The sequence below is a fragment of the Rhodopseudomonas parapalustris genome (assembly GCF_053772255.1).
In genome coordinates this window covers 1-57,095 of the sequence record NZ_JAMKBZ010000010.1, presented here as the reverse complement: position 1 = coordinate 57,095, position 57,095 = coordinate 1, and the positions used below count along the sequence as shown (strand labels likewise).

Sequence of the window (57,095 nt, the reverse complement as noted above, 5' to 3'; positions counted from 1 at the left end):
CAGCCCCTGCACCGGAAGGCCGGCGGTCGCCATCGTGACGATGTCGTCGCTGCTCATCAGCTCGGAGGCTTCGGGGAAACTGAGCGCGATCGCCTCGGCGAAGGTCTTGCCGACCGGCGCCTCGGCGCAGATCCGCATCGCCGCGCCGTTGAGATGGGTAACGCGGCCGGCTCGATCGCAAACGATCACCGCCTCGTTGGCCGAAGCCAGAATGGCACGCGCGAGCCGCTCGGACTCGCGAGCCGCTGCGGCCTGCTCGCGCTCGCTGATATCGGTGAAGGTGACGGCGGCGCCCTGAACGATGCCGAACTCCAGCGGCGTCCCGGTGAGCAGCATGCTGCGCTCGACGTTGCCGACCCGCAGATGGATCTCGGCCGACTGCCGCTGCTGCTGCGCTTGCGCCAGCAGGCCTCGGAACGCCGCCTGGTTGACCGGATCGAGCAAGTCGATCAGCGCCGGCGCAGTCAGCGAGCCGTGCGCGCAATCGAGCAGCGTGCACAGCGCCTGATTGGCATACAGCAACTGGCCGTCCTGATCGAACGCTGCGGCGCCCACGTCCATCGCTTCCATGAAAGTGCGATAGGACTGGCCGCCGCCTTCGAGCGTGAACACCTGCTCGGCGTCGGCGCCACGCACCACGACGGCGTCGATTTCTCCGTCGCGGATCGCCCGCAATGTCTCCTCGGCCTCCTCCAGCCGGGCTTCCAGTTCTGCCCTGCTCAGCGCCGAGATCGCCGACGTCACGAGGACGACTCCTCCACCGCCAGATGCACCAGCACTTTCGGCGTGTCGGAGAGGTCGCCGATGATCTTGCGGATCGGCACCGGCAGCTCCTTGACCAGGGTCGGGATCGCGACGATGCCGTGCTCGCGAGCGAGCTGGGGCGACTTCTTCAGATCGATCACCTCGACCTTGTACTTTCCGGCGAGATGTTCGGAGCAGATCTTCTCGAGATTGCGGATCGCCGCGAGCGATTTGGGCGTTTCTCCGGCGACATAGAGCACCAGCTTGATCGGATCAGCCATGGGTCGCGCCTCTACTCCGTGCCACCGGCCGGACCGGCAACGCCCCGGCTCCGCGCCATCTCGTTCGCATCGCGTTCACTCTGCGCGCGATAGCTGGCTTCAACTGTCATCAGCCGCTGCAACTCGGCTTCGTCGGCCGCAAGATCGGCCTGCAACGTATCGATCTGCGCGAGCGCGCGCCTCCGGCGCTGCTCGATCTGGTCCTGCAGCCGCGCCAACTCGGTGTGGCGCTCGTTCTCGGCGCGGCGCGCTTTGGCCTCTTCGGCCCGGCGCGCCGATCCGGTCACCGCGCCGCCGTCGCCGAGATACGGCGGCAACAGATGGATACCGTCGTTCGACATCACGAATTCGCGGACCTGGTTGGAATGCGCGATACCGCGCGCCTTCAGCAGGTAGAGCTCGCGATTGAACTCGCCATGCGCTTCGCGATTGAGTAGCAGAATCCAGGCATCCATCAGCGACGACAGGCCGGCTTCGGTCTCGGTTCGCGCCCCATGGGTCAGGTGCGTGAACACCCCGGTGATGCCGTTGGATTTCAGATAATCGACCATGCGCAGTAGCATCGACTGCACTTCGCCGATCTGTCCGCTTTCGGTGAACGCAGAGATCGGATCGAGCACCACGAGGTCAGGCTTGAAGCGTGCGACCTCGCGCAGCATCACCGCCAGGTGCATTTCCAGGCTGTAGAAGGTCGGCCGCGCCGCGATGTAGCGGAGCCGGTCGCTGCGCAACCAACCCTCGAGGTCGGTGCCGACCGATCTCATGTTGCGGACGGTCTGCGCCTCGGATTCCTCGAACGACAGGTACAGGGCCTTGTCGCCTCGCCGGCAGGCGGCGTCGACCATCATGCAGGCCAGCGAGCTTTTGCCCGAACCGGCAACACCGCTGATCAGTACGCTGGTGCCGCGAAAGAACCCGCCGCCGGACATCATCGCGTCGAGGTCGGCGACGCCTGTCGAAATCCGGTCCTCAGAGACCTTGTGAGCAAGCCCGAGCGACGACACCGGCAGCACGCTGAAGCCGTCTTCGTCGATCAGAAACGGATACTCGTTGGTACCATGCGCGGTACCACGATACTTGACAATCCGGAGCCGGCGGGTCGAGATCTGACTATCAACCCGGTGATCGAGCAGGATCACGCAATCCGAGACGTATTCCTCAAGCCCCTGCCGGGTCAGCGTGCCGTCGCCGCGCTCGCCGGTGATAACCGCCGTCAGCCCCTTCTGCTTCAGCCAGTCGAACAGCCGCCGGATCTCGGCGCGCAGCACGGCGGGGTTCTGAAACGCCGAGAAAAGGCTCTCGATGGTGTCGAGCACGATGCGCTTGGCGCCGATCTGATCGACGGCGAACTCCAGCCGCAGGAACAGCGCTTCCAGATCGTAATCGCCGACTTCGGCAACCTCGGTCGGGTCGATCGCAATGTGCTCGATCAGAATCCGCTCCTGATCGATCAGCCCCTGCAGATCGAAGCCGAGCGAAGCGACGTTGTCGACGATATCGACCGGACGCTCTTCGAATGTCACGAACACGCCGGGCTCGCCGTAGAGCCGCGCGCCGTTGATCAGGAAGGTCGATGCGAACAACGTCTTGCCGCAGCCCGCCGAACCGCAGACCAAACTCGGACGCCCGGAAGGCAAGCCACCGAGGGTAAGATCGTCGAAGCCTTCAATACCCGTGGGGGCCTTGGTAATGCCGTCGGTCATCACTGCACAAATCGTTTTGCGATTTGTAGGAGAACTGCAAGTCGCTGCCTAGAGGACGGAAGGCGAAAATCCCGTGGACGGGCACAGGAACAACTCCAGGCGATCGGCGTTCCCGCGGCCTGCTCCGCCCGTCTGTCCAACTAACTTGACGCCGTCAGGGTCTTGAGGGTGTCCCTGTCCCGAAGCCGACCACAGCCCGGCCAGCACAATCCGCCCCGGCTGACGATCTCGCCACACCGGCCAAGGCCGCGATAGGCCTCTTAGCCAGGCATCAGGCGGAAGCCGACCAAGGCGCCGCAACCGTCTCGGGATTCGGAAAACCTGCTACCGGACGAGCGAACAAATCAATCAATTAGGGTACAGGCATTGCCGGCACCGGCAGTGCCGTCACCGACTTGATCTTCTCCATCGCAAAGCGCGAGGTGACGTTCTTCAGCGGCACGGTGCCGATCAGCTTCTTGTAGAAATGGTCATAGGCGCGCATGTCGGCAACGACGACCCGCAGCATGTAGTCGACGTCGCCGGCCATCCGATAGAATTCGATCACTTCCGGCATCGCGCTGACCGCATCGGCAAAGGTCTGCAGCCAGGCATCGGAATGGTCGCCGCTCTCGATCGAGACGAACACCGACAACCCCAGCCCGATCTTGTCCTGATCGACCAGCGCCACCCGCTTGGTGATGACCCCGTCGGCTTCCAAGCGTTGAATGCGCTTCCAGCACGGCGTCGAGGACAATCCGACCCGGTCCCCGATCTCGGCGACCGACAACGAAGCATCCTGTTGCAGAACGGCTAGAATTTTTCGGTCGATGGCGTCGAGCCGCCGGCTGGGCTCGGCGGAGGCGCTCTCGATATCGGCCATGTCAGAGAACTTTCTTCCAAGAATGACGTTTCACGGCATCATACTTGGAATGAAATTTCCCGCAAGCCGAAGTTCCGCGCCACCCGAGTGCTCGCAAGACAGACCTCGACCGATCCGCAGCAGCACACCGGATGACGGCAGACCGTCAGGCCACGCGCAGTTTGGGGCTGCGACCGCTGCTGCAGCTCTCGAGATGGCGCGTTGCGGCCTTCTGGGCGTCGCCGGGCGAGCGGAAGCCTTGGCCTTCGAGCCCGGAAAAGTCGTCGCACGCGGAATGGAAGCGGAAGCTGCGGCCGTCGCGCACCACGATGCCTGCGGCGCGTGAATCGACTTCGATGATGAAGGCATGGGACATGGCGGCACTTCTCTGGTCGGCGACTCGCTCGGTCGAGCGGCACGCCGGCCTGATAGCCGCGCACTGTATCAGGCAGATGAAGCGCGCTTAAATCTTTGATCTTACTTCGATCTGCCGAGCCGAGGGGAACCGGCGGATCAGCAGCAGGACATCGGCGGAAACGCCGGCTGAAGCTTGCGGAGCGCCCGATAGAACCGCGCGAACCAGCGGCGCGGCCAGGGCTGGGCTTGCAGCCAGCGCTCCTGGACGTCGTCATCGGGCTCGATCGGCGCCCCTGCCTCGACGGTCGCGGGGGGCGCCTCGGTGGCAGGCGCCGCGGGCTTCGCCGGCGCCTCGAACGCAGCCGCGATGCGCGGCCGGTCGTCGTAAGTGAGCATCGCCATGTCAGCCTCGCTTGTCTGCCGGCGCCTCGGCCGGCGGTGGCAAGGGCGGATCGTCGTCGGCGATGGCTCGCCAGGCGGCTCCGTCGAGATCTTCATATTGGCCGCTCTTCAGCGACCAAAGAAACGCAATCAGCCCGACCAGGCCGAGGCCGAGTGCCAACGGCACCAGAATGACCATCACTTCCATCGTGCGCCTCCCCGGCGGACGCGGCGCGCCCGCATCGCGTTCAGCATCACCAGGAGCGACGAGCCGGACATTGCAAGCGCCGCGATCAGCGGCGTGGCATAGCCGGCGATCGCGATCGGCACCGCCAGCATGTTGTAGCCGACGGCCAACCCAAGGTTCTCGCGCATCACGGTCATCGCCTTCCGCGAATAATCCACGGCAGCCAGCACCGGAGCGAGTTCCTTGCCGAGAAACACGAGATCGGCGGTGGCCTGGCTGAGATGCGTGGCGCTGATCGGCGACATCGAGACGTGCGCGGCCGCGAGCGAGGGCGCGTCGTTCATGCCGTCACCGACCATCATCACAATGCGGCCCTGCCTCTTGAGCGCCTCGATGTGCGCGATCTTTTCCGAAGGCGTGACGCCCGCACGCCACGCACCGACGCCGAGCACGTCGGCGGCATGGCGCACCGCCGGCTCACGGTCCCCGGACAACAACTCCACCGCGATGCCGCGGTTGCGGAGCGCGTCGATCGTCTTGGCCGCATCCGGCCGCAGCAACTGCCGCACCGCAAACACGACCCGCTGCTCGCCGCGGCTGAACGCAACCACCGAGACTTCGGGATCTTCGCTGAGGATCTGATTGGCTTCGGCATCGGCGCCGCAGAAGGCTGGACTGCCGAGGCGCAGCTCTTCGCCGCCGAAGTCGACGCGAACGCCGCGTCCGGGTTCTTCGACCACACCCGCAAGCGGCGACTTGGCCTGCGCCGAACGCGCCACGGCCGCGGCCACCGGATGATGGCTGGCGAGCGCGAGCCTGCCGGCGAGTTCGAACACACCGGGCGGCACGCTGCCGGCGTTGACGACGTCGAGTTCGGGAAGCGTCAGCGTCCCGGTCTTGTCGAACACGATGGTGTCGACGGACGCGGCCCGCTCGATCGCGTCTCCGGCGTTGAGCAGAACGCCGGCCCGGAACATCGCACCGGAGGCGACCGTCTGCACGGCCGGGATCGCCAGGCCGAGCGCACAAGGACAGGTGATGATCAGCACCGCGATGCCGATCACGATGGCATCGTGCCAGCTGGCGCCGGCCAGCACCCAACCGACGATGGTCAGCAGCGCGGCGGCATGGACGACCGGCGCATACAGGCGCGAGGCGCGATCGGCGAGCTGTACATAGCGCGAGCGCGCCTGCAGCGCATGATCGAGCAGGCGCGTGATCTCGGACAACAGCGTGCCTTCCGCGGCCGCAGCCACCCGCACCCGCAGCGTCCCGGAGATATTGAGAGTGCCGGCGTAGACCTGCGTGCCGCGTTCGGCCGGCACATGCAGCGTTTCACCGGTGATCAGGCTCTGGTCGATTTCGGACCGCCCATCGACCACGGTGCCGTCCACCGCGCAGCGTTCGCCCGGCCGCAGCAACACGATGTCGCCGGATCGCACGGCGGCGATCGGCACCTCGGCGATCTCGTCGGGGCCGACGAACTTGGTCGCGGTCTCCGCCTTCAGAGCGGCGAGGTTACCGGCGACGGCGCGGGTCTTCTGCCGCATTTTCTGGTCGAGGAAGCGCCCCGCCAGCAGAAACGCGATCAGCATCACGGCGGCGTCGAAGTACGCGTGCTCGGCGTGATTGATGGTCTCGACCAGCGACATGCCGAGCGCGAGCGTGATGCCGATCGTGATCGGCACGTCCATGTTGACGCTCTTGGCCTTCAGCGCACGAAAGGCCGACTGGAAGAATGGCTGCCCCGCATAGGCCGCGCACGGCAGCGCCACCAGCGCCGAGAGCCAATGGAAGAAGTCGCGCGCCTCGGGGCTGAGATCGCCGCCGTACCACACCGGCACCGACAGCATCATCACGTTCATGGTGGCGAAGGCGGCGACGCCGAGGCAGCGCAGCAGATACTTGCTGCGCTCGGCCTCTTCGACTTCGGCCCGCACCGGCTCGTATGGGTAGGCCTTGTAGCCGAGCTCGGCGAGCCGATCGATGAACTGGCCGGGCTCCAGCGTGCTGTCCTTGGTCCACTCCACCGCGAGCCGGCGATCGGTCAGATTGACGCGCGCCAGCGTCACATCCGGAATCGACTGCAGGCCGCGCTCGATCTTGGCCATGCAGCTCGCACAGTGGACGCCTTCGACGGCGAGGTCGAGATGAGCAATCCGGCCGTCGACGTCTTTGACGTAGTGTGAGAAGTCCCGCGTCTGCAGCATTCGGCGATCCTCGTCACGCCCGCCGGCTCGGCGTTCAGTTCAACATCAGCTTGTTCCTGGACAGGAACAGGCGAACCCCACCCTTGTCGCCTTCCAGGACAAGGTCCCAGCGGCCGGGCAGCACCCCATCGGCACCGCCGCGGTAGACGCCGGTGCTAATTTCCGCCAGCGTCACTTCGCGATCGAATTGCTTGTCCGAAGGACGTTCGAGCCGACCGAAGAAGTTCAGGCCTTCGATCGGCAGGCCGGCTTTGTCGCGGGCTTCGACCTGCAACACTGCGGCACCGTCGGGCTTGCGCTCGACTTTGGCGTCGACCTTCCAACCACGCTGGTCCTGATCGCGCGCCGCGGCAATCTCCCGCTCGTAAGCGAGACTGGCCGCATACGCGCTGTCGACCTCGGTGCCCGGCAAGGTCTTGATCGCCAGCGTCATCATCAGCCCGTTGACTCCGAACACGATGCCGAAGAACGCCACCAGGATCGCCAGGACGACTTTGCCGGTGAGCGGACGCGGCGATGATTTCGAACGGCTCATGATTCAGGCTCCGGTTCGGATCAGGGCGTGACGAAGACGTCCTTGGTGGAGGCGACCTCGCCGAGACCGATATCGGTGACATGGAACGTCACCGGCACCGAGTTCGGCACGTCGTCGCTGGAATTGGAGTCGACCAGGACTCGCAATTCAGTGGTGGTATCGCGACCCAGAATGATCATCGGCCGATCCGGCGTGATCGAATCCGCACCGACCACATGGATCACCGCGTTGGGCGGACCGTCGACGTCGACGGCGACGACCCGGTCGAATCCGCGCTTGTTGAGGAAGCGGATGGTGTAGCCGTTCCGGATCGAGCCATCGGACAATCGTACCGCGACCGGATTGCGGTCGTGCAGCACGTTGATGTCCAGCAAGGTCCGGTTCGCCAGCTTGTAGATCATCGCGCCGCCGATCGCGACGATGATCAGCGTGTAGATCACCGTTCGGGCCCGGATCGGCTTGAAGATCTCCGGCTTCCCTTCCATCCGGCGATGGATGTTGATGTCGTTGTCGTAGCCGATCAGCCGGGTCGGCCGACCGACCTTCTTCATCACGTTGTCGCAGGCATCGATGCACAGACCGCACTGGATGCAGTCGAGCTGCGGCCCGTTGCGGATGTCGATGCCGGTCGGGCACACCGCGACGCACTGGTTGCAGTCGACGCAATCGCCGACCGGCTCGCCGATGGCACGGAGCTGCGCCGCTTTCTTGAGAGACGAACGCTGTTCGCCGCGGTCGTACTTATAGGTGACGTTGAGCGCCCACTCGTCGGTCAGCGCCGCCTGGATCCGCGGCCACGGGCACATGTAGACGCAGACCTGCTCGCGCATGAAGCCGGCCAGCGTATAGGTGGTGAAGGTGAGAATACCGATCCAGATGTACGCCACCATCGGGGCGTCGAACGTGACCAGCTCCTTGATCAGGGTCGGCGCGTCGGCGAAGTACAGCACCCATGCGCCGCCGGTCCACCACGCGATCATCAGCCAGATCGAGTGCTTGAGCGCCAGCTCCGCGGCTCGCTGCATCTTGAAGCCCTGGCCGGCCTTGCGCATCCGCTCGCGACGATCGCCCTCGACGAACCGCTCGACCGCGTAGAACAGGTCGGTCCAGACCGTCTGCGGGCAAAGGTAGCCGCACCACACCCGGCCACCGAGCGCGTTCATCAGGAACAGCACGACCGCGGCGACGATCAAAAGACCGGTGAAATAATAGATTTCCTGCGGCCACAACTCGATCGAGAAGAAATAGAAGCGGTTGTTGGCGAGATCGAGCAACACCGCCTGATCGGGCGCGCCGAGACCGCGGTTCCAGCGAACGAACGGCAAAAAGTAATAGATCCCGAGGCACACCGCCATCAGGATCCACTTGATGCGCCGGAACGGACCGGAGACGCTTTGCGGGAAGATTTTCTTCTGAGCGAGGTACAGAGGACCGTCGTCGTCCGGCTGCAAATCGGTCGCACGCAGGGGCTTGTTCATGGCGGGGGTTCTTTTCCCTTCTAACGTCGAGCGCAAGGTCAATTCCGGGCGCGCAGATCACAACCTCGCGTGTCCCCCAACACGCGGATCCTGCGCGCCCGCAAGCGGCGGCTATTTGCCGCCGCCGAGCGAGTGGACGTAGACCGCCATCGCCTTGATGGTGGTCGGATCGAGACGGCCGATCCACGCCGGCATCACGCCACCGCGGCCGTTGGTGATCGTCTCGATGATGGTGGCTTCGTCACCACCGTACAGCCAGATCTTATCGGTCAGGTTCGGCGCACCAAGCTCGGGATTACCCTTGGCATCCTCACCGTGGCAGGCGACGCAGTTCTCCGCAAAAACCTGCTTGCCCGCGGCCAAATCGACGCCCGGCCTGGTCGACAGGCCCGACAGCGAACGAACGTAGTTGGCGACTTCGACGATCTGCTCCTTGTTCAGCACGCCGTCCTTGCCGAAGGCCAGCATGTTGCCCATGTGGCCGTCGTCGTTGCCGGAGCGGGCACCGTACTTGATGGTCTTTTCGATCTGCTCGAGGCTACCGCCCCACAGCCAATCGTCGTCGTTCAGGTTCGGGAAGCCCTTGCCGCCGGCGGCGCCGGAGCCGTGGCACGGCGCGCAGTTGTCGCCGAACACCACTTTGCCCTTGGCGCGAGCCAGAGCCAGCAGCGCCGGATTCTTCTCGATCTCCTCGAGCGAGGCGCTCGCGAGCGCCTGCATCTTCTCGCCTCGCACCTGATTGAGCTTGGCGAGATCGACATCGAGTTCGGCACGCGACGAGTAGCCGAACAGGCCGTGGGTGTAGCCGTTCATCAGCGGCCAGGCCGGATACACGATGAAGTAGCCGATCGACCAGATGATCGTGGCGTAGAAGGTCCAGATCCACCACCGCGGCAGCGGCGTGTTCAGTTCCTTGATGCCGTCCCATTCGTGGCCGGTGGTGGCGGTGCCGGTAACCTTGTCGATTTCGGCGTGATGTGAGTGGTCAGCCATGGTCGTCTCAGTCCTCTCGCAGCGGCATCTGGGCGGCTTCGTCGAACGCCTTCTTGTTCTTCGGCCAGAGCGCATACGCCACGATGGCGACGAAGATGGCCATGAACAGCGGCGTCCACCATGTCGTGACCAGACTGGACGCGATGTTGTCGAAGTAGATGATCGCTTTCATGTCGCCGCCTCAGCGAAGATTGGCTTTTTCGTCGTACAGCTTGAAGTCGACCAGCGTGCCGAGCATTTGCAGGTACGAGACCAGCGCATCGAGCTCGGTCGGGTCGCCGCCCTGGCCGTCGAAGTTGCGCACCACCGCCTTGGGGTAACGCTTCAACAGATCGGCCGAGTCGGCACCGTCCGGATCGACCTGCGCCTTGGCGTCCGCGGCCGCCTTGGCGATGTCCTCGTCGGTGTAGGGAACGCCGAGAGTGCGGTTGGTCTTGAGATGGGCGGACAGGCTGGCGAGATCGACCTTGTTGTTGGCAAGGAAGGCGTAGTTCGGCATCACCGACTGCGGCACGATCGAACGCGGGTTCTTCAGATGCGCGACGTGCCAGTCGTCGGAGTACTTGCCGCCGACCCGCGCGAGATCCGGACCGGTGCGCTTGGATCCCCACTGGAACGGATGGTCGTACATCGACTCCGCGGCCAGAGAGTAGTGACCATAGCGCTCGATTTCGTCACGCAGCGGACGGATCATCTGCGAGTGGCAGAGGTAGCAGCCTTCGCGGATGTAGACGTTGCGGCCCGCGAGCTCGAGCGGGGTGTAGGGACGCATCCCATCCACCTTTTCGATCGTGCTCTTCAGGTAGAACAGCGGCGTGATCTCGACCAGGCCACCGATCGCGACGACGATCAGAATGCCGACGATCAGGACGACGGAGTTGGTCTCGAAGATTTTGTGCCGAGCCCAGATTGACATTTGTTGCTCTCCTTACTCGGCGGGCTGCAGGGCAGCTTGAGGCTGCGCCTCGGACCGTTCGCCGACGCGAACCGTCATCCAGAGATTGTAGGCCATGATCAGCGCGCCGATCAGGAACAACCCACCGCCGGCGGCACGAATGACATAGAAGGGGTGCATGGCCTCGACGCTCTCGATGAACGAGTATTCGAGGAAGCCGAGCGAGGTGTAGGCGCGCCACATCAGACCCTGAAGGATGCCCGACACCCACATCGCCGAGATGTAGAGAACGATGCCGAGGGTCGCGATCCAGAAGTGCCAGTTGACCAGGCGGATGCTGTAGAGCTGCTTACGACCCCACACCCACGGCACCAGGCAGTACAGCGCGCCGAAGGAGACGAAGCCGACCCAGCCGAGCGCACCGGAGTGAACGTGGCCGATGGTCCAGTCGGTGTAGTGGCTGAGCGAGTTGACCGCCTTGATGGCCATCATCGGACCTTCGAAGGTCGACATGCCGTAGAAGGCGACCGACACCACCATCATGCGCAGCACCGGATCGGTGCGGAGCTTGTCCCACGCGCCCGACAGCGTCATCAGGCCGTTGATCATGCCACCCCAGGACGGCATCCAGAGCATGATTGAGAACGTCATGCCGAGGGTCTGCGTCCAGTCCGGCAACGCCGTGTAGTGCAGATGGTGCGGGCCGGCCCAGATGTACAGGAAGATCAGCGCCCAGAAGTGGATGATCGACAGCCGATAGGAATAGACCGGCCGCTCCGCCCGCTTCGGGATGAAGTAGTACATGATGCCGAGGAAGCCGGCGGTGAGGAAGAAGCCGACCGCATTGTGGCCGTACCACCACTGGAACATCGCATCCTGAACGCCCGACCAGGCGATGTAGGACTTGGAGCCGAGGAAGCTGACCGGCAGCGTCGGGTTGTTGCCGAGATGCAGCACCGCAATGGTGATGATGAAGGCGAGATAGAACCAGTTGGCGACGTAGATGTGCGGCTCTTTGCGCTTCATCAGGGTCGCCAGGAACACCAGCAGATAGGTGACCCAGACGATGGTCAGCCACAGATCGGCGTACCATTCCGGCTCGGCGTATTCCTTCGACTGGGTGACACCGAGCAGGTAGCCCGTGCCGGCGATCACGATGAAGAAGTTGTAGCCGATCGCCACGAACCAGGGGGCGAGGTCACCGGCCAGGCGCGCCCGCGTCGTCTTCTGAACGACGTAGAACGACGTCGCCAGCAGCACGTTGCCGCCGAAAGCGAAGATCACCGCGGAGGTGTGCAGCGGCCGCAGACGACCGAAGTTCACCCATTGGGCGATATTGAGGCCGGGATAAGCCAGTTCCAGGGCGATATAGAGGCCGGCGCTGAAGCCGGCGATGCCCCAAAACATGGCCATGAAGGACATGAATTTGATCGGCCCCAAATTGTAATTCGGAGCACCGTTGATCTCCTGCGGCGGCAGCCCCGAACGGCTGCGGTGCCGGACGATAATCGCGAACACCGCCCAAGCGCTGAACGCGGCCGCGAGCGCGGAGTGAAATGCGAAGGGAGCATCGTGGGCGTAGATCGCCGCGTAGATGGACAGGATCGTGGTCAATGCGAACACGATCGTGAGACCACCCTCGCCAAGGGTGATCCGCTTCGAATTCAGGGCTTGATTCATCTGATCAATCTTTTCTTCGGCGGGCAGGTGGCTGCACCATCCCCGGTTTTGGGTCCGCACATTTGATCGAAATCAAAATGCCCAAATTTGCGCCACTGCGATGTGCGTTTTGTGCGGTGCGATCGACACCTTCTGCTTTTCGATGAAATGCCTCGAAATTGCAAGAACCATCGCGACTTGTCGCACCCCTCCTGGGCTACTTACGGGGAGGTCCCGATCGACGCTGCGGTGCGCTAGACGAAAGAATGAGGCAGCAATCAGCTAATGCCTTTCAATCGCGCAACCCAAGGCTGCAGGCCCTCAAAGGGACGTGATTTCGCGCTGCCGTTCGTAGGTTTTGAGGTGGGTGTAGACGACCCGCAGCTTGGGAATCGGGACGTTGCCGGCATCGCCCCTCGCGATCAGATCACCGATGACATGATCGGCCTCGATCCTGGCGCCCGCCTGGATGTCTCGGAACATCGAAGCGGTCAGCTTCGAGCCATCCGAGAGCATCATGGACCGGGTGCGTTCGACGGCAGCCTGGCGTGGCGGGTGACCCGCCATTGCCGCGATCGCGGCGATCTCGTCGAACACACCCATCATGAAATCGGCACCGCCGGGCGCAGCCAGAATGTCGCCGACCGCCCCCCGCATCAGCGAGGTCGACCCTGCGAGGGTCGCAAGAAAGACCCATTTCTCCCACATTTCCTGCGCAATCACCGGCGAGGCGTTGACGTCGAAATCGCAGCCGCCGAGCGCCGCGGAAATTTGAGCGACCCGCTCCGACATCGTGCCGTCGCGCTCGCCGAACGTGATCGCGCTCATCGGCGCGAGCTGGACGACGTGGCGCTGCGCATTGAGGGTCGCCGCGATGACGCACTGACCGCCGAGCACCCGGTCGCGGCCGAAGGCGGCGTCGAGCACCTCGAGATGCTTCATGCCGTTGAGCAGCGGCAGGATCGTGGTGCGGGGCCCGACGCCCGGCCGGAACGACGCAATCGCGTCGTCGAGGTCGAACGCCTTGCAGCTCAGCACCACCAGATCGTAGTCGGGCGTCAACGCCGCAGCCTGCACGGCGGGCGGATTGGGGATTGTCGCATCGCCGTGCGGGCTTCTGATCACCAGCCCGTCGCGCGCGAGTTCCGCCGCGCGGCCGGGCCGCACCAGGAACGTGACATCACGGCCGGCCTGCAACAGCCGCCCGCCGAAATAGCCCCCGATCGCACCCGCGCCGACGATCAAAACCCGCATCGCATCCTCCGAGATATTCGCGTGTCTTAGCCGGGTTGCGCAGCAGCCGCGAGCGGCGTAGCGGCATACCTCTCACCACTTCTCGCCGTAGGGGCGAATCTCCATCTCGAAGGTCCAGGCGCTCTTCGGCTGCTGATAGAGCTGCCAGTAGGCACCGGCGACCGCGGCCGGCGGCATCAATAGATCGGGATTGGCGAGCGCGTCCTTGCCGAACATCTGTTCGCGGCGCTCGCGCACCCAGGCGGTGTCGACGCCGGAGTCGATGATCAGATGCGCAACGTGGATGTTCTTCGGCATCAGTTCGCGCGCCATCGACTGCGCCACCGCACGCAGGCCGAACTTGGCCGAGGCGAACGCCGCGAACCCCGAACCGCCGCGCAAGGACGCTGTCGCGCCGGTGAAGAAGATCTTGCCCTGCCCGCGCGCCAGCATCAGCCGTGCCGACTCCCGACCCGACACGAAGCCGGCCCAGCACGCCATCTCCCAGACCTTGCGGAACACCCGGTCGGTCGTCTCCAGGATCGGGAAATTGACGTTGGCGCCGACATTGAAGATCGTCACCTCCAGCGGCGCGTGGGCGTCGGCGTCGTTCAGGAGCGCCGTCACCTCGTCCTCTTTGCGCGCATCCAGCGATCTGGCGACGATGCGGCCGCCCGCCGCTTCGATCTCCGCCACAAGCGGCGCCAGCTTGTCGCCGTTGCGCCGGCCGGCGAATACAGTGAAGCCCTCGGCGGCAAACTTCTTGGCGATCTCCGCCCCGATGTAATCGCCGGCTCCGATCACCGCGACGGTTGCGTTGCGTGGCTGCACGGGCGTCTCCTCGTATGAATTGTCGGGCGGTGGCGGCCCTCATCCCGAGGAGCGCGCCTCGCGCGCGTCTCGAAGGATAAGGTGGCACGGCGTCGGCCTCATGGTTCGAAACGGCGCGTTCCGCGCCTCCTCACCATGAGGGACCGGATCAGCTGTACATCTCTTCGACGTCGCGAAGCTGTTCCTTGCCGAAGAACATCTCCTTGCCGACGAAGAAGGTCGGCGAGCCGAAAGCGCCGCGCTGGACGGCGTCTTCGGTGTTGGCGATCAGCTTCGCCTTCACATCCGGCTCCTGCGCACGGGTCAGCAGCGCCTTGCCGTCGAGCCCGGTGGATGACAGCGCCGCGGCGGCGACCTCGAGATCGTCCATCTTCTTCGGCTCGACCCACATATGATGAAACGCGGCCTCGACATACTTGTCGAACACGCCGTCGAGCTGCGCCGCGACCGCGGCCCGCATCAGGTTGAGGGTGTTGACCGGGAAATGCGGATTCCACACATACGGCTTGACCGCGTAGCGCTTCAGGAAGCGCTCGGTTTCGACCGCGTGGAATTCGCGCTTGTTCTTGATCCCGGCCAGCGTCTCCGCCGGGGACTTGTTGTTGGTGGCCTTGAAGATGCCGCCGAGCAGCACCGGCACGTAGTCGAATTTGACGCCGATCCGCCGCTCGATCGCCGGGATCGCCTCGTGGGCCAGGAAGGCGTTGGGACTGCCGAAGTCGAACAGGAATTGCGGGGCGGGCTGGGTCATGGTTTCCTCCGGCAGCGGCTGGGTCGCCTTATATGATTATCGTCATTCTATACCGACCGTAGCGCGTCTGCCGCGACCGATCAACCGGGCCTGAGGCGAGGTTCGCAACCTTCGGAACTGTGATGTCCCGCGCCGCGGAAACTCTGCTAAGGCGGAGCGCGTTCTCACGGCTGGTGCCGCTTCAATCACTGACAGACATCTGGGATCTTCGCGACATGCTGACCGTCCATCACCTCAACAATTCCCGCTCGCAACGCGTGCTGTGGCTCCTGGAGGAGCTCGGCACCCCTTACGAGATCAAGCGCTATCAGCGGCAGCCGGACATGATGGCGCCGAAGGAGCTGCGCGCCGTACATCCGCTCGGCAAATCGCCGGTCATCACCGACAACGGCAACACCATCGCCGAGTCCGGTGCCATTATCGAATACATCGTCGGCACCTACGGGGACGGCCGGCTGATCCCGCCACCGAACACCCCGGAGCGGCTGCGCTACACCTATTGGCTGCATTACGCCGAGGGCTCGGCGATGCCGCCCTTGCTGCTGAAGCTGCTGTTCTCGATGATGCCGAAGCGCGCCCCGGCGCTGGTGCGGCCGCTGGTGAAGATGGTGGCGTCCGGCGCGCTGACCGGCTTCGTCGATCCGCAGCTCAAGCTGCACATGGACTATTGGGAGAGCGAACTCGGCAAGGCCGCGTATTTCGCCGGCGACGAATTCACCGCCGCCGACATCCAGATGAGTTTCCCGCTGGAAGCCGCAGCCTCACGCGGCGGTCTCGACCAGCGCTACCCGAAGGCGCAGGCGTGGCTCGAACGCATCCACGCCCGCCCTGCCTACAACCGCGCGCTGGAAAAAGGCGGGCCATACGAAATCGGCAAGGCGTAAGTAACAGATTCGATGAGAGCAACGACCGGCGCGCCAAGCACGACAGCTCCCTCTCCCGCCTGCGGGAGAGGGCGGGGGTGAGGGCACCCCAGGCACAGCGCCTGCCGTACCTCTCTTCATCGACATCGAGAGGTCGTCGTCCGCGTCGCCCTCTCCCCAACCCTCTCCCGCAGGCGGGAGAGGGAGCGCTCTGTGCTTGGGGAGAGTGAAGCGACCTACGACAGGCACCTACCCCATCGGCAGCGGCGTGACGGTGACGCCAGGCGGCGGAACGCTGTCGTCCGGAACAAAGAAGTCCGACATCAGCGGCACGCTCGGATCGACGCGATATGGCTCGAAGTCGCGCACGCCGGACTCGTACAACACCCTGTCGTCGATGCAGAACTGGCCGGTGAATTCGCGCGACGGCTTGGTCAGGATCGCGTGGGCGGCGTCGCCCATGATCTCCGGCGTGCGGCTGGCGCGGATCATCGCGTCACCGCCGAGCAGATTGCCGACCGCGGCGGTCGCGATCGTGGTCCGCGGCCACAGCGCGTTGACGGCGACGCCGGCGTGTTTCAGCTCGCCGGACAGGCCGAGCGCCACCATGCTCATGCCGAACTTCGCCATGGTGTAGGCGGTCGACGCCGCGAACCACTTCGCCTTCATGTCGAGCGGCGGCGACAGCATCAGGATGTGCGGATTGGCCGCCTTCTTCAGATGCGGAATGCAGTATTTCGACACCATGAAGGTGCCGCGGGTGTTGATCCCCATCATCAGGTCGTAGCGCTTCATCTCGGTCGCCTGCGAATTCGTCAGGCTGATCGCGCTGGCGTTGTTGACGCAGATGTCGATGCCGCCGAACTCCGCGACCGTCTTGCCGATCGCGTCGATCACCTGCGCCTCGTCGCGGATGTCGCAGACCAGCGGCAGCGCCTTGCCGCCGGACGCGACGATCTCCTCGGCCGCCGTGTAGATGGTGCCCTTCAGCTTCGGGTGCGGCTCGGTGGTCTTGGCCGCAATCGCCACATTGGCCCCGTCCCGCGCCGCTCGCAGCGCGATCGCAAGCCCAATGCCCCGGCTCGCCCCGGTGATGAACAGCGTCTTGCCCTTTAGTGATGCCATCTGATGCAGCCTCCTGGTCGCCCAAATCGATTGGCCGAACAGATTAGCAGGGCGCCGCTGCATCCGCTTGCGGCGAGACGTTGAAACACCCGTGCACACCGAAGCCTTCGCCGCACACGCGGCGCGCAGCGCGTGCGGAGAGGTGTCGCCTCGGTTACTACCTACCAGCGATCAATTCCCCGCCGCCGTCGCCCCCCGTGTTCGCGGGTCCGGCGCACCATGGAAGCCGTCGGCGTCAATCCAAATCGAATTCGCCGAGGTCTGACCGAGCGGAGTGACCACGCGGTGGCCCATGGCGCGGAGTGCGTCCAGCGTCGCGTCCGGAAATCCGTGCTCGACCCGCACCTGGTCCGGCATCCATTGATGATGCAAACGCGGCGCCGCCACGGCGTCGGCGACGTTCATCCGGTAATCGATCACATCGACGATCACCTGCAGCACCGCCGAAATGATGCGGCTGCCGCCGGGCGAGCCGGTGACCAGCACCGGCTTGCCGTCCTTGAGCAGAATCGTCGGCGACATCGACGACAACGGGCGTTTGCCGGGCGCCGGCAGATTGGCCGCGAACCCGATCAGTCCGTAGGCGTTGGATGCGCCGGGCGCGGCGGTGAAATCATCGAGCTCGTTGTTGAGCAGCACGCCGGTGCCGTCCGCCACCAGTCCGACGCCGTAGGAGAAATTCAGCGTGTAGGTGTTGCTGACGGCGTTGCCGGCGGCATCGGCGACCGAGAAGTGCGTGGTGTTCTGGCCCTCGCGCGGCTGCGGCAGCGGCTCAGCGACCGGCGTCGCCCGCTGCGGTTCGATCCCGGCTCGCAGGCTTGCCGCGTAGTCCTTCGACAAGAGCTTCGTCATGGGCGCCTCGCTGAACGCAGGATCGCCGAGATAGCGGGCACGGTCCGCATAGGCGCGCTTCATCGCTTCGATCAGCAAATGCAGCGACGGCGGCGTGCCCTGCCCGAGGTCACGCATCGCGTAGCCTTCCAGAATGTTCAGGCTCTCGATCAGCACCACGCCGCCGGACGACGGCTGCGGCATCGCCACGATGTCGTAGCCGCGATAGGTGCCGCGCAGCGGCGCGCGCAGCACCGGCCGATAGCCGGCGAGATCTTCGGGGGTGATCAGCCCGCCGGCGTCGCGAATGCCGCGCGACAGCTTCTCGGCGACCGGCCCGCGATAGAATCCATCCGGTCCCTGCTGGGCGATGGCTTCGAGCGTCGCGGCCAGATCGGGCTGCAGCAGCCTGTCGCCCGCCTGCAGCGACGATCCGTCGGGACGGGCGAACACCTTACGGGTGGAAGGCCAGCGCGACAGCCAGCGGTGCCAATCCGGCAGCGTATCGGCGGTGTCGTCGGCAACTTCGATGCCGTCCCGTGCCAGCGCGATTGCCGGCGCGATCACGTCCGCGAGCTTGAACTTGCCGGAGCCGTATTTGTCCAGTGCCAGCGCCAACCCGGCCACCGTGCCGGGCACGCCGATGCCGAGCGCCGATTTGCGCGATTTGTCCGGGTCGGGTTTGCCGTCCGTCAGAAACATGTCCTGTGTGGCGGCCTGCGGCGCGGTTTCGCGATAATCGATCGCCACGTCCTCATTCTTTGTCGCGGAATGAATCACCATGAAGCCGCCGCCGCCGAGATTGCCGGCGCGCGGATAGGTCACCGCCATGGCAAAGCCGGTCGCCACCGCCGCATCGATCGCGTTGCCGCCGCGGGCCAGAAAGCTCGCGCCGATTTCCGCGGCCAGCCGTTCCTGCGCCACCACCATGCCGTGTTTGGCGACCACGGCTTGGGCCGGCTCGCGCGCCGTGCCGCCCCGCATGTCCTGCGCCGGCGCGGGGAGCGGGCGCACCACCAGCACCAGCGCGGCCAGCGTCATCAAAATGCGTTGCGGGACGCGCAGTGTCGTCATCGAGTGGCTCCGATTTATGCGGCGCAGGCTGCCACGCGGCAGGCGAATCCTATAGGCAATCGACGCCGCGAGGCAAAACAGGGCCGACGCGCGGAAGGAACAAGATGTCGTCATCTGTCGCGGAAGGCATGGCGCAACCTCGTGAACCGATCCGCTATCCGTCGCAGGGCGCCGTCGTCGGCTGGATCCTGTTCGATTGGGCGGCGCAGCCATACTTCACGCTGATCACCACCTTTATCTTCGCGCCCTATTTCGCCACCTACGTGGCGCCGGATCCGGCGACCGGCCAATCGCTGTGGGGGTTCGCCACCGCGGCGAGCGGCTTCATCATCGCGTTGGCGTCGCCGGTGCTCGGCGCGATCGCGGATGCCAGCGGCCGGCGCAAGCCGTGGATCGCGCTGTTCGGCGCGATGCTGGTGATCGGTTCGTCGCTGATGTGGTTCGGCAAACCGGGCGAACCTCATACGATTCTGCCGCTGCTGATCGCCTACGCGATCGCCACGATCGGCGTCGAATTCGCAACCGTGTTCAACAACGCGATGATGCCCAATCTGGTGCCGCCGGAGAAGATCGGCCGACTGTCCGGCACCGGCTGGGCGACCGGCTATGTCGGCGGCATCCTGTCGCTCGTCCTGGTGCTCGGCTTCCTCGCCGCCAGCCCGGACACCGGCAAGACACTGCTCGGCATCGCGCCGTGGTTCGGACTCGATCCGGCGCTGCACGAAGGCGATCGGATCAGCGGTCCGCTGACGGCCGTGTGGTTCGTGGTGTTCGTGCTGCCGATGTTTCTGCTGACGCCCGACTTCCCGGCCAAGCTGGCGCCGCGCGCCGCAATCCGCGAGGGATTGCGCGAGCTCCGCGAGACGCTGCGCGATCTGCCGCGTCGTCGTTCGCTCGCGATCTTTCTGCTCGCCAACATGATCTACACCGACGGGCTGGTGTCGTTGTTCGCGTTCGGCGGCATCTACGCCACCGGCACCTTCGGCTGGAGCACGATCCAGATTGGCACCTTCGGCATCATCCTGGCGATCGCCGCCACCATCGGTGCTTTCACCGGTGGACGGCTCGACGATGCGTTCGGCTCCAAGCGGGTGATCGCCGGCTCGCTGCTCCTCCTGCTGGTCGCAATCGCCGGCATCCTGCTGATCGATCCCAGCCATGTGCTGTTGATCGAAGTGACGCCGCCGCAACCGGGAGGCGCATTGTTCGCGTCACCGGCGGAGCGCGCCTATCTGCTGCTCGGCTGCCTGATCGGCATCGCCGGCGGACCGCTGCAGGCCGCATCCCGCACGCTGCTGATCAGGATCGCCCCACGGGACCGGATCGCGCAGTATTTCGGCCTGTTCGCCCTCACCGGCAAAGTGACGTCGTTCATCGGCCCGCTGCTGATCGCGACCGTCACGGCGCTGGCCAGCAGCCAGAAAGCCGGCATGGCCGTGCTGGTGCTGTTCTTCGTCGCCGGATTGGCGCTGCTGACCCAGGTTCGGCGCTCGGCGGAGTGATCGCGCCGGTGCGTGGACAAACGCACCGACCTGGTCTATAGGAGCGGGCATGATCCACCTGACCGCCTCGTATTGGTACTTTTACTTTAGCAGCTCGCTGGCGGCGGGAGGATTTCGCGCGATCTGAAGATTGCTGCATTAAATCCGACAAGCCGCCAGACCTGGCGGCTTTTTTGTTTCAGCCGGCAGGTCTCCTGAACAGGAGCAAACTGCCGTGTTGACCACCACAGACGACCTTCGCCTTCAGAAAATCACCGAACTGAGTACGCCCGCCGAAGTGATGGGCGAGATTCCGCGCACCCTGACCGCGACACGCACTGTCGCGGCGAGCCGCAGCGCGATTCACGCCATCCTGACCGGGGCCGACGACCGGCTGCTCGTCGTCGTCGGCCCGTGTTCGATTCACGATCCGGCCGCGGCCATGGACTATGCCAATCGTCTGGCGGCGCTGCGCGAGACCCTGGCCGACCGGCTCGAGATCGTGATGCGGGTGTATTTCGAGAAGCCGCGGACCACGGTGGGCTGGAAGGGGCTGATCAATGACCCCGATCTCGACGGCAGCTTCCGATCGACAAGGGACTGCGGCTGGCGCGCCAGGTGCTGTCGGCCGTGAACAATCTCGGCCTGCCGGCCGCCACCGAATTCCTGGATCTGATCACGCCGCAATACATCGCGGATCTCGTCGCCTGGGGGGCGATCGGCGCGCGAACCACCGAGAGCCAGATCCACCGCGAACTGGCATCGGGGCTATCCTGCCCGATCGGGTTCAAGAACGGTACCGACGGCAACGTCCGGATTGCGGCGGAAGCGGTGAAGTCCGCGGCGCAGCCGCATCATTTCATGGCGGTGACCAAGGGCGGGCGTAATGCGATCGCGGCGACCACCGGCAACAGCGACTGCCACGTCATCCTGCGCGGCGGCGTCACGCCGAACTACGACGCCGCAAGCGTCGAGGCCGCCGCAGCGGTGCTCGGCAAGATCGGCTTGGCGCCGCGACTGATGATCGATGCCAGCCATGCCAACAGCAGCAAGCAGCCGGACAATCAGCCCAAGGTCATGGCCGATGTCGCGCATCAGGTGGCGGCGGGCGAGAGCCGCATCATTGGGGTGATGATCGAGAGCAACCTCGTTGCCGGTCGGCAGGACGTCGTGCCGGACAAGCCGCTGCGCTACGGCCAGAGCATCACTGACGGCTGCATCGACTGGGCAACGACCGAGACGGTGCTGCACGAGCTGGCCACCGCGGTCGAGAGCCGGCGAGCTGTCCGGCGTAGCGCTCAGCAAGAAGGTGCGGCAGCTTGATCAGCTAAGCGGGGCAGCGGCCTCGGGTCGCTGCCCCGCTTTTCGCAACACAATGGTCATCGCCCATCTGCAAAGGCGATGACGGTTGAGGCAGTCGCCTCATCCCTTCTCCCCTTGTGGGAGAAGGTGGCGCGGACGCAGTCCGCGTCGGATGAGGGGGGAGGCGGGCATTGAGCTCGGCTGCTTCCCCTCACCCGGCTCGCTGCGCTCGCCACCCTCTCCCACAAGGGGAGAGGGTTCAAAGATCAATGCCGGAAGTGCCGGGTGCCGGTGAACACCATGGCGATGCCGGCGTCGTCGGCGGCCTTGATCACTTCGTCGTCGCGGACCGAGCCGCCGGGCTGGATCACCGCGGTGGCGCCGGCCTCGATGCAGGCCAGCATGCCGTCGGCGAACGGGAAGAACGCGTCCGACGCGACCACCGAGCCCTTGGTCATCGGCGCGGCGAGTTTCAGCTCAGTCGCCGCATCCTGCGCCTTGCGGGCGGCGATGCGGGCGGAGTCGACGCGGCTCATCTGACCGGCACCGATGCCGACCGTGGCAAGGTCCTTGGCGTAGATGATGGTGTTGGACTTGACGTGCTTGCCGACCCGGAACGCGAATTTCAGGTCGCGCAGCTCTGCTTCGGTCGGCTGCCGCTTGGTGACCACCTTCAGCGCCATGTCGTCGACCACCGCATTGTCGCGCGACTGCACGAGGAGGCCACCGGCGACGGTCTTGTAGGTCAGGCCGTTGGCGCGCGGATCGGGCAGCGCGCCCGCCAGCAGCAGGCGCAGGTTCTTCTTCGCCGCCACGATCGCGATCGCTTCCTCGGTCGCATCGGGCGCGATGATCACCTCGGTGAAGATCTCGGTGATGGCGCGCGCGGCTTCCGCATCGAGGGTGCGATTGAGCGCCACGATGCCGCCGAACGCAGACACCGAATCGCAGGCCAGCGCCTTGCGATAAGCGTCGAGCAGGCTCGATCCTTCGGCAACGCCGCAGGGATTGGCGTGCTTGACGATGACGCAGGCCGCGGTGCGCCCCGCGTCGAACTCGCCGACGCACTCATAGGCCGCGTCGGTGTCGTTGATGTTGTTGTAGGACAGTTCCTTGCCCTGCACCTGGCGCGCGGTGGCGACGCCCGGGCGCTTCTCCGGCGTAGCGTAGAACGCCGCGGTCTGATGCGGGTTTTCGCCGTAGCGGAGGCTCTGGATCAGCCGGCCGCCGATCGCGCGGAAATCCGGCGCGCCGATCTCGAGCTGGAGCGCGAACCAGTTGGAGATCGCCGCATCATACGCGGCGGTGCGCGCATAGGCCTTGGCGGCAAGGCGGCGGCGCAGGACAAGCGTAGTCGCGCCCTTGTTGGCCGCGAGCTCGTCGAGCACCGCCTGATAGTCATTGGCTTCGACCACCACCGCAACGTCGTCGTGGTTCTTGGCCGCCGCGCGGATCATCGCCGGGCCGCCGATGTCGATATTTTCGATGCAGTCTTCGAAGGGCGCGCCTTTGTCGACGGTCGCCTCGAACGGATACAGGTTGACGACGAGCAGATCGATCTGCGCGATGCCGTGATCGGTCATCGCCTGCTTGTGCTCGGTGTTGTCGCGGATCGCCAGCAGACCGCCATGCACCTTCGGGTGCAGGGTCTTGACCCGGCCGTCCATCATTTCGGGGAAGCCGGTCAGCTCGGAGACGTCCTTGACCGGGAGCCCGGCCGCCGCGATCGCCTTGGCGGTGCCGCCGGTCGAGACCAGCTCGACGCCATGGCCGGCGAGCGCACGGGCGAAATCGATCAGACCGGTCTTATCGGACACGGACAACAGGGCACGGGTGACGCGACGGGGATTCTGGGTCATGGGGCACGATCTTCTGTTGGAAGGAAAGCTATGCCCAGGCGCGCGGCAGATACGTCCCGCGCTTCCCGATGGTGCTCCATCCTAACGTCGCCAGTCGCGCGAGGCGTGGGTTCGGTAGCAGTTTTCACCGCTCTCGACAACGGCGACCAAGGTCGCCGAAGGCTTCATATTTTGCGGAACGCGCTTCAGAGCGGCAGTTCCGGTTCGCGGCGGGCGGCGCGGCGGGCGCTGGTCGCCTGCGGCGAGGCATTGGAGCGGATGAAGCTCCAGCGCACGTTCGGCGCCTCGATCGAGTTCTGCCGGATCACGATCTGGGTCGAGCGCCGCGGCCCGTCGTTGCCCGCCAGGAACACGCTGTCTTCGAGGTCGACCTTGTCGTCGGCCGCCTCGAAGGTCCAGACCTCGCGATTGGGCAGCACCAGCATCACCCCGCGGGCATCGTGGAGACGGCTGGCCTTGACCGACGGATGAAGGTGAAAGCGCAAGGCGTAATCGGCCTGAGCGGCACGGTGGCGGCCGCCCTGCACCGGCGCCAGGCTGTCCTCGCCGTCGATCCGGCTGCCGTCGTGCTTCACCATCAGCACGCGCCGATGCAGCACGCCGAATTTGTCGCGATAGCCGTCGTGCGCGGTCGTCAGCAAGACGCCTCCCGCGACGTCCTCGCGGCGGTTCTCGACCTGCCGCGGACCGCTGATCACCGGCGAACCGTGCAGGAAGCGCTTCATCGCCGAACGCTCGACGAAGCTGCAGGACGAAGTGTCGTGACAAGTGACCGTCGAATGCGCCACCGTCGAGCGAGCGAAGCCGCGCCAACTCTCGCGGTTGGTGGTCGGCATGCCGCTGTTGATCACGATCCGGCACGAGCCCGACGACAACTCGAAAGACAGGCAGCCGGCATGCGCTTCCTGGCTGACATTGGAAGGCGGCGGCGCGCCGGCGTCGACGATCGCCAACGTCGCGCCGGCGTCGATCCGCTGGTAGCCGGAATGCGGCATGCTGGCGAGCGGCGTGCCCTGACTGTCGTCGTAGGCAAGCAGCGTCGCCAGCAGATCCGACGGCGTCGCGCTCATGCCGTTGAACAGCGCGAAATTGCCGTCGCCGTGGCGGAAGAACCGCAGCATCGGCATCATCCGGTCGATCGCGTTGAGAAGCGCCGGCGGCGGCGCGATGTTACGGGCCGCGAAGGTCTGGCGCAGCGGCAACAGGTCGATCAACAGCTCGATCAGCGCGCCCGGATTGCGCGAGATGTGGCCGCCATCCGGCAGGATCTGGCGCTGCAGTTCGTCCGACAGCCTCTTGGTGGCGCCGCGAATCTGGCGTGCCTGGTTCGCAAGGCACAGCGACGCGTAGCACAGCGCGATCGTCACCTGCAGCCGCGGCACGCCATCCTGAACATCGACCAACGCGTAGCGCAGCGCCCGGATCTCGCGGGTCAGGGCACGCAGATAGCGGCGATAGAACTTGCCATCGGTGTCGGACAGCACCAAGGGCGCCTGCGACAGCAGCGAGATCACCCGCCGCGCCAGCACGTCCGGCCGTCGCCCGACCGGGCCGGTGCGCGACATGTTGCTGAGCCAGTCGTCGACCAGCGAGCGGGCATTGGCGCGGGTGATCGCGGTGTCGGCGGCGCGCAAATGGCGCAGCCAGCCGAAGCCGAGCAGCGCGGCCTCCCAATCATCCGAAGGCGGTTCGAGATCGAAGATCGAGCGGCCGTGACAGGTGACGATCTTGCCGGCGAAGACGAAGCGGCCGGCATAGATCTCGGCAGCACGGGTCGCGTCCGCAGTGCGCAGATCGTGCGGGGCGATGATCAGCCGGTCGGTGCGGCCGGGCCACAGCCTGGTCACAGCCACCGAGCTGCTCGACGCACGCGCCCACACGGTCCGCGCGAAGCGGCCCATGATCAGCGTCGAAATCCGTCTGCGGGGCGCGACCGACACCTGCGCTAGAGCCCCCGATCGTTGATACGCATCACGTTGCTGCCTTCTGCGGATGGCGGATGTCGGATCACGCAAGACGTCGGACAATCTTCCAGTCCGGTACAGCCTCGATTGGAACGGCTCTGCGGACATGCGTGCGGCGGAGACGAAAGATCGTTGTGAAACAAGGCAACCTCGAATTAACGAAAATTCGTTGCGAATCCTTTTAATCTGGAATTCGACCCCACACACCCTGGCGATAGACGAATGTGGACAGGCGCTGCTGCGCCACGTCCCGGCAGCAGGTCAATTGGCTGATTTTACAGCGACTTTACCAGTCGCGCCGCGTAGAAGCCGTCGAACCCGGCGAGCCGCGGATCGCTGTGCGGCAGATGGCACGGCAGTGTCCGGAGCGCGCCGTCCGCAGTGACGATGTCGGAGAGTCCTGCCACTTCGGCCGGATCGACCGGCGCCCGGCGCATCGACGGCTCCGCATCCAGCAGCGAAGCGATCGCCTGCTCGCCTTCCTCGGGTTCGAGCGAACAGGTGCAGTACACCAGCGTGCCGCCGGGCCGCAGCAAAGACACCGCCTTCTTCAGCAGTCGGTCCTGAACCGCAGCGAGCGCGCCGATGTCGCTCTCCTGCTTCAGCCACGCGACGTCGGGATGGCGGCGAATGGTGCCGGTCGACGCGCACGGCGCATCGATCAGCACACCGTCGAAATCCGCTTCGGCGCCGTTGCGCCATTCCGCTGCATCGGCAACGCCGGTTTCGGCATCGAGCGAGAGCCGGGCAAGGTTTTCACGCAACCTTGCAACACGCGCAGGCGAACGATCGATCGCACTCACCCGCGCACCGGCCGACACGAGCTGCGCGGTTTTTCCGCCCGGCGCCGCACACAGATCGGCGACGGCTTTGCCCTGAAGATCGCCGAACAGCCGCACCGGCAATGCCGCCGCCGCGTCCTGAACCCACCACTGCCCCTCGGTGAAGCCTGGCAGCATCCGCACCGAACCCTGCAGCAGCGTGCGGACGGTGCCGGTCGGCAAGACTTCTCCGTGCAGCCGCGCGCCCCAATGCGGCGCGTCGGACTTCACCGTGAGATCGAGCGACGGCTCATGGCTGATCGCGGTCGCGATCGCGCGGGCCGTCTCCTCCCCATAATGCGTGCTCCAGCGCGCCAGCAGCCACTGCGGCACATCCGGAGTCGCAGCGGCGAGTTCTTCCACCAGCGGCAGGCCCTCGCGCGCGCAACGTCGCAGCACCGCGTTGACGAGCCCGGCATATTTCGCAGCACGGCGGTCAGATTGTACCAGCCGCACCGACAGATCGACCGCAGCGTGGTCCGGCACTTCCATCCACAGGATCTGCGCGGTGCCGATCAACAGCGCGCTCTTGGCGCGGGGCGCATCGGTCGGCACGCCGCGATCGAGCAGCCTGGCCAGCAATCCTTCCAGCGTTCCAAGCCGGCGCAAGATCGTCGCGACCAGCCGGCGCATCAGCGCACGATCGCGATCCGACAATGTCTTCAACCCCGGATGCGCGGCCGGACCTTCGAGCTGGTCGTCGAGCATCCGGCGCTTTTGCAGCACCCCGTCCAGAATGTCCGCGGCAATACGGCGCGCGGCGAGGCCGGGCACCTCGGAAGCTTGGGCGAATCTTGGAGCAGGCATGAATCGAGGGTATCACAGCACGAGGAGAGGCGCCGCGCGATGCTGCGCGCCGGTCTGCCGTGAATGGCAGTCGAATATGCCAAATGTAAGAATCGCCGTCGCGTTCCACGACAGCGGTGATCCGTGTCTGCCCTGTGAACAGAAAGGCGTCTGTCGATGACCGAATCCGATCCGCATGCCGCAACGCCGGATGCCGCCCCACCGCGTAAGGATCTGCCGGAAGCCGCCAAGCGCGCGCTCGCCGAAGCCGAGGCGCGCCGCATCGAGGCTGCCCGGCATGCGGAGGCGCGCGCCAAAGAGGTTCAGGGTCCGAAGGGACCGGAACCGACCCGCTATGGAGACTGGGAAGTCAAAGGCATCGCGTCGGACTTCTAAGACGAGGTGTCACCACCTGCGGGTTATTCCGCAACCCAGCCCTGCGGTCCTGGTTGCTTCGCCTCCCGACTCGGCCCATTGCAGCAACATGCCCTCGAATTTCAGAACGAACCGGGCACGGATCTCGCGACTGCCCTGGCGCAGCCGGCTGTGGCCGTGGGTGTTCGTGCTCGGGGTTGCGGCCGGCACGATGCTGCCCGCGCGGCATTGGCTGCATCTGTCCTGGTTGAAGCCGCCGACTTCGCAGGGTCTCGATAACGACAGCGAGACGGTGTGGCGGCGGGCCGGCGATCCAACCACGCGGCATTCAGTCGACGTACTGTACACGATCGACGGCGACACTTTCGATGCGACGGTGCATCTGTGGCCAGGAGCGGATCTGCGCACCCGGGTGCGGCTGCGCGGCATCGACGCGCCGGAGCTGAAAGCCCAATGCGCCCGCGAACTGCGGATGGCGGAAGCCGCTGCCGAGGCGCTGCGCCGGCTGCTGGCCGAGGGCGAGGTCGCGATCTACAACATCGGGCCCGACAAGTATCAGGGCCGTGTCGTCGCCGACGTCGCCACCAGGCGGACCGCCAGTGTCTCCCACGCGCTGCTCGAAAGCGGCCACGTCCGCGCTTATGGCGGCGGGCATCGGCTCGGATGGTGTGATGAGCGTTGATGCGATGCGATCGCTCAGGCGACCGCGCTGAACTTCGCGATCGCCGGGCTGTCGAGCACGTCGTCGGCTTCGGCCGCTTCCGGCACGATCGAGGGCGCCGGTTCAGGAGTGTCGGTGGCGCTCTGCAACAGACCATCGCTGTCCACGAACGGCTTGGGTTTGTCGGCCCAGTGCAGCGTTGTGTAGTCGAAGCCGTTGACGATGGTCGGCTTCACCACCTCGAAATACGGCGAGATGTCGAAATCGCGCGGCATGTAGAGAGACGAGTGCCTGATCTGCAGGATCTCCCGTCGTGCCGCCCGGCTGCCGGCCCTGGTGATCTTCGGCAGGATCGGATAGCGCACCGCCTCGAACGCTTGCGCGATCAGCGCCGAGCAGATGATCTTGGTCGGATCGCCGGAGCCGAGCGCGATCATGCGCCGCCGCCAGCGCTGCGGCACCGGCATCGGAACGAGATAGCGCATCAGGTCGATGATGTTCTTGGTATCGTAGCCGAAGCCGATCCGGTTGATCGCGTAGCGGCACACCGTGTGACGGTCTTCGTAGGACAAGCCCACCGGCCGACAGACCCGGGTGTGATAGGCCAGATGCCGCGACAGCGGCGACGAACTCACGCCTTCGCCGATATTGGCCTCGACCAGCACATGCGGCTCGCCGTCGGGCTCGGTGACGCCGTCGATCGGTCCGACATAGAGCGCGGCATGCGACCAGGTCGATTGCGTCAGATACTTGATGATGCCGGCGATCCGGCTGTTGCCCTCGACCAGCAAGACGTCGCCCGGCTCCATCATGGTGCGGAGGTGGTCGGGATCGCTCGGGGTGAACGGCTCGTAACCCGGTTCTTCCTTCTGCAAGTAGCTGGCGATCAACTTGCCGACGGCTTCGAGCACCACACCCATTGCTGCGCTCCTGCGGGGATCATTGCTGCGACATCGTCACATTTCGTTCGTCGATGATCGTCGAGCAAAGCCGTTGCAGTTTAGTTCATCTGGTTCCTCGCGCGGTTACGTATCGTTCACCACGAACGGTTGCCGGCTGGGAGCGATTCCGGCAAGTTGACGGCAGCGGCTGCGCCTTGCGGCGCCGCCGAAACGCTCTGCGGACGACGCGAAACGCGACGGAGTTCAATACATTGGCCACAGTCGCGCAGCGCCGTGCCGTTACTCTGCCAGACACGTCCCGCGCCGGCGGCTTTGCGCCGGACGGGTCGATCGTCTCGGCCGCCTTCAAGTTTCCGGAAACCATGCCATGACGATTTCGCGACGCAGCCTGCTCGAGGGTCTGCTCGGAGCCACTGCCGGCCTTGCGTTGCTGCCTGCATTGGCGGGCCGGGCGAGCGCTGCTCTGCCGCGCGAGGCAGAGGTCGTCGTGGTCGGCGCAGGCGCCGCCGGCATTGCGGCGGCGCGGCGCATCGCAGCGGCCGGCCGGAAAGTGATCGTGGTCGAAGCCACCTCTCAGGTCGGCGGACGCTGCCTGACCGATACCACCAGCTTTGCGGCGCCGTTCGACCGCGGCGCGCGCTGGCTGCACAATCCCGACAGCAATCCGCTGGTCCGGCTGGCGCGCAGCTCCGGCTTTGCGGTGACGCCGGTCGCACCCGGACAGAAGGTCCGGATCGGGCGACGCAACGCCCGCTCGCGCGAGACCGAGGACCTCCTGGCCACCTTCGTCCGCGCCAGCCGGGCGATCAGCGAGGCCGCTCGCGGCAAAACCGACATCTCCTGCGCGGCCGCGATGCCGAACGACCTCGGCGATTGGACGGCGACGATCGACTATTTGCTGGGGCCTGCGACCACCAGCAAGGACCTGCGAGCGCTGTCGGCGATGGATGCCGCGCGGACGCTGGATCGCACCGCGCTGATCGGCTGCCCGCAAGGCGTCGGCAGCCTGCTGACGCAGCTTGCAGCGTCGCTGCCGGTTGCGCTGTCGACCCCCGTGAAGCGGATCGTCTGGAGCGGGCGTGATCTGGCGGTCGAAACCGCATCCGGCCGGATCGGCGCGCGCGCGATCATCGTCACCGCATCGACCAATGTGCTGACCTCGGGCAATCTCGCGTTCTCCCCCGACCTGCCGAAACGACAACTCGACGCCGCCGCGCGCCTGAGCCTCGGCAGCGCCGACCGCATCGCGCTGCAGTTCAAAGGCAACCCACTCGGGCTGTCGCGCGACGAGACCATCATCGAACGCGCCGACGATATCCGCACCGCGACGCTGGTGGGCAATATCGGCGGCTCGTCGCTATGCACGGTCGACGTCGCCGGCTCGTTCGGGCGCCAGCTCGCCGCGCAAGGCGAAGCCGCCATGCAGGATTTTGCGATCGAATGGCTCGGCAAGCTGTTCGGCAGCGACATCGCGGGCGCAGTCGAGCACAAAGCGGCGACGCGCTGGAACGAGATGCCTTACGTGCTCGGGGCGATGTCGGCGGCTGAGCCCGGCGGCCAGCCGTCGCGCAAGATCCTAAGCGAGCCGCTCGGTAATCTATTCCTGGCCGGCGAAGCGACGCACGAAACGCTGTTCGGCACCGTGCAGGGCGCCTGGGAATCTGGCGAGCAAGCTGCCGAGGCAGCACTGAAGAAGATCGGTGCGGTCAAGCAGCCGGCGCCCGAGAAACCCGCACGCAAACAGAGGCCGCGGCGCGAGCCGAGACGCCAGCGCGAACAACGACCGCCCGCGAGCGCGAGCGGTGCGCCCTCGTGGTGGCGCTGAGCGGTCGTTAGCCGCGCAAGCTGCCGCCGGTCTTCTTGGTGACTTCCGCCACGATCTTGGCCGCAACCGCTTCGATCTCCTGATCGGTCATGGTCTTGTCGCGCGGCTGCAGCGTCACGGCGATCGCCACCGACTTCTTGTCGGGATCGATGCCCTTGCCCTCATAGACGTCGAACACGCTGACCGAAGTGATCAGCTTCTTGTCGACGCCCTGTGCGGCACGGACGATGTCGGCCACTGCGACCTTGCGCTCGACGATGAAAGCGAAGTCGCGCGACACCGGGTGGAACGCCGACAATTCGAGCGCCGGCTTGGCGCGGGTCGGCCGCTGCTTCGGATCGGGGATCTTCTCCAGCATCACTTCGAACGCGACCAGCGGACCGTCGGCACCGAGCTGTTCGAGCACCCGCGGATGCAGTTCGCCGAAGTAGCCGAGCACGTTCTGCGGCCCGATCTGGATCGCGCCCGAGCGGCCGGGGTGCAGCCAGGCCGGCAACTTGTTGGTGGCGATCTGCAGCCCAGCCATCGGCGCACCGGCCGCGGCCAGCACCGCAAACGCATCGGCCTTGGCATCGAGCGCAGTCGCCTGCGCCGAGCCCGACCAGTGCCGGCCAAGGCCGGCGGAGGAGGCGACGCCACGGCGGACGCCGCTCGCAGCCATGAACTGGTCCTGCGGAGAATCGCCCTTGAACACCTGCCCGACTTCGAACAGCGCCAGATCCGGCGAACCGCGATCCGCATTGGCCTGGGCAGCGGCGATCAGGCCGGGCAGCAGGCTCGGCCGCATGTCGGACAGATCGGACGCGATCGGATTAGCGAGGGCCAAATCGGCTTGGCCACCGCCGAACGCTTCGGCAGCGGGCTTGGAGATGAACGACCAGGTCACCGCCTCGGTCAGGCCCCGCGCCGCCAGCGCTCGCTTGGCACGGCGGGTGCGGGTCTGGATCTGGGTGAGCACCGGCTTCCGCGGGGCATCGCCACGCTCGAACGGCGTCAGCGGCACCTTGTCGACGCCGACGATCCGGACGATTTCCTCGACGATATCGGCCTTGCCGTGAACATCGCTGCGCCACGACGGTACCGCGACCTTCACGACCGGCGCCTGGCCGGCAACGGCGAAGCCGAGGTGGTTGAGGATACGGCGGACCTCGGTCAGCGACACTTCGATGCCGGCGAGCCGCTTCACCTCGGCGAGCGGGAATTCGATGATTCTGTCGTCGGCGAAACGATTGCCCACCACGACGACCTCCGACGGCGTGCCGCCGCAGAAATCCATCACCAGCTTCGTTGCCAGTTCGAGCCCCGGCAGCATGAAGGCCGGATCGACGCCGCGCTCGAAGCGATAACGCGCATCGGTGTTGATGCCGAGCTTGCGGCCGGACTGGGCGATATTGATTTCGTTCCACAGCGCCGATTCGATCAGCACGTCGGTGGTCTCGGACGAGCAGCCGGACAATTCGCCGCCCATGATGCCGGCGAGCGACTCGACACCGTGATCGTCAGCGATCACGCAGACCGACGAATCCAGCGTGTAGGTGCGGCCGTCGAGCGCCAGCAGCGTCTCGCCATCGTGAGCGCGGCGCACCACCAGATTGCCCTTCACCTTGGCAGCGTCGAACACATGCAGCGGCCGTGAGCGATCGAACGTCAGATAGTTGGTGATATCGACCAGCGCATTGATCGGACGCAGGCCGATCGCAGCCAGACGCTTCTGCAGCCATTCCGGCGATGGGCCGTTCTTAACGCCCTTCACCAGCCGCAGCGCGAAGCCGGGGCACAGCTTACTGTCTTCGACGGTGACGCTGACCGGGCACGGGAATTCGCCCTTGATCGGCTTGATGGCGGGATCCTTGAACTTGCCCATGTCGGCGGCGGCGAGATCGCGCGCGATGCCGTGCACACCGGCGCAGTCCTGCCGGTTCGGCGTGAGGTTGATATCGAGCACCGGATCGCCGAGCCCGGCCCACGCCGCATAGGCGGCGCCGACCGGCGCATCGGCCGGCAACTCGATGATGCCGTCGTGGTCGTCGGAGATCTGCAATTCGGCGGCCGAGCACAACATGCCGCGGCTCTCGACGCCGCGAATATTGCCGATACCGAGCGTGAAATCCTTCGCCGGGATGTAGGTGCCCGGCGCCGCGAACACGGTGACGAGGCCGGCGCGCGCGTTCGGCGCACCGCACACCACCTGCACCGGTGCGCCGCCGTCACCGACGTCCACGGTGCAGACCTGCAGCTTGTCGGCGTTGGGATGCTTTCCGGCGGTCAGCACCTTGGCGATGGTGAACGGCGCCAGCGCCTTCGCCTTGTCCTCGATGCCCTCGACCTCGAGCCCGATCATGGTGAGCTTGTCGGCGAGCGCGTCGAGCGACTCGTCGGTGTCGAGATGATCTTTCAGCCAGGAGAGGGTGAGTTTCATCGGTTGTTACTTCCGTCTGGCGCTGTGCGTGTCGCTTGCTGAATTGCGAGGCCTGGCCCCGCGGCGCCCTCACCCCACCCCTCTCCCGCAAGCGGGAGAGGGAGTCGGCCGTGCCGAATGGAGGGGCTGCGGGCCATGTCGTTAGTCCGAATTGTCTGATGACGGGCGCTGCGTGCGTGTAGGCCGCTGCTTCGCCGCGCGCTCGGCGCGCTCCCTCTCCCGCTTGCGGGAGAGGGTCGGGGTGAGGGCTCTTTCCGCGAGAACATCCGCAATGCTCTGCAACACCCCTGCTCGATTAGTCATGACTTCATGATTGCTGAAGCGGATCACCCGAAACCCGCGGGCTTCGATCGCCGCCGTCCGGCCCGCATCGGCGCGCTCGGCGTCATCGGAAAAATGCTGACCGCCTTCGAGCTCGACCACGAGCTTCACCGAATGACAGGCGAAATCCGCGATGAACGGACCGATCGGCACCTGGCGCTTGAACGAGAACCCGTTGAGACGCTTGTCGCGCAGCTCGCCCCACATCAGCCGCTCGGCATCGGTCGACTTCTTCCGCAGCTCGCGCGCATGGCGGCGCAGGCTCGGCGACACGCTCCAGGTCGGTTGCTTCGGATCGTCCATCGCAAGCTCCGTCCCCGCGTCGCCCTCACCCCACCCCTCTCCCGCAAGCGGGAGAGGGAGTTCGCCGTGCGGCGCTGCGAGGTCTTCAATCATCTCGACAACTAATCATCTTAATTACTGACGCCCGCGTTCAGGCAATGAGCTCCCGCAAGCCGCAGCCTGCCCCATCTCCCGCTTGCGGGAGAGGGCTGGGGTGAGGGCACTTGCTCCAAGCCCAGCGCCTGCGAGCGCCGCACTCACGAACTCAATCCGCCCGCCAGGGTCGGGATGTCGAGCGGCTTGAAGCCGTAGTGATTGAGCCAGCGGACGTCGGCTTCGAACAACTGCCGCAGGTCGCTCATGCCGTATTTCAGCATCGCGATGCGGTCGATGCCCATGCCCCAGGCGAAGCCCTGATACTCGTCGGGATCGAGGCCGCAGGCGGTGAGCACGTTCGGGTGCACCATGCCGCAGCCGAGAATCTCGAGCCAGTCTTCGCCCTCGCCGAAGCGAATCTCGTCCTTGCCGCGGCGGCACTGGATATCGACCTCCAGCGACGGTTCGGTGAACGGGAAAAACGACGGCCGGAACCGCATGTTGACGTTGTCGACCTCGAAGAACGCCTTGCAGAACTCGTGCAGGATCCACTTCAGGTGGCCGAGATGGCTGCCCTTGTCGATCACGAGCCCTTCGACCTGATGGAACATCGGGGTGTGGGTCTGGTCACTGTCGCTGCGGTAGGTGCGGCCGGGACAGATCACCCGGATCGGCGGCTTCTGGCTCAGCATGGTCCGCACCTGCACCGGCGAGGTGTGGGTGCGGAGCAGCAGGCGCGAGCCGTCTTCCTTCGGGTTGAAGTAGAAAGTGTCGTGCATCTCCCGGGCCGGATGGCCTTCGGGAAAGTTCAGCTTGGTGAAATTGTAGTCGTCGGTCTCGATGTCCGGACCTTCGGCGACCGCGAAGCCCATGTCGGCGAAGATCGTGGTGACTTCGTCCCACACCTGGCTGAGCGGATGCAGCCGGCCGGCTTCGGCCGACGGCTCACGCATCGGCAGCGTGACGTCGATGGTTTCGGCGGCGAGCTTCGCGTCGAGCGCTGCTGCCTTCAGCACGTCGCGGCGCGCGGTCAGCGCTTCGGTGACGGCTTCCTTGGCCCGGTTGATCGCCGCGCCTTCGGTCTTGCGCTGTTCGGGGTCCATCTTGCCGAGCGTGGCGAGCAGCGCCGAGATCGAGCCCTTCTTGCCGAGCGCCCCGACGCGGACCGCTTCCAGCGCGGCTTCATCGGCCGCCGCAGCGATGTCGGCGAGGATTTGGGATTGGAGGTCTTGAAGGTTCGACATGGCGAAGCCACTCCCCAATGTAGTCATGCCCGGGCGTGACCCGGGCATCCATCGCGCTTGAAAGATGGATCGCCGGATCAAGTCCGGCGATGACGATCAACCCGGTGGCGGGCCTTAGGCTGCGAGCGCGGCCTTGGCCTTCTCGGCGATCGCCTGGAACGCCGCCGGTTCGGTGATCGCGAGGTCGGACAGCACCTTGCGGTCGACCACGATGCCGGACTTCGACAGGCCGTTGATGAACACGCTGTAGGTCATGCCGAACGGACGTACCGCGGCGTTGATGCGCTGGATCCACAGCGCGCGGAACGTCCGCTTCTTGCGCTTGCGATCCCGGAACGCGTACTGGCCGGCCTTGTCGACCGCCGCCTTGGCGGTGCGGATCGTGTTCTTGCGACGACCGCGATAGCCCTTGGCGAGCTTGTAGACCTTCTTATGCTTGGCGTGAGCCGTCACACCGCGTTTGACGCGAGCCATGACTGATCTCCTTCATCTGAATTTGGTTTGGCTGGCCGCAGCGATGCGGCCCGATGAGGCTGCCGCGCGCAAATGGCGCGACGTGAACGGTCAGGCGTTCGGCAAGAAGTACTTCTTGATGTTGTCGCCGTCGGTCTTGAAGATCACGCGGGTGCCGCGAAGCTGACGGATCTGCTTCTTGGTGCGCTTGATCATGCCGTGGCGCTTGCCGCGCTGGGCGGACACCACCTTGCCGGTGGCGGTGACTTTGAAGCGCTTTTTGGCGCCCGATTTGGTCTTCAACTTGGGCATTTGGCTCTCCTTTGCCACGCGCGAAAAGCGCCCAGGAGGCGCTCAGCGGCGGCGGACATGCTCGTTAGAGCGTTGAAATCGCACGACCTTTTACCCGAGAGCAAAGAGGTCGGCAGGACCATCGCCACGGCAGCCCTTGATCAGCCGGGCGACGAAGGCTGCGCTTATGGCAGAGCGGAGGCCGGTTGGCAACGTGTAAAGGCGACGCCCCGCACCGCAGGCGGCCCGGCCGCCGCAAGAAAAAGGCCCGCCGGATCAACTGGCGGGCCTTGTTCGTCCTGAAATCGAAAACCGAATCCGGCTCAGCGCGGCGCCAGCACCATCACCACCTGACGACCTTCGAAACGGGCGTCCTGCTCGACCTTGGCGATTTCGGCGACGTCGTTCTTCACCTTTTCGAGCAGCTTGGTGCCGATCTCCTGGTGAGCCATTTCGCGTCCCCGATAGCGCAAGGTGATCTTGACCTTGTCGCCTTCCTCGAAGAAGCGCTGCATCGCCTTCATCTTCACTTCGTAATCGTGGTCGTCGATCATCGGGCGGAGCTTGATCTCCTTGATCTCGACGATCTTCTGCTTTTTGCGCGCCTCGGCGGCCTTCTTCTGCGCCGAATACTTGTACTTGCCGTAGTCCATGATCTTACAGACCGGCGGCGACGAGGTCGGCGCAATCTCCACCAGATCCATGCCTGCGTCCATTGCCATTTTGATCGCGACAATGGTCTCGACCTTGCCCTGGTTCACACCGGTCTGGTCGATCAGTTGGATCTCGAAATTGCGGATTTCATCGTTGGTGCGCGGCCCGTCCTTAGCTACGGGGGGCGGCGCTCTGTTGGGACGGCGAATGGGTGCTTCTCCACACTTGTGAAAGTTGACGGCGAACAATGGATCGCGGCAGAACGGCTGCTGATCGGATCACGCACTTCATATAGGTCGAAGCGCGACCGGACGCAAAACCATCCCGCGCGTCGACACCAGGGTCAATGCCCTTCTGATCCGCGTGCAGTGTGACGGAAGAACCGCCGACCGGCAAGCCGACTTCCGCATAAACGAAATCCGGTCTTTCGCCGCGCAGCACTTTGGCACCGCACCCCCCGCGTGAGGCGCCCGGCATTGACGGCGCCTCTCCGGGTACTGCAAACCAACCCGGCAACGAGGTTGTTGATCCATGACAAAATCATCCGAACCGGCGCCGGAGTTCGTCACCGTCGGCGACGGCGCCGCACGGCGGCGGATCGCGGTCCGGCCCCGGCCGGGCGCCTCCCCTGGCCTGTTTTGGCTCGGTGGCTTCAATTCCGACATGACCGGCACCAAGGCGACCGAGCTCGACCAATGGGCCGAAGCCCGCGGCCGAGCCTGTGTCCGGTTCGATTATTCGGGCCATGGCGAATCCTCCGGCAGCTTCGCCGAGGGCACCATCGGCCGCTGGCTGGAAGAGAGCCTCGCCGTGTTCGACGCCTACTGCCGCGGCCCGCAGATCGTGGTCGGCTCGTCGATGGGCGGCTGGATGGCGCTGCTGCTGGCCCACGCGCTGCGCCGCCGCGGTGGCGAGCAGGCAGCCGATCTGGCCGGCCTGGTGCTGATCGCTCCGGCGCCGGATTTCACCGAAGCCCTGATGTGGAAGGGATTTTCACCCGAGATTCGCGCCGAGATCGAAACCAAGGGCGTGTGGCTGCGCCCCTCGGAATACGGCGAGCCCTACCCGATCACCAAGGCGCTGATCGAAGACGGCCGCAATCACCTCGTTCTCGGCGGCATGATCGAGGTCGGCTGCCCGGTGCGCATCCTGCAGGGCAAACAGGACCAAGACGTGCCGTGGCGCCACGCCTTCGAACTGGCCGAGCGACTGCCGACCGAAGACGTGGTTCTGACCATGATTCAGGACGGCGACCACCGCCTCAGCCGCCCGCAGGACATTGCCCGGATGCTGGCCGCGATCGAGGAGCTGGGCTGACGAAGGCGATGCGCTTGAAGTCCGTCCACCAATTCTTCTGACGTCATCGCCCGCGCAGGCGGGCGAACCAGTATTCCAGAGAGGTCGGTTCATGGGCGCCCTGGGATACTGGATCCCTCGCCTTCGCGAGGGATGACGATCTTTTGGGGTAGCGCCCTACTCAGCATCGCCCGCGTCCCACTCCGCCCGCACGCTCTCGTCGGCCTCGGAGCCGAGATGCGTTTCCTTCAGCCCAGCGAAGCGCTCCGGCGGCAGGAGCTGCGCCAGCGCCCAAACTGCGGCGCCGCGGATCACCGCGCTTGGATCGCCGAGCATCTGCTCGGCCTCTGCCACCAACCCGCTGTCCCCCGAATTGCCGATCGCGATCAGCACGTTGCGGATGAAGCGGTCGCGGCCGATACGCTTCACCGGTGACTTGGTGAACAGCGCACGAAACGCCGGATCGTCGAGGCGGACCAATTCGCCGAGCGCCGGCGCCCGCAGGCTGTCGCGGGCGACCAGCTTCGCCTCGCGCGCCGCCTGGGCGAATTTGTTCCACGGGCAGGCGGCCAGGCAGTCGTCGCAGCCGTAGATCCGATTGCCGAGGCGGGCGCGGAACTCACGCGGGATCGGCCCTTTGTGCTCGATCGTCAGATACGAGATGCAGCGCCGGGCATCGAGCCGATACGGCGCCGGAAATGCGCCGGTCGGGCAGGCGTCGAGACACGCGCGGCACGAGCCGCAATGGTCGCCCTCGGCGTCGTCCCGCGGCAGATCGAGCGTGGTGAACACCGCGCCGAGAAACATCCAGGAGCCGCGATCGGGAAACACCAGATTGGTGTGTTTGCCTTGCCAGCCGAGACCTGCGGCCTGCGCCAGCGGCTTTTCCATCACCGCGGCGGTGTCGATGAACACCTTCACGTCGCCGCCGGCGGTGGCGACCAGCCAGCGCGCGAACTGCTTCAGCCGGGCCTTGATCACGTCGTGATAATCGTCGCCTTGCGCATAGACCGAGATCGCGCCGCGATCCTTCCGGGTCAGCACGCCGCGCGGGTCGACCTCCGGGCCGTAATTGAAGCCGAGCAGGATGACGCTTTGAACCTCGCCCCACATCACCCGCGGATCGGAGCGCCGCTCGGGGCGATCGGCGAGCCAGGCCATCTCGCCGTGATAGCCGGCGTCGAGAAAGGCCCGCAGCCGCGCCGGGGCTTCCGGAATCGAATCAGGAGCGCAGACGCCGAACGCGTCGAAGCCGAGACAGCGCGCCTGTTCGGCGAGCTGCGCCTTCAGCGCATCGCCGGCTTCGTGCGATGCAGGCTGTCTTTGAGTGACGTTCAGAAATCCAGATCCACGTAAGTGCGCGACGCCGGCACCCCCGCCAGCCACTCGCTCAGCAGCGGACGGAACGACGGCCGCGACTTGATTCGCACGTACCAAGCCTTTGCCGCCTCGTCCTCGATCCATGGCACGTCGCCCAGGTAGTCGATCGCCGACAGATGCGCCGCTGCGGCGAGATCCGCATAGGTCATGCGATCACCGGCGAGAAAGTTCCGGGTGCGCGCTAGCCAGCCGATATAAGCGAGATGGTAGCGCACATTGGCGTTGGCCGCGCGGATCACGTCCATTGCCGGCGGGCCGCCTCCATCCTCTTCGCTCATGAAGCGCTTGTAGATGCGCTCGGTCATCAGCGGGCCGGAGGCTTCTTCGAAGAACTTATCGTTGAACCACGACAGCAGCCGCCGCACCTCGATGCGCTCGGCGGTGGATTGCGGCAGCAGCCGGCGGTCGCCGAGCTCGCTGCCGTGCACCTCGTCGAGAAATTCCACGATCACTCCGGCGCCGGGAACCGGCGGCCGCCCCTCCGCGACCAGCACCGGGGTGGTGCCAGCCGGGTTCAGCGCCAAGAACGCGGTTCGACGCTCCCAGGACCGCTCCTCCACCAATCTGAGATCGAGACCGTGTTCCCCGAGCGCAAGACGGATGAACCGCGACTGCGGGCAGAACGGGTGGTGGAATAGGGTGTACATGCTGTCCTAGATAGTTTCGAAGAGCTTAACAAACCGTGGCGGATCGCAGCGAAACGGCCCTTCGTGAGGCGGCCAAACTAGTCTCATGCGACGCGGACGCAAGGCACCGAAAGGCGCATTTTTGACGTTGCGACCCCTGGGGGAATAGGCGACAAGGTCCGGCCTCGCGGGCTCCCGATCCCTTGCAGCGGACAATTCCATGCTCACCGATATCATCAGAGCCGTCATTCTCGGCGTCGTCGAGGGTGTCACTGAATTCCTGCCGGTGTCTTCGACCGGCCACTTGCTGTTGGCGGAACGGTTCTTCAATCTCGGTGAAGGCAGTTTCTGGAAGAGCTTCGCCGTGCTGATCCAGCTCGGAGCGATTCTGGCGATTCTGGCGCTGTATTTCGTGAAATTGTGGCGAATCGCGACCGGAATGTTCTCCGATCCGGCCGCGCAGCGTTTCGTCATCGGCGTGTTGGTCGCGTTTCTGCCCGCCGCGGTGATCGGCGCGGCGTTCGGCGGCTACATCAAGCACTATCTGTTCAACCCATGGGTCGTGTGCTTTTCGCTGATCGTCGGCGGAGCGATCCTGCTGTGGGTCGACCAGCTCGACCTGAAGCCCCGCTATCACGACGCCACGGCGTTCCCGCTGCTGACGTATTTCTACATCGGCTGCGCGCAGTGCACGGCGATGATTCCGGGCGTGTCGCGGTCGGGCGCCAGCATCGTCGCGGCGATGCTGCTCGGCACCGACAAGCGCTCTGCGGCCGAGTTCTCGTTCTTCCTGGCGATCCCCACCATGGTAGGGGCGTTCGTCTACGACATGTACAAGAACCGCGCCGACATGACCGCGGACAATCTCACCATCGTGGCAATCGGCTTCGTGGTGTCGTTCATCACCGCGATCGTCGTGGTGAAGACCTTCCTGAACTACGTCACCCGCCACGGCTTCGAACTGTTCGCGTGGTGGCGCGTGATCGTCGGCACGCTCGGACTGATCGCGCTGGCGCTCGGGATGTAATCGTCCGGATATCAGCCGAAGCCGCACGCCAGGCAAAGCGGCCCGCCGCGGACGCAGGCGGGCCCTTCTCGACAGAGAGGTGGCCGCTTAAGCAGGCCGACGCGCGAACTGTCCGGTCTTGCGGAACCGCCACAGATAGGACGGCACAACCGCCTGCAGCGAGTCGGGCTGAATGCCGAGCCCCTGCAGCGTGAGCCCCGCCGTCTTGGCCGCCTCCGACACCACGTTGTCGACCTCGAGCATCCGCACCTGATCCGGCGTCAGCTTGAAGGCGCCCGGAGCGAACTGCAGCAGCATCGCCTGCAGGCTGGCAAAGCCGAACGACAACGGCACCAGCAGCGGATTGCGATCGGTGGTCTCCAGAATGATGCGCATGATTTCGCGCATCGTCAGCACTTCCGGTCCGCCGAGTTCGTAAATGGCCCCCGGCTTCGCGAGACCATCGACCGCATCGGCGACCGCGGTGGCGACGTCGCCGACATAGACCGGCTGCAGCTTGGTGTCGGCGCCGACCAGCGGCAGCACCGGCGACAGCCGCGCCAGCGCGGCGAAGCGATTGGTGAACTGATCTTCCGGACCGAACACCACCGACGGACGGAAGATGGTGGCCTGCGGCGCAGCGGCGAGGACCGCCTGTTCGCCGGCAGCCTTGCTGCGGGCATAACGCGCCGGCGACTCCGGATCGGCGCCGATCGCCGAGACGTGCACCATCCGGGCTCCGGCAGACGCGGCGGCCTGCGCCACGTTGGCGGCTCCGGCACCCTGCACCGAATTGAACTTCTGTGCGCCGCCCTCGGCGAGAATGCCGACCAGGTTGATCGCCACATGCGCGCCGCGCATCGCTGCCGCGACCGATTCGGGATAGCGCAGATTCGCCTGCACGGCGTGGATCTGGCCGACACGGCCGAGCGGCTGCAGATGCCCCGCCAGCTCCGGCCGACGCACCGCGACCCGAATCCGATAGTCGCGGCGCGCCAGGGCGCTGACGACATGCCGGCCGATGAAGCCGGAGCCACCGAAAACCGTGACGAGCGTGTCGATGTTCGAAGTCATGCGGGCTGATCCTGATCGCAAGGAGCGTCTTGTGACGTCCGGGAATTCGCGGACATTCTGGCGGTTTCGCGTTATGTCATCAACCTTTCCCTGTACAGCGCATTTGGTCGGCGGAAGCCATTTGACTTTTCCGTAACGCCTCCCTATCAAGCGCCCCGGGCCCAGGTGGCGGAATTGGTAGACGCGCTGGTTTCAGGTACCAGTGGGTAACACCGTGGAGGTTCGAGTCCTCTCCTGGGCACCAAGCTGTTCGAAATCCCCAAATTTCGAATTAGTTAGGTCCTTTCAAAGCATTGCGCTGGCCCCACTGTGCTACATGGGTGTGCCTCAATGCTTTACCGAATGGTCCGTCCGGTGCTCCGTAAGGGCTCTCGCAACCACCAATTTCACCAGCGAATTCCAACGGACGTTAGACCGAGAATAGCTGGCCTTCGGCTCGACATTCCGCTTGGTGATTCGACGATCTCCCGAACGCTTTCCGCGAACGCTGCGGCCATCCGGCTTTCTCTGCAGACGAACGACCCTACAGAAGTCAAGCGACGTCAGGCAGGGGTGGCAACCTACCTCGCCAGTGTCTGGGACGCCCTGCGCACGGACGGACCGGTCTCCCTCACCCACCGGCAGGCCACAGCGCTCGCTGGAGAGCTTTTTCGTTCTTGGGCAGACGATGGGGCCGCTCGGAGCTTGGCCATTGAGCAGGCTCCTGAGGGCGGCTGGCAGCTGGTCCAAAACGAAACAGACGAAGACCGCAACGCCGAATGGGCGGCAGTGAACGCCTACTGGGAGAGAATCGGCTCGACGGGGCGAAGCCAAGACCTGGAAGCCCCCCTTGGACCTTTGATCGCACGCATGTTGCTTGGGAAGGGCATAAGGGAGATTGATGGGCAGTCGCGATTAATGCTGCTCGAAGCCTTCTGGAAAGCCCTCCGGGAGGCATTCGAAGTCCGCACCCGCTATTCGATGGGAGATTATCGGCCACCCCAATACGCCGACAGATTCCCAGATTGGGAAAGCGGCGGACTCCCCCAGAGGTCGTCCAGCAGCAACAATCCGCCAAACAGCAAGCGCATCGAGCTAACGCGGCTCGTCGCAGACTGGTGGAAAGAGGCCGAGAGTTCGGGCCTCAAGCGAAGTACGCACGAGAGCTATCGGAACACGGTGGCGAAGTTCGTCACCTTCCTGGGACACGATGACGCAAGCCGTGTGTCGAAGGACGATGTGCTGAGATTCAAGGAGCACCGGCTTGCATCGGGAGTGAGCGCGAAGACCGTAAAGGACAGCGATCTGGCGGCCTTAAAGACGCTGTTCGGCTGGGCCGTGGCGAACAATCGGCTCGCAGAAAACCCGGCTCATGGGGTGACCATAAAGCTCGGTAGACGGATGAAGCTCCGCTCCAACGGGTTCACCGATCAAGAAGCATTAGACATTCTTCGACATGCGGCGGCTTACAAGCCCCTCGGCGAGGCTCCGAAGCTCGCGGCAGTAAAGCGTTGGGTGCCGTGGCTCTGTGCGTTCACAGGCAGTCGCGTCGGCGAGATGCTGCAACTGCGGAAGCAGGATGTCCGGCTTGAAGGGGGACATTGGGTGGCGTTGATTACGCCGGAAGCTGGCACAGTTAAGTCAAACGAGGCTCGGGAAGTAGTCTTGCATCCCCAGCTCATCGAGTTGGGCTTCATCGAATTCGTTCAGCGGGCGGCCCCCGGGCATCTGTTCATTACCCCTCGCCCCCGTGATGGCGATCTTTTGGCCCCGATCAAAACCGCTCGAAATAAGCTGGGAGCGTTCGTCAGAGAGGTCATCACCGATCCAAACATCAATCCCAATCACGGATGGCGGCATCGATTTAAGACGGTGGGGAGAGAGTGCGGCGTTGCGGACACGGTTCTCGATGCACTTCAGGGACACGCACCTAAGACCGTTGGCGACCACTATGGAGACGTCACCATTAGGGCGCGAGCAGCGGCCATAGGCAAATTCCCTCGCTACGAGGTTGATAGGCAATCCGCAGCTAAGGGCGGCAAATGACCGTAGCAGCTTTTGCCGAGGCTCTTGGCCGGGCCGTCAGAAAGCATCGCCCAAACGTTCGCCTCCGCGAATGGATTGGCGTTCTGCTTCTCGGGATCAATGCGATATGCCTCGTGACGCTTGTCTGGATGAGCCGCTATGATGTCAGCAGTCCCGGGCTAGTCCTCGATAGGATTTCGCACACCGTCTACACATGTAACAACGGGAGGCATGCAGGCGACCCCTCCCGTTGCTATCAACTCTATCCGCCCCAATACACTTACGGAGCGGACGGCATGCAAAAACCCTGAATGGTTAAGACTGCATGCCCTTCAGAGGCAGCTTGTCGAGGAGTGAAAGGATGTCCCTTAGAAGAGAGGCGTACTCGGCCCTCGTTATATCAAAGTCAAGCTTGTCCCGATTGGCGTCAAAGCAGTGCATGGCCATCTTCAGCGCAAACTCTCTGCCTCGATAAGGCGACTTGGTGGGGGTTCCCTCCAGGGTGAGTTGCTGGCTTGAGAGGTGCTCCGTGCGGGCTGGCAGATCCTTTCGTCGGTATGACCGATGGTCGTCGCCGCTCGGGGTCTGATACCCCGCTTGCGTATCCGCGATGATGCGAGCCATGGGAACCTTGAGGCTTTGCCCATTGAACATCGCACGGTAATGCAGATAGTCCCGCCGGTCGGGATGATGCATCCTCTTCCGGTTTAGGCCGATTGATCCCCCGGCTAGAGTAAGGGCTCTGATTAACGCGATCCCAGGAGCGTCGAGCACCCGTGGGCTCCGTAAGACCCCTTCTTCCCCAGTGTGCTTAACCTGGACTCCTAGATCGGGAGTGATCGCCTGTATCGATCCCTGAGGGACGCCTTGTCGCAGCCACTCTGTCTCAGGAGGGGGACTGTCAGGATGAGCCGCGTGTTTAAGTGCGGCTTTAACATACCACTTAAGGCCGGCATGGCCCTCCTTTGAGATTGGAGGATAAGCAGGCGAGCGCTGGCGAATGCGCGGAACATCCGGCATCGTTTAGCTCCTGTTATGTTGGGATGTTGGTTCGGTGGTCTGGGATGCGCCCGGAAGCGTCCTAGAGAGGGTGACCGAGATACCCACGACCGATGTGACCTCGCGAGAGAGGGGAGGCACTGTCACGGTTGTGTCGGGGATCAGCCAACGGGGTGATCGCCGGCTGCTTGCTCTTCGATGCCTAAAGGCGACGATCTTGGGTCGCCCCTTTGTGAGACGATCGCGCGGCATCTTCCCCATTTGGGAGGCTGCGACGGGGGTGCCTAACAACGCCCCGCCCGGCAGTGCGCGATTCCCAAGGCGCCGCGACAAGGCGACTCCTTGGACATCAGGAACTTTCGGGTTCTTGATACCCCTCGGAGGTTGAGAGCTCCCGGGTCATACTAGTCACCCTAATTCAGCCAAGTCATTGATCGACGCAAAAACATCAAAAGAATCAAACGACTATTCGGAGCGCGGGGCCCGTGAGTGTCGCCCGGAGTCCTGTCGCAAGTTGGGGGGTAAAAGGCCCTTCCGGCGCCGGGAATGGGCGGCGTCGCTAGCGTTGAGCGGCAAGAACTTAGCGGTTCATACTAGGGGACCTAATTTCCGTGCGTCAGAGGCCCGCTAAATGGACCAGTTGGCCAACATCGCTTCTGCCGCCGAAGGGTTGGCCCTTATGCGGTAGATCGTCTGTCGACTTAACCCCGTGGCTTTCGCGATCTCCCCGACACCCTGACCGTCCATTTGTCGCACGGTGGTGAGTTGGGCATGGGTAAAGCTGGGCTTGCGGCCTCGATACTTGATGTCACCTTCCTTGGCCCTCGCAAGGGCAATGCCGCCCCTCTGGGCTTCCTTGATCGCCTCGGCGTTGGCTTGGGCGGTGGCGGCCAAGAAGCCAATAAGCGCGTCCCGGACGGCCTGCTGCATTGGGTCGGTGGTCGCGCCATCGAACGTCAGATTGTTGATGACCGTGCGGACCACGACACCACGTCGCATGAACTCTTGAATGGTGTCGCGGACGTCGCCGTAATTGCGACCGAGCCGGTCAACCCAGCGGACGACCAGCGAATCGCCCCCACGAAGCATGTCGAACAGCCGCTTTCCGTTGGGTCGTTCCTTAAAGGCCACCGTGACGCCCGACACGCCATGGTCGGCAACAACCTGGTCGATCTTGAAGCCAGCAGCTTCGGCCTGCATCAGCTGGTGCTCGATGGTCTGTTCGATAGTCGAGACGCGAGCGTAGAGGATGGTGGCCATGACGCCTCTCTGTCCGAATGGGTTGCGTCCGTATAAGACGGTGTCCGTAAACCGATGTCAACCCTTGCGGACGCGCATTTCTAAGCTGATGGGAAGACCGCATGGGTATGCCCTAACGGACACTCGAACGAAGCTGTCGGGCGACCCCGGACAACCAGCCCCCTTGATCTTTCTTTATCTTTGGAACAAAATAAGAACAAATAGGGTTCGATTGCGCTGCGACTCATGCTGTAGCATAGTGATGCACTCTGCAGCATTCCGAGGCATGGCATGGCCGTTAGCTCTGAAGACTCTGCGACCCGCGTCACTGCGAGTTTGACGAAGGAGCAATACCGCGTGATCCGTGCGCTTGCAGAAAAGCACAAGGTCAGCGTCTCTTGGCTCGTGCGTTTCGCGGTGGGCAGGCTCGTCGAGGAGGCGGATGCGGTCCAGCTACCTCTTGATCTGCTCCGGCGTCCCTAAGGATCAGGCGAGACAGTAATGCTGATTGAAAATGGCACAGAGCATTTCGCTCGCGAAACCAGTTACAGGGTAAAGCGCGCCCGCAGTAAGGCGAGCCCCCGCTTTACGTGCCTCGATTTGTTCTGCGGTGCGGGAGGCCTTTCGGAGGGGTTTCGACAGGCAGGGTTCCAAACAGTTGCGGCTAACGACTACGACGCTTGGGCGGGCGCAACCTACGAGCAAAATCACGGACCACACGGCACCAAATTCGTGCTCGGGGATATCACTGCTCCAGCGGTGAAAGAGGCATTGCTTCAGCACGTCCGCGGTATGGAAATTGATGTCGTAGCTGGAGGCCCGCCCTGCCAAGCTTTCTCCCAGGTGCGCAATCACAAGCGCATCATCGATGATCCTCGGAACAGCCTCTATCGTCACTTCGTGCAAGTCTTGGGTCTAGTACGTCCCCGGATGTTCGTGATGGAGAACGTCCCCGGCCTTGAGAACCTCGCAGGCGGCGCAGTCAGGAAGCAGATCATTGAGGATCTGGCACTCGACGGAGAGTATCTGGTCGAGAGCAAGGTACTTGACGCAGCTGCGTTCGGCGTCCCGCAAAACCGCTTGCGTGTCGTATTTGTGGGTGTTCGGCGCGATTTGCACACACGCCCCGTGTTCCCGTCCGGTCTTAACGGAGTTGAGCTGCCAAGGCTCGACCGTGTTCCCGGAAAAAGGGGCTTCCAGTATCGTCACGCGAAGGACGTGGACAGCGCTAAGGTGCTCGATCGGCTACTGGATGCCACATGCGTTGACTTGGTCACGGTGCGGCAAGCCATTGGCGACTTGATCCATTTGCGGCCGAATGCACGGCTAGTTCGCAAACCATCAAACGAAGCCATCGAATACGAAAGCGCGCCCCTCAGCGCGTACCAACGTGCTAGGCGTTCGAATTCCAAGCTGCTCTTGAATGCAGATGTCCCATCAATACGAGAAGACACGGTCACCAGATTGAAGGCGATCCCGCAGGGCGGGAATTTCCGTGATCTTCCTGAGGCGCTCTCCGCCCGGTACCTAAATGACCAAAAATGGGGACCGGAGCTTGGACGAGAAAACCTCAGCCGGAAGTACTTTTTCGCCTATAGGAAGCTTCATCCTGACCATTTTAGCTGGACGCTAAACACGAAAGCGGACTGCGTCTACCATTACGGGACGCCAAGGGCACTCACTGTCCGGGAGTTCGCACGCCTTCATTCGTTCGACGACAGCTACCACTTCCTGCACGGAGACCGGCATAGTCGTTATCGGCAAGTGGGCAACGCCGTCCCGCCGCTTCTCGCAAAAGCGATTGCCCAGGCACTGATTCCGGTACTCTCAGCGCATGATCAAGAGCAAGCGCGTTGCGCCATAGCAGCTGAGTGAGTCACGCCTCACCAAACCGGCCTCGCATGTCTGTCAAAAAATAGTCCAGCGACCGAAGTTTGCCGGTTCCGACCCAAGGCTCAATTTCCTTGAACCGCTCGGCGTGTGTTTCTCGGAGCAGCGGCAATGAGATGTGGTAAATTCGGTGAAAGATATATCCCCCCTCCCCTCCAGGCATGGCGTTCGCCACATTCTTCAGTCGCGCGAGATCGAACTCATTCGTAATTAGAACATATTCGAGCTCGGTTGATTGCGTTTTGTTTGTCTGGAACGAATTGTATTCAGACTGGAATTGTGTCTCGCGATCCTGACGCATCGACCACTTCGCGGTGGCGATGACATGGGTGATGTTGCCGTCGACAATGCCCACATCGGGGTGCGGTTCTCGCTTGCGTCTTTCACCTGGTTGGGGTGCGGGAAACTTGCGAAATCCCGGCATGCTCGACACTGGAGTGCGCAGCTGGAGCTTATGTTCGGGCACGCAAGATACCGACCGCAGAAGAAGCCACAGCAAGTCCTCGAAGCCCTCACCAAGCGCGTTCTTGCGCTTATTTCCTATGGTGAAAAAATCCCGGCTAAGGCCTTCAATATTCCGGGCTAGCGCCGCCGCGCGAATATCCTCGATGCCCTCCCCGCGAAGCATCGTACCGATGGCCGAGATTAGCTCAGACTCGGTCTCTTCATCGAGGGCGCTCTCGGCGTTGTCTTCCCTGCGGCGCTTCCATTCGTCGACGCACCCTTTGAACAACAGGTCTATCCGTTGCGGCAATTCCTTTCGGGTGATTCTCCAATGATCGCAGAGAAGCTCCGTGAAACGCACAGCACGAGAATGAAACACCCCTGAGGGCTGCATGTGGTTCGAGTCATAGATGTGCGCGAGACCCGCACCAAGATTCATCCAAAGCAGACATTTATAGACGTGCTCCCAGGCATTTGCCGCTGTGACCTCCCCCGCTCTTGCAAAATACTCATTGAGCACACGCATTCGGGTCGCTTGACCAAAAGGCGTATCGGTCCGGCGCTTCACCACAGGCGGCCCCCTTTGGCCGAATCAATTGATTGTCTGAGAATCACAACACAACTGGATAGCTCAGCCAGGCCAATATTGGAGTCCCCCGGAGGCGGAATGGATAAACTAACGCCCGAACAGCGCAGCCAAAACATGAGCAAGATTCGCAGCCAGAACACATCACCGGAAATGCAGGTCCGGCGGTTCTTGCATCTGCACGGGCTTCGTTACCGGCTTCATTCGAAGCATCTTCCTGGCAAGCCGGACATCACGTTCCCTGGTCGACGGGCGTGCGTATTTGTGCACGGCTGCTTTTGGCACGGATGTCCACGCTGCATCGACGGTACTCGGCCCGTAAAGAGCAACACTCAGTATTGGTCAGGCAAGATCGCGGGGAACCGCGCGAGAGATGCTCGCCATAGGGCGGCGCTTAAGGCTGAGGGCTGGGCCGTGTTCACTGTCTGGGAGTGTGAAATACAGCGCCCGGGCCGGCTTCAGAAACTGCTAGAGCAGATCAAGAGGAAGAAGGTCGCGAGCCCTATCGCGCCGCCAAAGAGGCCACAGAAACTCTCTTCAGGTCGATTTGAGGGGAGGACCGGGGATAACGCAGATACCCGAAGGCTGAGGTGACGTCTCGCATTTCTGACCCTTTGCAATTTTGGCCAGTGCGAATGCGGCACGAGACTGTGTAACAATCTTGCCAGCCGTCGAAAAAACACCTATGAATCCAATGTATTGTGAAGCTGGCTGGCCAATCCTCTCCTGGGCACCATTGCCCACGCCCTTCTCCTCACATCGACATCTGTCAAAGACCGCGGTTGTCAAAAACCTCGGGTCGAGGCGTCCACCGCCAGGTGGCGGCGCCCCTCGCGTCGCGCGGATCGGGGCGATAGGTTGGGCGGCCGATTCGGGGCGTTCGGCGCCCTCCTCCATGGCCCAAGGGTTTGCGACACATGACGATCCGCCTGCATCGCGGCGACCTGCCGGATCTTTCCCGCTATAAAAATTCTGTGGCGATCGACACCGAGACGATGGGGCTGCATCCGCATCGCGACCGGCTGTGCGTGGTGCAGCTCTCAAACGGCGACGGCAGCGCGGATGTGGTGCAGATTCCGCAGGGCGCGACCGACGCGCCGAACCTGAAAAAGCTGCTCGGCGACCCGGCCGTGGTGAAGATCTTCCACTTCGCCCGATTCGATCTTGCGGCGCTGTACAAGGCGTTCGGCGTGATGCCGCAGCCGGTCTACTGCACCAAGATCGCCTCGCGCCTGACCCGCACCTACACCGACCGCCACGGCCTGAAGGACCTGGTGCGCGAACTGCTCGGCATCGACCTGTCGAAGCAGCAGCAATCCAGTGACTGGGGCGCCGCTACCCTGAACGACGCGCAGCTCGCCTATGCGGCCTCCGACGTGCTTCATCTGCATGCGCTGCGCGACAAGCTCGACACCATGCTGGCACGGGAGAACCGGACCGATCTGGCGGCGGCCTGCTTCAATTTCCTGCCGGTGCGTGCCCGGCTCGACCTCGATGGCTGGAGCGAAGAGGACATTTTCGCCCATTCGTGATCAATTTCGCCGAATCCGCCACGGGCGCCGACGCCGGCCGCCGGGCCGCGCCGTGTTTCGGTCATACTCCTCGGTCTGATGGGCTGGGCGTGGCCCTCCCCCGACGGGGCGATTAAGATAACATTAACGATGTGCTGCAGACTGGAGGCCGTGCCCAGCAGCGGCGCTCCGAACGCCGCAGCGCACGGCTCCGTAAGACGCGCCAGACCAACTCGGGAGCAGCGGTGACGGCGGTTCAGATGTCGTCCTATCAGGCCGGAATGGAAGCGCGCTTCGCGGCAGCGGCGCGCCACAGCCGCTTGGTGCGAACGCTACGGGTCGCGGTGCCGCTGGTCGTGCTGCTGTCGATGGCCGTGATCGTCGCAATCTCGGTGTTCAACCCGTTCCGCTATTTGTCGAAACTGCCGCTCGACGTCGGCGATCTAGTGGTCTCGGGCACCAAGATCACGATGGAGGCGCCGCATCTGGCCGGCTTCACCGACGACGGCCGCCCCTACGAAATGTGGGCCCGCACGGCGACCCAGGATCTGACCAGCCAGGATCACGTCGACCTGCATACGCTGCGAGCCAAGGTGCTGTCGGAAGACCAGTCCACCGTGGTGATCGAGGCCCGCGAGGGTCAGTTCCAGACCAAGGCGCAGCTTTTGAAACTGAACAAGGATGTCTATCTGCACAATTCGAGCGGTACCGAGGCGTGGATGACGCAGGCGGATGTCGATATGGGCAAGGGCACCGTCACCTCGGACGCGCCGGTCGACGTCAAATGGGAGGGCGGCACACTAAGGGGCCAGCGGATGCGCATCACCGAAAAAGGCGACCTGATCCGCTTCGAGGGCGGCGTGGTGATGAACCTCGACAATGCCTCTTTGGCTGAGCCGGCCGCAGCCCCTGCCGCACAACCCGCACCGCCCGCTGTCCCGGCCAAGCAGCGGCCAGCGCCCAATTCCAGCCAGCGGGCTCCCGCGAGGTGACCTCGACTATGCCGATTGCCGTCCTTCCCCGCCCGCGCCGCAGCCCGGCCGCGCTCGTCAGCGCCACGCTGCTCGCCCTGTCCGTCCTCGGGGCGGGCCCGGTGGCGGCGCAAAGCGCCGTGCAGGGCGTGCCCAACGCGATGCAGGGCTTTTCGCAAAACCGCGACAAGCCGATCCAGATCGAATCCGACACCTTGGAAGTGCGGGACAAGAACAAGGAAGCAACGTTCTCCGGCAACGTCAAAGTGGTGCAGGGCGACACCACCATGACGTCACAGTCGCTGGTGGTGTTCTACGACCAGGATCAGGCACCGGCGAAGGGTACCAAAGCCAAGCCGCTGCCGGCGGCCGCCCCCGGACCGGACGGCGCCTCGTCGATCCGGCGGCTGGAAGCCAAGGGCCACGTTGTGGTCACCCAGAAGGACCAGGTCGTCACCGGCGACAAGGCGATATTCGAGACCAAGACTAACCTGGTGACGATGACCGGCAACGTGGTGCTGACACAGGCGCGCAACGTGGTGCGCGGCGACCGCCTGCTGGTCGACATGACCACCGGCGTGTCGCGGGTGGAATCCGACAGCGGCCGGGTGCAGGGCCTGTTTCAGTCGTCCGGAGCCAGTGGCGGTGGCGGTGGCGGTGGCGGTGGTCCGTTGCCGCTCGTGCCGCAGAGCGGCCCGAGCAAGCCGAAGTGACCGGCCTGGATCAACAGCAAGGACCGCCGATGTTGAACCGGATGCCGCCGGCCTGTAACAGCGACCGGAGTGCACTGCCCCCGCGGCCTCGCTGCGTCCGCGCAGTGCCAGCACATGACACCAGCGCTCCCCCCTTCACGACGACGGAGCGGGACGTCATGGGACAGGTTTGGTAACTGCATGGTGGATCTTCGCGGCATGTTCCGGCGACGCAGCCCGAAAACTCCCGGGCCCGCAGCCGCGCAGAATGGGATCACCGGGTATGGCGCCGCTGTCGGCGATCTGTTGACCACACCGGTGCGAGATGCGCCGCCGGTCACGCGGAGTGATGCCTACGAGGCTCCGCAGCGACAACCGGCCGCAACGGCACCGCCGCGCCGCGCCGCAGCCCCGCAGGCGGCCACACCGCAACCGGCCCCAGCATCCAGTTACCTGGCGGTGCACAGCATCGAAAAGAGCTTCGGCACCCGCAAGATCGTGCGCGGCGTCAGTATCTATGTCCGTCGCGGCGAGGCGGTCGGACTGCTCGGCCCGAACGGCGCCGGCAAGACCACGGTGTTCTACATGATCACCGGACTGATCAAGGCGGATCGGGGCGCGATCGAACTCGACGGCCACAACGTGACCAAGCTGCCGATGTATCAGCGCGCGCGGCTGGGTATCGGTTACTTGCCGCAGGAAGCCTCGATTTTTCGCGGCCTCACCGTCGAGCAGAACATCCGCGCGGTGCTGGAAGCCGTCGAACCCGACCGCCGCAAGCGCGAAGCGCAGCTCGACAATCTGCTGCAGGAATTCAACATCGAGCGCTTACGCAAATCGCCGTCGATTGCGCTGTCGGGCGGTGAGCGTCGCCGGGTCGAGATCGCCCGCGCGCTCGCCAGCCGACCGAACTACATGCTGCTCGACGAACCGTTCGCCGGTATCGACCCGATTGCGGTCGGCGATATTCAGGATCTGGTGCGTCATCTGACTAATCGCGGTATCGGCGTGCTGATCACCGACCATAACGTCCGCGAAACGCTGGGCCTCACCGACCGAGCCTACATCGTCTACGCCGGTGAAATCCTGACCGAGGGGACGCCGGAAGAGATCGTCAATGATCCGGACGTGCGACGGCTTTACCTCGGCGAGGAGTTCCGACTGTGATGCCGGTTGCGGTTTGAGGCGAGACGGTCCATGATCTTCGGGCCGAAGCTGATCCAGATACCGGATCGGAGCTACCAAAATACCGGCACCCGCGGCAGATCGAAGCGACGCCGCCCCTACTCCAAATTTCCCATCCGTCAAGACGTGTACAACCGCTCTGGAAAGGCGTAAGCAAGAAACGGACCAACTACCGCTTCTTGGCCACCATGGCACTGTCGCAACGTCTCGAATTCCGCCAGACTCAGTCTCTGGTGATGACCCCGCAACTGATGCAGGCGATCAAGCTGCTTCAGTTGTCGAATCTCGACCTCGCGGCTTTCGTGGAAGACGAGATCGAGAAGAACCCGTTGCTCGATCGCGCCGGCGACAATGCGGAACCACCGGTCGCCGGTGAGGCCCCGCCGGATGGCGCCGAGGGCGGTGGCGACTTCAGCACGAGCGGCGGCGACGACATCGGCGGCGAAGGCACGCAAGATTTCGTGGATCCCGCCGGGGCCGGTGCGTTCGAGCCGGGCACCGAAGAATGGATGCACCGCGATCTCGGCAGCCGCAGCGATATCGAGCAGACGCTCGATACCGGCATGGAAAACGTCTTCCCCGAAGAGCCCGCCGAGGCTGCGGCGCGTGCCGCGCAGGACAGCGCGCCGGCCTCCTATACCGAATGGGGCGGCGGCGCCTCGTCCGATGAAGGTTACAATCTCGAAGCTTTCGTGGCCGCCGAGACCTCGCTCGCAGACCATCTCGCCGAACAGCTCGCCGTTGCGGTGACCACTCCGTCGCATCGCCTGATCGGGCAGTATCTGATCGATCTGGTCGACGACGCCGGCTACCTGCCGGCCGACCTCGGCGACGCTGCCGATCGGCTCGGCGCCAGCCCGGCCGACGTCGAAGCGATCGTGCAGGTACTGCAGACCTTCGACCCGCCCGGCATCTGCGCGCGCAATTTGAGCGAATGCCTCGCCATCCAACTGCGCGAGCGCGACCGGTACGATCCGGCCATGCAGGCGCTGGTCGAACACCTCGACCTCCTGGCCAAGCGCGATGTCGCAAGCTTGCGCAAGATCTGCGGCGTCGACGACGAAGACCTCGTCGACATGATCGGCGAGATCAGGCACCTCGATCCGAAGCCCGGACTGAAGTTCGGCTCGTCGCGGGTGCAAACCATCGTCCCCGACGTGTTCGTCCGTCCCGGCCCCGACGGCGGCTGGCTGGTCGAACTCAACAGCGACACACTGCCGAAGGTGCTGGTCAACCAGACGTATTATTCCGAGCTGTCGAAGACCATCCGCAAGGACGGCGACAAATCGTACTTCTCGGACTGCCTGCAGAACGCCACCTGGCTGGTACGCGCGCTCGATCAGCGCGCCCGCACCATCCTGAAGGTCGCGACCGAGATCGTGCGCCAGCAGGACGGCTTCTTCACCCATGGCGTGAAGCATCTGCGACCGCTGAATCTGAAAGCCGTGGCCGACGCGATTCAGATGCACGAATCCACCGTGTCGCGCGTCACCGCCAACAAATACATGGCGACCAACCGCGGCACCTTCGAGCTTAAGTATTTCTTCACCGCATCGATCGCTTCCGCCGACGGCGGCGAGGCGCATTCGGCCGAAGCTGTGCGCCACCAGATCCGCCAGTTGATCGACAACGAAGATCCGTCAGCGATCCTGTCGGATGATACGATCGTCGAACGTCTGCGCGCAGCCGGCATCGACATCGCGCGCCGCACCGTCGCGAAATATCGCGAAGCGATGCGCATCCCTTCTTCAGTGCAGCGCCGCCGTGACAAGCAGAACATGCTCGGCACGCAGTCGGCGGCCGCGAACCGGTCCCGCGACACCGCCCCGGCTTGATTGCACCACCCTGCTCTGACTAGTGTCAGATCCCCTAAGACGAATCGAGGTAATCCCCATGACCATCCGGATATCCGGCAAGAGCATCAGCATCGGCGAAGCGCTACGCGGCCGCGTGAGCGAGCGCACCGAAGAGGTGCTGCGCAAGTATTTTGATGGGAATTATTCGGGACACTTCACGCTCAGCAAGGACGGCTTCGGCTTCCGCACCGATTGTGCGCTGCACCTCGATTCCGGCATCACCCTCGAGGCCGAGTCCAACGCCGCCGACGCCTATGTCAGCGCCGATCAGGCGTTGGCGCAGATCGAGAAGCGGCTGCGTCGCTACAAGAGCCGCCTGAAGGATCGCTCGGCCCGCAAGGCGCATGCGGAAGCGAACGTCCTGGCTGAACTCAGCACGCCGATGGACGTGCCGAGCTACGTCATCGAGGCGCCGGGCGATGAGGAACATCCCGAGGATGCCTACAACCCGGTGATCATCGCCGAGTCCACCACCGCGATGAAGCGGCTGTCGGTCAGCGAGGCGGTGGTCGAGCTCGACCTCACCGGTGCCCCGGTGGTGGTGTTCCTGCATGGCAGCTCGGGCCGCGTGAACATCATTTATCGCCGCGCGGACGGCAATATCGGCTGGATCGATCCCCCTGTGCTGAACGGCGCGAACTGACGCGCCGAAACGTCACGCGGGACGACCGCAGTCGCAACACCCGCGAGGCATTGACGCCCGAGCAACGCTCTGCCTATGGTCCGCCGCTTTTCGGCGGACCGCTGGCGCCATTTTACGGCTGCCGGCAGGAATGCTAGACTTAAGTTAGGATCATGAATCCAGAAGCGTTTTGACCGCGATGGGGAAATCGCGCGACGCTTCCCGGATCGAACGCTTGACGCAACCCACCGCCGTCCTATTTCACCCCGGACCGCACCAACACCCCCGGAACGCCTGATGACGATTACGGATCTTGTCGCGCCCGAGGCCGTCATCCCGGCGCTGAAGGTGATCAGCAAGAAGCAGGCGCTGCAGGAACTGGCGGCGCGTGCGGCCGAACTGACCGGCCAGAACGAGCGCTCGATCTTCGAGGTGCTGCTGCAGCGCGAGAAGCTCGGCACCACCGCGGTCGGCTACGGCGTCGCGATTCCGCACGGCAAGCTGCCGAAGCTGGAACGGCTGTTCGGGCTGTTCGCACGGCTGGAGCGGCCGATCGATTTCGAAGCGATGGACGGCCAGCCGGTCGACTTGATCTTCCTGCTGCTGGCGCCGGAAGGCGCTGGCGCCGATCATCTCAAAGCACTGGCACGGATCGCCCGTCTGCTGCGCGACCAGGATGTCGCCAAGAAGCTCCGCGCCTCCCGCGACGCCCAGGCGATCTATTCGGTGCTGGCGCTGCCACCTGCGACCGCGGCGTAATTGCGCGCCGTATTGCTTGCCAGCGGGCGCAACCGTCGCGAAGGCATTGGACTGACACCACAATGAGTCCTCAGCGCCGGAAACTGGTTCGGGCGCAGCAGCTATGCACGAGATCCTGCGTCGCTGACCAGCGATGGCATCAGCGCGAAATCGCGTTAGTAGTCGTCCGTGAACAATTTGGAAGCGGTTGATTTTGTTGGCTGATCGATTGTTGGCAAGTATTCGATTTTGCAGGAAAGCCGCGGGG

53 protein-coding genes, 1 tRNA gene, 1 pseudogene and 1 riboswitch (1 of these 56 running past the window's edge) are annotated in these 57,095 nt (G+C 64.3%); of the genes and pseudogenes, 20 read left to right on the top strand and 35 right to left on the bottom strand.

Going from position 1 to position 57,095, the window contains the following annotated elements; genetic code table 11:
- The 17 genes from M9H71_RS11150 to M9H71_RS11070 all read right to left on the bottom strand — a co-directional run.
- Positions 1–744, bottom strand: partial view of an HWE histidine kinase domain-containing protein gene (locus tag M9H71_RS11150; RefSeq protein WP_455405090.1) — the 5' portion only. The gene continues 708 nt to the left of window position 1, outside the view; 744 of the gene's 1,452 nt are visible here — the first part of the coding sequence; the start codon lies at positions 742–744; its stop codon lies off the left edge, out of view.
- The gene (locus tag M9H71_RS11145; RefSeq protein ID WP_455405089.1) at positions 741–1,025 is read right to left on the bottom strand and encodes a circadian clock KaiB family protein; all 285 of its coding nucleotides are present in this window, start codon (positions 1,023–1,025) and stop codon (positions 741–743) included. The genes M9H71_RS11150 and M9H71_RS11145 overlap by 4 nt, the downstream gene beginning before the upstream one ends.
- Before the next feature lie 11 nt (positions 1,026–1,036).
- A complete protein-coding gene (gene kaiC, locus M9H71_RS11140) occupies positions 1,037–2,728 on the bottom strand; it encodes a circadian clock protein KaiC (protein WP_455405088.1) in 1,692 nt (563 codons plus the stop codon).
- Between the two features lie 352 nt (positions 2,729–3,080).
- Positions 3,081–3,590, bottom strand: a complete 510-nt coding sequence (locus M9H71_RS11135; protein WP_455405087.1) for an Lrp/AsnC family transcriptional regulator — start codon at positions 3,588–3,590, stop codon at positions 3,081–3,083.
- A gap of 145 nt (positions 3,591–3,735) precedes the next feature.
- Entirely contained in the window at positions 3,736–3,945 is a 210-nt protein-coding gene (locus tag M9H71_RS11130; RefSeq protein ID WP_455405086.1) for a hypothetical protein, read from the bottom strand.
- Between the two features lie 137 nt (positions 3,946–4,082).
- Positions 4,083–4,328, bottom strand: coding sequence for a hypothetical protein (locus M9H71_RS11125; protein WP_455405085.1), 246 nt, complete (start codon positions 4,326–4,328; stop codon positions 4,083–4,085).
- A gap of 1 nt (position 4,329) precedes the next feature.
- Positions 4,330–4,515, bottom strand: coding sequence for a cbb3-type cytochrome oxidase assembly protein CcoS (gene ccoS / locus M9H71_RS11120; protein WP_455405084.1), 186 nt, complete (start codon positions 4,513–4,515; stop codon positions 4,330–4,332).
- Positions 4,506–6,704 (bottom strand): heavy metal translocating P-type ATPase, encoded by a 2,199-nt coding sequence (locus M9H71_RS11115; protein WP_455405083.1) that lies wholly within the window; start codon positions 6,702–6,704, stop codon positions 4,506–4,508. The genes ccoS and M9H71_RS11115 overlap by 10 nt, the downstream gene beginning before the upstream one ends.
- Before the next feature lie 34 nt (positions 6,705–6,738).
- Positions 6,739–7,239: a FixH family protein gene (locus M9H71_RS11110; protein ID WP_455405082.1), complete on the bottom strand. Its 501-nt coding sequence runs from the start codon at positions 7,237–7,239 to the stop codon at positions 6,739–6,741.
- Positions 7,240–7,259: 20 nt separating this feature from the next.
- Positions 7,260–8,717 (bottom strand): cytochrome c oxidase accessory protein CcoG, encoded by a 1,458-nt coding sequence (gene ccoG / locus M9H71_RS11105; RefSeq protein ID WP_455405081.1) that lies wholly within the window; start codon positions 8,715–8,717, stop codon positions 7,260–7,262.
- Between the two features lie 111 nt (positions 8,718–8,828).
- Entirely contained in the window at positions 8,829–9,710 is an 882-nt protein-coding gene (gene ccoP / locus M9H71_RS11100; RefSeq protein ID WP_455405080.1) for a cytochrome-c oxidase, cbb3-type subunit III, read from the bottom strand.
- Positions 9,711–9,717: 7 nt separating this feature from the next.
- Positions 9,718–9,882, bottom strand: coding sequence for a cbb3-type cytochrome oxidase subunit 3 (locus M9H71_RS11095; RefSeq protein WP_455405079.1), 165 nt, complete (start codon positions 9,880–9,882; stop codon positions 9,718–9,720).
- A 9-nt stretch (positions 9,883–9,891) separates the two neighbouring features.
- The gene (gene ccoO / locus M9H71_RS11090) at positions 9,892–10,626 is read right to left on the bottom strand and encodes a cytochrome-c oxidase, cbb3-type subunit II (protein WP_455405078.1); all 735 of its coding nucleotides are present in this window, start codon (positions 10,624–10,626) and stop codon (positions 9,892–9,894) included.
- 12 nt (positions 10,627–10,638) lie between these two features.
- Complete coding sequence (ccoN, locus tag M9H71_RS11085) at positions 10,639–12,285, bottom strand: cytochrome-c oxidase, cbb3-type subunit I (protein WP_455405077.1); 1,647 nt, start codon at positions 12,283–12,285, stop codon at positions 10,639–10,641.
- A 300-nt stretch (positions 12,286–12,585) separates the two neighbouring features.
- Positions 12,586–13,518: a 2-dehydropantoate 2-reductase gene (panE, locus tag M9H71_RS11080; RefSeq protein WP_455405076.1), complete on the bottom strand. Its 933-nt coding sequence runs from the start codon at positions 13,516–13,518 to the stop codon at positions 12,586–12,588.
- A gap of 72 nt (positions 13,519–13,590) precedes the next feature.
- On the bottom strand, positions 13,591–14,328 hold the full coding sequence (locus M9H71_RS11075) for an SDR family oxidoreductase (RefSeq protein WP_455405075.1): 738 nt from the start codon (positions 14,326–14,328) through the stop codon (positions 13,591–13,593).
- 148 nt (positions 14,329–14,476) lie between these two features.
- Positions 14,477–15,079, bottom strand: coding sequence for a DsbA family protein (locus M9H71_RS11070; protein WP_455405074.1), 603 nt, complete (start codon positions 15,077–15,079; stop codon positions 14,477–14,479).
- Between the two features lie 215 nt (positions 15,080–15,294).
- Here M9H71_RS11070 and M9H71_RS11065 point away from each other — a divergent pair, with 215 nt between their 5' ends.
- On the top strand, positions 15,295–15,963 hold the full coding sequence (locus tag M9H71_RS11065; RefSeq protein ID WP_455405073.1) for a glutathione S-transferase: 669 nt from the start codon (positions 15,295–15,297) through the stop codon (positions 15,961–15,963).
- Between the two features lie 228 nt (positions 15,964–16,191).
- On the opposite strand, the gene M9H71_RS11060 is transcribed toward M9H71_RS11065, so the two are convergent.
- Together M9H71_RS11060 and ggt are read right to left on the bottom strand one after the other, a co-directional pair.
- Positions 16,192–17,067 carry an SDR family oxidoreductase gene (locus M9H71_RS11060; RefSeq protein ID WP_455405072.1) on the bottom strand — a complete coding sequence of 292 codons (876 nt, stop codon included), beginning with the start codon at positions 17,065–17,067 and terminating at the stop codon, positions 16,192–16,194.
- Between the two features lie 171 nt (positions 17,068–17,238).
- A complete protein-coding gene (gene ggt / locus M9H71_RS11055) occupies positions 17,239–18,972 on the bottom strand; it encodes a gamma-glutamyltransferase (RefSeq protein WP_455405071.1) in 1,734 nt (577 codons plus the stop codon).
- Between the two features lie 104 nt (positions 18,973–19,076).
- Between ggt and M9H71_RS11050 the strand changes: the two genes are divergently transcribed.
- Positions 19,077–20,474, top strand: a complete 1,398-nt coding sequence (locus M9H71_RS11050; RefSeq protein ID WP_455405070.1) for an MFS transporter — start codon at positions 19,077–19,079, stop codon at positions 20,472–20,474.
- A 214-nt stretch (positions 20,475–20,688) separates the two neighbouring features.
- Positions 20,689–21,776 (top strand): annotated as a pseudogene (locus M9H71_RS11045) (3-deoxy-7-phosphoheptulonate synthase).
- 245 nt (positions 21,777–22,021) lie between these two features.
- Here the strand turns inward: M9H71_RS11045 and purH are convergent.
- The 3 genes from purH to M9H71_RS11030 form a co-directional block, all read right to left on the bottom strand.
- Complete coding sequence (purH, locus tag M9H71_RS11040; protein ID WP_455405069.1) at positions 22,022–23,614, bottom strand: bifunctional phosphoribosylaminoimidazolecarboxamide formyltransferase/IMP cyclohydrolase; 1,593 nt, start codon at positions 23,612–23,614, stop codon at positions 22,022–22,024.
- 25 nt (positions 23,615–23,639) lie between these two features.
- Positions 23,640–23,722: riboswitch (ZMP/ZTP riboswitch) on the bottom strand.
- A 77-nt stretch (positions 23,723–23,799) separates the two neighbouring features.
- Positions 23,800–25,515: a heparinase II/III family protein gene (locus tag M9H71_RS11035; protein WP_455405178.1), complete on the bottom strand. Its 1,716-nt coding sequence runs from the start codon at positions 25,513–25,515 to the stop codon at positions 23,800–23,802.
- A 338-nt stretch (positions 25,516–25,853) separates the two neighbouring features.
- Complete coding sequence (locus tag M9H71_RS11030) at positions 25,854–27,206, bottom strand: RsmB/NOP family class I SAM-dependent RNA methyltransferase (protein ID WP_455405068.1); 1,353 nt, start codon at positions 27,204–27,206, stop codon at positions 25,854–25,856.
- 156 nt (positions 27,207–27,362) lie between these two features.
- Here M9H71_RS11030 and M9H71_RS11025 point away from each other — a divergent pair, with 156 nt between their 5' ends.
- On the top strand, positions 27,363–27,581 hold the full coding sequence (locus M9H71_RS11025) for a DUF1674 domain-containing protein (protein ID WP_455405067.1): 219 nt from the start codon (positions 27,363–27,365) through the stop codon (positions 27,579–27,581).
- Positions 27,582–27,669: 88 nt separating this feature from the next.
- Entirely contained in the window at positions 27,670–28,242 is a 573-nt protein-coding gene (locus M9H71_RS11020) for a thermonuclease family protein (RefSeq protein ID WP_455405066.1), read from the top strand.
- A gap of 14 nt (positions 28,243–28,256) precedes the next feature.
- Here M9H71_RS11020 and M9H71_RS11015 read toward each other — a convergent pair whose 3' ends face one another.
- Positions 28,257–29,141, bottom strand: a complete 885-nt coding sequence (locus M9H71_RS11015) for a YiiX/YebB-like N1pC/P60 family cysteine hydrolase (RefSeq protein WP_455405065.1) — start codon at positions 29,139–29,141, stop codon at positions 28,257–28,259.
- A gap of 349 nt (positions 29,142–29,490) precedes the next feature.
- On the opposite strand from M9H71_RS11015, the gene M9H71_RS11010 reads away from it, so the two are divergent.
- Complete coding sequence (locus M9H71_RS11010) at positions 29,491–30,948, top strand: flavin monoamine oxidase family protein (RefSeq protein ID WP_455405064.1); 1,458 nt, start codon at positions 29,491–29,493, stop codon at positions 30,946–30,948.
- Positions 30,949–30,955: 7 nt separating this feature from the next.
- Here the strand turns inward: M9H71_RS11010 and pheT are convergent, their stop codons facing one another.
- The 6 genes from pheT to infC form a co-directional block, all read right to left on the bottom strand.
- Complete coding sequence (gene pheT / locus M9H71_RS11005) at positions 30,956–33,367, bottom strand: phenylalanine--tRNA ligase subunit beta (RefSeq protein ID WP_455405063.1); 2,412 nt, start codon at positions 33,365–33,367, stop codon at positions 30,956–30,958.
- A gap of 141 nt (positions 33,368–33,508) precedes the next feature.
- Entirely contained in the window at positions 33,509–33,991 is a 483-nt protein-coding gene (locus M9H71_RS11000; RefSeq protein ID WP_455405062.1) for an endonuclease domain-containing protein, read from the bottom strand.
- A 236-nt stretch (positions 33,992–34,227) separates the two neighbouring features.
- Positions 34,228–35,310, bottom strand: coding sequence for a phenylalanine--tRNA ligase subunit alpha (gene pheS / locus M9H71_RS10995; RefSeq protein WP_455405061.1), 1,083 nt, complete (start codon positions 35,308–35,310; stop codon positions 34,228–34,230).
- A 114-nt stretch (positions 35,311–35,424) separates the two neighbouring features.
- The gene (gene rplT, locus M9H71_RS10990; protein ID WP_378385928.1) at positions 35,425–35,784 is read right to left on the bottom strand and encodes a 50S ribosomal protein L20; all 360 of its coding nucleotides are present in this window, start codon (positions 35,782–35,784) and stop codon (positions 35,425–35,427) included.
- Positions 35,785–35,874: 90 nt separating this feature from the next.
- Complete coding sequence (rpmI, locus tag M9H71_RS10985; RefSeq protein ID WP_013499886.1) at positions 35,875–36,075, bottom strand: 50S ribosomal protein L35; 201 nt, start codon at positions 36,073–36,075, stop codon at positions 35,875–35,877.
- Positions 36,076–36,377: 302 nt separating this feature from the next.
- Entirely contained in the window at positions 36,378–36,917 is a 540-nt protein-coding gene (infC, locus tag M9H71_RS10980; protein WP_455405177.1) for a translation initiation factor IF-3, read from the bottom strand.
- A 322-nt stretch (positions 36,918–37,239) separates the two neighbouring features.
- Here infC and M9H71_RS10975 point away from each other — a divergent pair, with 322 nt between their 5' ends.
- Complete coding sequence (locus tag M9H71_RS10975) at positions 37,240–38,025, top strand: alpha/beta hydrolase (RefSeq protein ID WP_455405060.1); 786 nt, start codon at positions 37,240–37,242, stop codon at positions 38,023–38,025.
- Between the two features lie 156 nt (positions 38,026–38,181).
- Here the strand turns inward: M9H71_RS10975 and queG are convergent, their stop codons facing one another.
- Together queG and M9H71_RS10965 are read right to left on the bottom strand one after the other, a co-directional pair.
- A complete protein-coding gene (gene queG, locus M9H71_RS10970) occupies positions 38,182–39,390 on the bottom strand; it encodes a tRNA epoxyqueuosine(34) reductase QueG (RefSeq protein WP_455405059.1) in 1,209 nt (402 codons plus the stop codon).
- On the bottom strand, positions 39,339–40,031 hold the full coding sequence (locus tag M9H71_RS10965; RefSeq protein WP_455405058.1) for a glutathione S-transferase family protein: 693 nt from the start codon (positions 40,029–40,031) through the stop codon (positions 39,339–39,341). Before M9H71_RS10965 ends, queG begins: the two co-directional genes overlap by 52 nt.
- A 199-nt stretch (positions 40,032–40,230) precedes the next feature.
- On the opposite strand from M9H71_RS10965, the gene M9H71_RS10960 reads away from it, so the two are divergent.
- Positions 40,231–41,037 carry an undecaprenyl-diphosphate phosphatase gene (locus M9H71_RS10960; RefSeq protein WP_455405057.1) on the top strand — a complete coding sequence of 269 codons (807 nt, stop codon included), beginning with the start codon at positions 40,231–40,233 and terminating at the stop codon, positions 41,035–41,037.
- An 87-nt stretch (positions 41,038–41,124) separates the two neighbouring features.
- Here the strand turns inward: M9H71_RS10960 and M9H71_RS10955 are convergent, their stop codons facing one another.
- On the bottom strand, positions 41,125–42,090 hold the full coding sequence (locus M9H71_RS10955) for a complex I NDUFA9 subunit family protein (RefSeq protein ID WP_455405056.1): 966 nt from the start codon (positions 42,088–42,090) through the stop codon (positions 41,125–41,127).
- 159 nt (positions 42,091–42,249) lie between these two features.
- Here M9H71_RS10955 and M9H71_RS10950 point away from each other — a divergent pair.
- Positions 42,250–42,334: transfer RNA gene (locus M9H71_RS10950), tRNA-Leu, on the top strand.
- A 440-nt stretch (positions 42,335–42,774) separates the two neighbouring features.
- On the top strand, positions 42,775–44,115 hold the full coding sequence (locus tag M9H71_RS10945) for a site-specific integrase (RefSeq protein ID WP_455405055.1): 1,341 nt from the start codon (positions 42,775–42,777) through the stop codon (positions 44,113–44,115).
- 294 nt (positions 44,116–44,409) lie between these two features.
- Here the strand turns inward: M9H71_RS10945 and M9H71_RS10940 are convergent, their stop codons facing one another.
- Together M9H71_RS10940 and M9H71_RS10935 are read right to left on the bottom strand one after the other, a co-directional pair.
- Positions 44,410–44,790: a hypothetical protein gene (locus M9H71_RS10940; RefSeq protein ID WP_455405054.1), complete on the bottom strand. Its 381-nt coding sequence runs from the start codon at positions 44,788–44,790 to the stop codon at positions 44,410–44,412.
- 930 nt (positions 44,791–45,720) lie between these two features.
- Positions 45,721–46,353, bottom strand: coding sequence for a recombinase family protein (locus M9H71_RS10935; RefSeq protein WP_455405053.1), 633 nt, complete (start codon positions 46,351–46,353; stop codon positions 45,721–45,723).
- A 270-nt stretch (positions 46,354–46,623) separates the two neighbouring features.
- Here M9H71_RS10935 and M9H71_RS10930 point away from each other — a divergent pair, with 270 nt between their 5' ends.
- Complete coding sequence (locus M9H71_RS10930; RefSeq protein WP_455405052.1) at positions 46,624–46,815, top strand: ribbon-helix-helix protein, CopG family; 192 nt, start codon at positions 46,624–46,626, stop codon at positions 46,813–46,815.
- Positions 46,816–46,833: 18 nt separating this feature from the next.
- On the top strand, positions 46,834–48,207 hold the full coding sequence (locus M9H71_RS10925; protein WP_455405051.1) for a DNA cytosine methyltransferase: 1,374 nt from the start codon (positions 46,834–46,836) through the stop codon (positions 48,205–48,207).
- A gap of 1 nt (position 48,208) precedes the next feature.
- Here M9H71_RS10925 and M9H71_RS10920 read toward each other — a convergent pair whose 3' ends face one another.
- Entirely contained in the window at positions 48,209–49,192 is a 984-nt protein-coding gene (locus M9H71_RS10920; RefSeq protein WP_455405050.1) for a hypothetical protein, read from the bottom strand.
- A gap of 141 nt (positions 49,193–49,333) precedes the next feature.
- Between M9H71_RS10920 and M9H71_RS10915 the strand changes: the two genes are divergently transcribed.
- The 8 genes from M9H71_RS10915 to ptsN all read left to right on the top strand — a co-directional run bounded on the left by M9H71_RS10915 (position 49,334) and on the right by ptsN (position 56,848).
- Complete coding sequence (locus tag M9H71_RS10915; RefSeq protein ID WP_455405049.1) at positions 49,334–49,846, top strand: very short patch repair endonuclease; 513 nt, start codon at positions 49,334–49,336, stop codon at positions 49,844–49,846.
- A gap of 323 nt (positions 49,847–50,169) precedes the next feature.
- Entirely contained in the window at positions 50,170–50,784 is a 615-nt protein-coding gene (locus M9H71_RS10910) for a ribonuclease D (protein ID WP_455405048.1), read from the top strand.
- A gap of 224 nt (positions 50,785–51,008) precedes the next feature.
- Entirely contained in the window at positions 51,009–51,755 is a 747-nt protein-coding gene (gene lptC / locus M9H71_RS10905) for an LPS export ABC transporter periplasmic protein LptC (protein ID WP_455405047.1), read from the top strand.
- Positions 51,756–51,763: 8 nt separating this feature from the next.
- A complete protein-coding gene (locus tag M9H71_RS10900; RefSeq protein ID WP_455405046.1) occupies positions 51,764–52,447 on the top strand; it encodes an LptA/OstA family protein in 684 nt (227 codons plus the stop codon).
- 180 nt (positions 52,448–52,627) lie between these two features.
- Positions 52,628–53,593, top strand: a complete 966-nt coding sequence (gene lptB, locus M9H71_RS10895; protein ID WP_455405045.1) for an LPS export ABC transporter ATP-binding protein — start codon at positions 52,628–52,630, stop codon at positions 53,591–53,593.
- A 206-nt stretch (positions 53,594–53,799) separates the two neighbouring features.
- Positions 53,800–55,446: an RNA polymerase factor sigma-54 gene (gene rpoN / locus M9H71_RS10890; RefSeq protein WP_455405176.1), complete on the top strand. Its 1,647-nt coding sequence runs from the start codon at positions 53,800–53,802 to the stop codon at positions 55,444–55,446.
- Between the two features lie 58 nt (positions 55,447–55,504).
- Positions 55,505–56,110, top strand: coding sequence for a ribosome hibernation-promoting factor, HPF/YfiA family (hpf, locus tag M9H71_RS10885; RefSeq protein WP_455405044.1), 606 nt, complete (start codon positions 55,505–55,507; stop codon positions 56,108–56,110).
- 276 nt (positions 56,111–56,386) lie between these two features.
- Entirely contained in the window at positions 56,387–56,848 is a 462-nt protein-coding gene (gene ptsN, locus M9H71_RS10880) for a PTS IIA-like nitrogen regulatory protein PtsN (protein WP_455405043.1), read from the top strand.
- The last annotated feature ends 247 nt before the right edge of the window (positions 56,849–57,095 follow it).

Coding starts and splice junctions, on each gene's coding strand:
- M9H71_RS11095 (WP_455405079.1), bottom strand. CDS start 9,882: ATGAAAGCGATCATCTACTTCGACAACATCGCGTCCAGTCTGGTCACG.
- M9H71_RS11110 (WP_455405082.1), bottom strand. CDS start 7,239: ATGAGCCGTTCGAAATCATCGCCGCGTCCGCTCACCGGCAAAGTCGTC.
- kaiC (WP_455405088.1), bottom strand. CDS start 2,728: ATGACCGACGGCATTACCAAGGCCCCCACGGGTATTGAAGGCTTCGAC.
- hpf (WP_455405044.1), top strand. CDS start 55,505: ATGACCATCCGGATATCCGGCAAGAGCATCAGCATCGGCGAAGCGCTA.
- ccoG (WP_455405081.1), bottom strand. CDS start 8,717: ATGAACAAGCCCCTGCGTGCGACCGATTTGCAGCCGGACGACGACGGT.
- M9H71_RS10930 (WP_455405052.1), top strand. CDS start 46,624: ATGGCCGTTAGCTCTGAAGACTCTGCGACCCGCGTCACTGCGAGTTTG.
- M9H71_RS11010 (WP_455405064.1), top strand. CDS start 29,491: ATGACGATTTCGCGACGCAGCCTGCTCGAGGGTCTGCTCGGAGCCACT.
- M9H71_RS11035 (WP_455405178.1), bottom strand. CDS start 25,515: ATGGGCCGCTTCGCGCGGACCGTGTGGGCGCGTGCGTCGAGCAGCTCG.
- M9H71_RS11130 (WP_455405086.1), bottom strand. CDS start 3,945: ATGTCCCATGCCTTCATCATCGAAGTCGATTCACGCGCCGCAGGCATC.
- M9H71_RS10910 (WP_455405048.1), top strand. CDS start 50,170: ATGACGATCCGCCTGCATCGCGGCGACCTGCCGGATCTTTCCCGCTAT.
- lptB (WP_455405045.1), top strand. CDS start 52,628: ATGGTGGATCTTCGCGGCATGTTCCGGCGACGCAGCCCGAAAACTCCC.
- M9H71_RS10925 (WP_455405051.1), top strand. CDS start 46,834: ATGCTGATTGAAAATGGCACAGAGCATTTCGCTCGCGAAACCAGTTAC.
- M9H71_RS10920 (WP_455405050.1), bottom strand. CDS start 49,192: ATGCGTGTGCTCAATGAGTATTTTGCAAGAGCGGGGGAGGTCACAGCG.
- M9H71_RS11135 (WP_455405087.1), bottom strand. CDS start 3,590: ATGGCCGATATCGAGAGCGCCTCCGCCGAGCCCAGCCGGCGGCTCGAC.
- M9H71_RS10965 (WP_455405058.1), bottom strand. CDS start 40,031: ATGTACACCCTATTCCACCACCCGTTCTGCCCGCAGTCGCGGTTCATC.
- purH (WP_455405069.1), bottom strand. CDS start 23,614: ATGACCCAGAATCCCCGTCGCGTCACCCGTGCCCTGTTGTCCGTGTCC.
- ccoP (WP_455405080.1), bottom strand. CDS start 9,710: ATGGCTGACCACTCACATCACGCCGAAATCGACAAGGTTACCGGCACC.
- pheS (WP_455405061.1), bottom strand. CDS start 35,310: ATGTCGAACCTTCAAGACCTCCAATCCCAAATCCTCGCCGACATCGCT.
- M9H71_RS11125 (WP_455405085.1), bottom strand. CDS start 4,328: ATGGCGATGCTCACTTACGACGACCGGCCGCGCATCGCGGCTGCGTTC.
- M9H71_RS10940 (WP_455405054.1), bottom strand. CDS start 44,790: ATGCATCATCCCGACCGGCGGGACTATCTGCATTACCGTGCGATGTTC.
- M9H71_RS11060 (WP_455405072.1), bottom strand. CDS start 17,067: ATGGCATCACTAAAGGGCAAGACGCTGTTCATCACCGGGGCGAGCCGG.
- M9H71_RS11070 (WP_455405074.1), bottom strand. CDS start 15,079: ATGACCCAGCCCGCCCCGCAATTCCTGTTCGACTTCGGCAGTCCCAAC.
- M9H71_RS10975 (WP_455405060.1), top strand. CDS start 37,240: ATGACAAAATCATCCGAACCGGCGCCGGAGTTCGTCACCGTCGGCGAC.
- M9H71_RS11065 (WP_455405073.1), top strand. CDS start 15,295: ATGCTGACCGTCCATCACCTCAACAATTCCCGCTCGCAACGCGTGCTG.
- rplT (WP_378385928.1), bottom strand. CDS start 35,784: ATGGCTCGCGTCAAACGCGGTGTGACGGCTCACGCCAAGCATAAGAAG.
- rpoN (WP_455405176.1), top strand. CDS start 53,800: ATGGCACTGTCGCAACGTCTCGAATTCCGCCAGACTCAGTCTCTGGTG.
- M9H71_RS10915 (WP_455405049.1), top strand. CDS start 49,334: ATGGATAAACTAACGCCCGAACAGCGCAGCCAAAACATGAGCAAGATT.
- M9H71_RS11115 (WP_455405083.1), bottom strand. CDS start 6,704: ATGCTGCAGACGCGGGACTTCTCACACTACGTCAAAGACGTCGACGGC.
- M9H71_RS10935 (WP_455405053.1), bottom strand. CDS start 46,353: ATGGCCACCATCCTCTACGCTCGCGTCTCGACTATCGAACAGACCATC.
- M9H71_RS11000 (WP_455405062.1), bottom strand. CDS start 33,991: ATGGACGATCCGAAGCAACCGACCTGGAGCGTGTCGCCGAGCCTGCGC.
- rpmI (WP_013499886.1), bottom strand. CDS start 36,075: ATGCCCAAGTTGAAGACCAAATCGGGCGCCAAAAAGCGCTTCAAAGTC.
- pheT (WP_455405063.1), bottom strand. CDS start 33,367: ATGAAACTCACCCTCTCCTGGCTGAAAGATCATCTCGACACCGACGAG.
- ptsN (WP_455405043.1), top strand. CDS start 56,387: ATGACGATTACGGATCTTGTCGCGCCCGAGGCCGTCATCCCGGCGCTG.
- M9H71_RS10900 (WP_455405046.1), top strand. CDS start 51,764: ATGCCGATTGCCGTCCTTCCCCGCCCGCGCCGCAGCCCGGCCGCGCTC.
- M9H71_RS11030 (WP_455405068.1), bottom strand. CDS start 27,206: ATGCCTGCTCCAAGATTCGCCCAAGCTTCCGAGGTGCCCGGCCTCGCC.
- ccoN (WP_455405077.1), bottom strand. CDS start 12,285: ATGAATCAAGCCCTGAATTCGAAGCGGATCACCCTTGGCGAGGGTGGT.
- ccoO (WP_455405078.1), bottom strand. CDS start 10,626: ATGTCAATCTGGGCTCGGCACAAAATCTTCGAGACCAACTCCGTCGTC.
- ccoS (WP_455405084.1), bottom strand. CDS start 4,515: ATGGAAGTGATGGTCATTCTGGTGCCGTTGGCACTCGGCCTCGGCCTG.
- M9H71_RS11145 (WP_455405089.1), bottom strand. CDS start 1,025: ATGGCTGATCCGATCAAGCTGGTGCTCTATGTCGCCGGAGAAACGCCC.
- M9H71_RS11050 (WP_455405070.1), top strand. CDS start 19,077: ATGTCGTCATCTGTCGCGGAAGGCATGGCGCAACCTCGTGAACCGATC.
- ggt (WP_455405071.1), bottom strand. CDS start 18,972: ATGACGACACTGCGCGTCCCGCAACGCATTTTGATGACGCTGGCCGCG.
- M9H71_RS11020 (WP_455405066.1), top strand. CDS start 27,670: ATGCCCTCGAATTTCAGAACGAACCGGGCACGGATCTCGCGACTGCCC.
- M9H71_RS10960 (WP_455405057.1), top strand. CDS start 40,231: ATGCTCACCGATATCATCAGAGCCGTCATTCTCGGCGTCGTCGAGGGT.
- M9H71_RS10955 (WP_455405056.1), bottom strand. CDS start 42,090: ATGACTTCGAACATCGACACGCTCGTCACGGTTTTCGGTGGCTCCGGC.
- panE (WP_455405076.1), bottom strand. CDS start 13,518: ATGCGGGTTTTGATCGTCGGCGCGGGTGCGATCGGGGGCTATTTCGGC.
- M9H71_RS11015 (WP_455405065.1), bottom strand. CDS start 29,141: ATGGGTGTGGTGCTCGAAGCCGTCGGCAAGTTGATCGCCAGCTACTTG.
- M9H71_RS11025 (WP_455405067.1), top strand. CDS start 27,363: ATGACCGAATCCGATCCGCATGCCGCAACGCCGGATGCCGCCCCACCG.